A 57,671-nucleotide genomic window follows, 5' to 3' on the forward strand; every position below is an offset into this window, starting at 1 on the left:
CCAAGCCATTTTGTTGCAGGGCTTTTTGCAGTTCGATCTCCAGCCACAGGCGCATACGTGCTTCTTTGTTCATTTGATCATTGAACTTGATTAAGCGGTTGCGGCCGCGATCTTTGGCTTCGTACATCGCCGTGTCCGCGTTTTGCAGCAGCACGCGCGCGTCGCTACCATCCCCGGGGTAACACACGCTGCCGATTGAACAGGCCAGTCGTTTGCTGAAATGATGCAGATCGAACGGTTGGTTGATGAGCGAAATGATGCGCTCTGCCAGCATTTCGGCGGAGCGATTGTGCTCCGGCTCGGGCAAGATCAAACCAAATTCGTCGCCACCAAGATGACCCAATACCGCGTGAGGCGGCAACAGGCGTTTGAGGCGCGATGACACTTCTTTGATCACTTTGTCGCCAATGTGATGCCCCAACGAATCATTGATGTTTTTGAAGTTATCGATGTCGAGGTAGAGCATGACCAACGGCGTGTCGTTTTGAATCAGGTGTTCTAGGCGTTTGGTAAAGCCCAAACGGTTATACAAACCGGTTAAGGTGTCGATATGCACATCCGTTTGGGTCGTCGCCGAGAGCTGTTTGGTTGCTTGCGACGCATCCTGAATCAGGATCAGTTGTGAATTGCTGCTGAGCACGCGAGTGGTGCCCGCATTGAGCTGTACTTTCCGCTCAAAGCCGCAGCGAGGGCCGGTCAGGCACACCAAGGGGGCTTCTGAGAGCAATAACCCGATGGGGGAGCTAAATGCCGCTTTGGTTTTTTCGTCAATAAACAGGCTAGAAAGATCTTCACCGAGTAAATCGGAGGTGTCATCCAAGCCAAGCAAACGTGCCGATGATGGGTTCGCGGAAATGATGCAATCGTCTTCCACCAACAGTAAGCCGTCGGGCAGCAGTGTGGTGAGGGTGGAAAACTTGTGTTCGGACTCTTCCAGTGAACGAATGAGAATCTGTTTTTCAGACGTGTCGATGGCGTGAAAAACGACGTATTCGACCTGTTTGTCATTGAGAATGGGCGAGAGCGAAAAGTGCAGGCTGGTTTCGAGGTCGAGTTCGTGTAGCGTGATTTCGGCTTCAAGGGTTTCGCCGCGAAACGCACGGTCGTAGTAGGGTTTGAGATGTTGATAAAAGTGTTCGCCCAACACGCTTTTATCGTTCATGCCAACGAGTTCATCTGCTGACAAGCCAGCGATGTCGCAATAGCGCTCATTGACCAGAACATACTGATGTTGGTCATTAAGCAATGCAAAAAAGAACGGACTATGCGACGTAATTTTTGCAAACCAGTGCTGTATATTTTGCGAGGGCATGTGCGAAAGCATCAAGATACTACCAACCGTCCAGAATGCGTACTATTCATTGAAATTGTTACTCAGGCAACAACCATTAACTATAACTTTGATTCCTGCTACTGAAAAGCGACATCAGGGAACTGGTTTTTTGATGCATAACAGGAATTGGCGCAAATACATCCATTATGATGAGACACACTTAATTTAAAAGGTAACGGATAACGCGCGTGATTAACAAGATTCGTACTCAACTAGTTCAAAATGCCGCATCAATTTTGAGATCTCCAATCCACTTATTACCTAAATCTGTGCAAAAAAAAGCCTTGCTGGATGGGCTCAAACTCGCCTTCCACGAAGCCTTGGATGACGGCGACTTCGAATTCCTTGAAGACAAATGGCTCAAGGTCGAAATCCGAGACCTGAATTTACGTTGGTTTATCAGTTATGAGAACGAAAATCTCATCGTTGCAGACAATGTACGCCATGAAGATGTCAGTTTTAGCGGCGATTTAAATGACCTTGTTCTGATCGCGGGCCGCAAAGAAGATCCCGATACCTTATTTTTCCAACGTCGCCTGTCGATTGAAGGGGATACGGAGTTGGGACTGGAAGTCAAAAACTTGATGGACAGTGTGGATTTGGAACAATTACCGAAAGCATTGCAAATTTTACTTCACCAACTGGCCGATTTTGTGCATAAAGGCATGCAAACGCCAAACACACACAATGAGGTACTCAATGCTTATTCGAACTGAAGCTCCAGCGGACATTCTGGCGGTCGACCGTCTGCTTAAAACGGTGTTTGACACCGACGCTGAAGCAAATCTGGTCATGGCATTACGAGAAAACAGTCACCGCACGTTGTCGCTGGTGGCGTGTGATGATGAGGGTGAAGTGGTGGGGCATGCCATGTTCAGTCCGGTACTGCTCAATGGCGAAGACCTCAACTGGCAAGGCTTGGCGCCTTTGGCTGTCAAAGCGGAATTTCGTCATCAAGGATTGGGAGGCGAGCTGGTGAATGAAGGCTTGGCGTCGCTGGGTGAGTTGGGCTATCCCGCTTGCGTCGTGCTTGGCAACCCGGATTACTACGCGCGCTTTGGTTTTACATCGGCCGAGAAACACGGATTCCATTGTCAATGGGACGTGCCGGCTGACGCATTTCAAATTGTCGCCCTGTGGGACGGTGAATTGACCGGCCGCAGCGGTGAGATTCAATACTGTCCGGAATTTGCTGACCTCGCGTAACATGCTTGAGCGCGCTGATCATGCGATGGCCACAACGTGAATGCCAAGGAGCCTGACGGCTCCTTTGTTTTTTTGTGCCTTTTCGTATGCGGCGTCTTGAGTGAATTCAACGAAGTTTGATAGCATGGCGCGCAATGAATCGACGAGCGAAGCGACATGTCTGACCGCCAACAACACTACTTACACGCCATGGGCATCCAGAGCTGGGATCTGGTGCATCCTGAGCGTCTGCAAGGCTATCAGCCCACCTTAGCGCCATTGGACGACGAATGCCGTTTGGTGCTGGTGAGTGACACCTACCCAACGGCTGCGGAAGCGCTGCTGTTTGAACGTGTGTTGAAAAGCTTTCATGTGCCACTTGCAGCGGCGCGTCATGTCTTTCCCCATCAATTGGCGCAGTTGGACCTGAGCGGCTTAGCGTGGATTTGGTTGGCGGGTGTTGAAGTGGATGTGGACACGTCGGCCAACCGGCTGACCTCACCTGCGTTGGCCGACATTGATGGTCATACGCAACATCGCCGTGACTTATGGCAACAAATTTGCTCGTACGGAGCGCAATCTAAATGAGTGTTGAATTTGTACCGATGGCCGCCGAGCATACCGACGCGGTCTATCACATTGAATTGCATGCACACACGCACCCCTGGTCAAAAACCATGGTGGGCGATCTCTCCAGCCGCGGTGCTTGTCACTGCGTGATGTTGGTCAACGGCAAGGTGGTCGGGTATTTCTTTGCTCAAAACATTGTTGGTGAAGTGACGCTGCTCAACATCGCCATTGAACCGGCGCAACAAGGCAAAGGTTATGGCCGTCAACTGGCGACACATTTTCTCGACATGTGCCATGAGCAAGGCGCAGAGAGCGCTTGGTTGGAAGTGCGAGAAAGCAACGCGCGAGCCTACGCCCTTTACACGGATCTGGGGTTTCACGAGATTGACCGCCGCGTGAATTACTACCCTACTGGGCATGGTCGCGAAGATGCGATCATCATGAGCTACATCTGCTAAGAAACTTATTGCAGGCCAATCTGACGCGTCTCGGCGGGCTCCAATAATTGATGATAGTGATGATGACTAAACCGCTGCGCCATCTCTTGGGCCGTCAGCGGTTTATCAAATAGGTAACCTTGAAACTGCTCACAGCCCAACTCCTTGAGCGCGTTGAGTTCAAACGTATCTTCCACCCCTTCAGCAATCACTTCCAGCCCCAAACGGCGCGCAATCATGATGATGGTATCGACGATCGCCTGGTCGCTGTCGTCTAGATGCAACTGGGTGACAAACGAACGGTCGATCTTGAGCACATCCACCGCCAGATGTTTCAGGTAACGCAGCGACGAGTAGCCTGTCCCAAAGTCATCAATCGAAATGTTGAGCTGAAACTCTTTCAAACGCGCCATTTTTTCAATCGCGCTTTCGACATTTTCCAGCAGCAGACTTTCGGTGATCTCCAGTTCAATGTGTTCGCCCGTGATCCCCGCTTGTTGTAAGGCGTCGCGAATGTGATCGACAAATGCGTCCTGCGCAAATTGCAGCGGGCTGATGTTGATCGCCAAACGTTGGAACTCCGGCGGTAGCACGCCCTCTTTCTTCCATTGAGCGTATTGATAGCAGGCTTGCTCGATGATCCAATTGCCGATCTGCAAAATTTGTCCGGTTTCTTCGGCGATCGACATGAACGCCCCCGGTGGCAACACTCCTTTGTGCGGATGATTCCAGCGAATCAACGCTTCAACGCCGATGATCTGGTGGTCGAGATTGACCTGCGGTTGGTAGTAAAGCTCGAATTGATTATGACTCAGTGCCTCGTGCAAACCTTTTTCGATTTCCAAAAATGATTCGACCTGCGCCTGCATTTCAGGCTCATAAAACACATATTTGTTGCGGCCGCTGACTTTGGCGCGATAGAGCGCGGTGTCGGCTTGGCGCAGCACATCGATGTTGGTGATACCAGCCGATGGAAACATCGAAATCCCAATGCTGACCGAGCAATACAGTTGGTGATCGTCAATCGAATACGGATTGGAGATCAATGCGAGTAACTGCTTGGCGACGTTCTCGACGCGCTCGCTGTCCAAAGCGGGGATCAGCACCACAAACTCATCGCCCCCAATGCGCGCGGCAATATAATCCTGTTTTGCCCACGCTTGCAGGCGCGTGGCGATGGCTTTGATCAACTTGTCGCCGATGGTGTGGCCCAAGGAGTCATTGATGGTTTTGAAGCGATCCAGATCGAGATAGAACAGCACGCCGCTGTGTTGATCGTGCTGGGCAAGATCGATGGATTTACTCAGCATTTGCAGCAACAGGCTGCGGTTTGCAAGCCCGGTTAACGTGTCGTAGTAGGCGAGCTGATTGAGTTTGGCTTCGGCCAGTTCGCGCTCATGCCACAAGGTGTGAAATGACGACGCCAGTTCACTCAGCTCGCTTTCTTGATGAATCAACGGCGGCGACAGGTTGTGCGGCCGATCGGGCAGCGACCGTACCCAGTTGATCAGCGTGGTGATCGGCAACGACAGTTTGCGATAGAAAAAGATCAGCAAAATGGTGGTGAGCAGCACGTTGCGTAGCAGGTCGAACATCAGCACGCGGGTTGTTTTCGCCAAAAAGGCTTCGGCAATGGAGGTGCCGTTGATGGAAAAACTTAAGGTCCCGATCACCACATTGGAGTTGGGTTGGTGCAAATCGGCCTGAAAGGTTGGGACATCGGGCGTTAAGTAGCGCGACAGCAGTTGAATAAACGCACCTTGCGCTGCCACATTACGTTCCATACGCGCCAAATCATCCCCAAAGTCATCGACAATCGAGACGCGGTAAATCGCCGGATCGGCCATCAAGCTGGTGGCGACCTGTTCTGCCAACAGATGATTCAAATGATACGCCGCTTGGCTGGCGTTGTTGTAGCTTTGAATCAGCTTGAAATGATAGTGCTCTTCAATGCGTCCTTGTTCCTGATGTAGGTCGACCAGCGTATGATAGAGGCTGAAACAAAAGCCCAATAGCACAGAGACCAGAAAGACGGTCTTGGCTTGGCGAAACGCTAATGAGTGAATCTGTTTGAGTTTGGTCATAGAGGTTGAGCATTCCCTGTTCTTCCTTATCAGTTATAGTCCATAATTCGAGAGAAATTAAAGGCCAAGTCAAAACTCAGCTTTTCTGTGTTGCGTGTCTTAAAGTTGCTCCCGAGGCCAAGATCAGAGAGAATACCGCGCAAATTTGAACCGAAAGGCTAAGGTCTGGCTGCATGCCGCCCTTTAGCATCAAGAGAAGATCCGTTTCATGTCTACTACTCCTTTTTTAGGCGAAGTTTCTAAGCGTCGAACTTTCGCCATTATCTCGCACCCGGATGCGGGTAAAACCACCATCACTGAAAAAGTGTTGTTGTTCGGACGCGCAATTCAAACGGCCGGTTCGGTCAAAGGCCGTGGTTCTGCTCAGCACGCGAAATCAGACTGGATGGAGATGGAAAAAGAACGGGGTATCTCGGTCACCACCTCTGTGATGCAGTTCCCTTACCGCGATGCGCTGGTGAACCTACTGGATACCCCGGGACACGAAGACTTCTCTGAAGATACGTACCGTACGTTGACGGCAGTGGACTCGTGCCTGATGGTGATTGATGCGGCAAAAGGTGTCGAAGATCGAACCCGTAAGCTGATGGAAGTTACCCGCCTGCGTGATACGCCAATCGTGACGTTCATGAACAAATTGGACCGTGATATTCGCGACCCAATGGAATTGCTGGATGAAGTGGAAAACGAACTCAGCATCGCGTGCGCGCCCGTGACATGGCCAATCGGCTGTGGGAAAGAGTTCAAAGGCGTGTACCACATTCATCGTGATGAAACGGTGCTGTACGCGACCGGCCAAGGCCACACCATTCAGGAAGAGCGCATTGTTAAAGGCTTGGATAATCCAGAGCTGGATACACACATCGGTGAGGATCTGGCGAGTCAACTGCGTGAAGAGCTGGAGCTGGTGCTCGGCGCATCACACGAGTTTGATCGCGACCTGTTCCTGAAAGGTGAACTGACGCCAGTCTTCTTTGGTACGGCACTGGGTAACTTCGGTGTTGACCACATGCTAGACGGCCTGACCGAGTGGGCGCCTGCGCCACTGCCGCGTGCGGCGAACGAGCGTCAAGTCGAAGCGACCGAAGAAAAATTTAGTGGTTTCGTGTTTAAGATTCAGGCCAACATGGATCCGAAACACCGCGACCGTATCGCGTTCATGCGTATCGTATCCGGCACCTACAAGCAGGGCATGAAGATGAACCATGTTCGTTTGGGTAAACAGGTGAGCATTTCCGATGCGGTGACCTTCATGGCTGGCGACCGCTCACGCGCTGAAGAAGCGTTTGCGGGTGACATCATTGGTCTGCACAACCACGGTACGATTCAAATTGGTGATACGTTCACGCAAGGTGAATCACTGAAATTCTCCGGCATTCCTAACTTTGCGCCAGAGCTATTCCGTCGTATTCGCCTCAAAGATCCATTGAAGCAGAAACAGCTGCTCAAAGGTCTGGTTCAGTTGTCAGAAGAAGGTGCGGTGCAGGTGTTCCGTCCACTACAAAACAACGATCTGATCGTGGGCGCAGTCGGTGTGCTGCAGTTTGATGTGGTGGTGGCGCGTCTCAAATCAGAATACAACGTGGAAGCGATTTACGAAGGTGTGAACGTTGCGACCGCGCGCTGGGTTGAATGCGGTGACGTGAAGAAATTCGAAGAGTTCAAGCGCAAGAACCAAAGCAACTTGGCGTTGGATGGTGGGGACAACCTGGCGTACATTGCGCCAACCATGGTGAACCTCAACCTCGCGCAAGAACGTTCGCCGGAAGTGACCTTCCGCGCCACACGTGAACACTAAGCGAGTGGATGCCTGACTGCGCGGCAATGCTGGCGCAGTCTTCATGGCGATGACGCAATAAAAAAGCCGATGCAATGCATCGGCTTTTTCTATCTTTTGCGGGCAGAATTATTTTTTCTTCTTACCGCTGCTTTTCTTACCGGCGGTTTTTTTTACGGCCGTTTTTTTCTTGCTGTCGTCTTTTTTCTTTTTCTTAAACACGGGCTTTTTGTGTTTAGGACGCATGCCATCGACATAGCGCTCTTTGATGTCTTCTTTCAGGTAGCGCGCTACGCGATCCATCATCGGTTGGTCGTGGGCTTCTACCAGCGAAATCGCGATGCCTTTTTTACCGGCGCGCGCCGTACGACCGATGCGGTGCAGGTACACATCTGCGCTGCGAGGCAGGTCAAAGTTGATCACGTGGCTGACATCCGGTACGTCGATACCGCGCGCGGCAACGTCGGTCGCCAGCAGAATGTTCACGCTGCCGTCACGGAAGCGGCTAATCGCGTTGTTGCGACGATCTTGCGGCATTTCACCCTGAATCCACGAACAAGCAATTTGTGCGCTTTCGAGCACTGCACGAACTTCCGCTAGGCGCTCACGCGTTTTGAAGAACACGATCGCACGCTCGGATTGTTGTGTCAGAATCGCTTTCAGCAGCTCCAGTTTGTGGTTCATGTCGTCGGCACGGTGATACCACTGAGAAATCTTTTTGCGTTCGCGACGTGGCGGCTCAGCGTTGACTTCGGCTGGCTCTTTGAGCAGGTCAGCGGTAAAGCCTTCTACGCCACGACCTTCCAACGTTGCTGAGAACAGCATGGTCTGTTTACGCCAGCGACATTCCGCCGATAGGCGATCGACCACCGGGCCAAAGCCCATGTCTAGCATGCGGTCCGCTTCATCCAAGATCAGCCATTCAATTGCGCGGCAGTCAAAGCGTTCTGCTTCGATGTACTCCAGCAAACGACCTGGCGTTGCCACCACGATGTCTTGCGTGGTCGCCAGAATGTCGGCGTGTTCTTGATACTGCACGCCGCCGGTGATGGTGAAAATATTCAGCTTGGTGTATTTCGCCAGTTCACGTGCTTGTTCGGTAATCTGCATCGCCAGTTCACGGGTTGGCGTCAGAATCAGAATACGAGCTGGGCCAGCTTTCTTCCGTGGAAAGTCTTGCAGGAACTGCAGTGCTGGAATAACGAACGCGGCAGTTTTACCGGTGCCGGTCGGAGCGGATGCCAATACATCTCTGCCGTCCAGGGCGTGGGGAATCGCTTCGGCTTGAACTTGAGTTGGGCGTTCGAAGCCCATTTCCTCGATCGCTTCAAGAAGATTTGGGTCCAGTTCTAGGTCAGCAAAGGTTTTGATCACTATTATTTACTCCGCGAGCGCTGGGCTGATCAGTCTAAATTAAAGGGCGCACATTATAGTTGGATCATCGGCCAGATCACATCTTTAATTTCTACATCTTGAGATAAAAAGCACGCGTTAAGGCGATAAAGTCTGCACTGTAGGTGGCGCCTTCTTGAATTATGAGTGTACTCAATTGGCTGGAGCACGGCTCTCTTTGTAGCTCAAACAATAGGCGGTGTACAGGTTTACGCGCCGAAGGTTGCACGTTGCAACGTCGCGCCAGAAACCAACCTTGCTGCTCGGCTTGAGCAATGAATTGTTCCCCCTCAACGGCAGGCAAGATCAGACTGGCGGTGCCGAGAGGCGTCAGCAAGCGCGCCATTGCTTGCAGTAAGTCTCCATGATTTAAGCGGTCGGTGTGTCGCGCGGTGGCGCGCTGCGCATGCTGCGACTGTTGGCCGTCATTGAAATAGGGCGGGTTACAGATGATCGCATCGACGGGCGTGTTGAGCTGGGTTTGAAGAATGTTTTGCTGCGCCACCTGGATGCGATTGGCCCACGGGGAGTGGGCCACGTTGTGGCTGGCGGCATGAAACGCGTGTTCATCGATATCGACTGCTGTGATGCTCGCTTGCGGAAATCGCTGCGCGCACATTAAGGCCAGCAAGCCGGTGCCCGTGCCGATATCGAGAATGTGCTGCGGCGAGGTGGCAAACGCCCACGCGCCCAACAAAACACCATCGGTGCTGACGGGCATGCCGCTTTGGCCCCCTTCAATGGTAAATTGCTTAAATTTGAAGCCTTTAGTCTTTAACGTGCTACTTTTCATGAAAATATCGATTTCTGTTTAACTTGAAGTAATTCTGTCTGTTGTTATTTTATTGTTTGGATTTTTGTTCTGGTTGTTGTCAATTTGTGGACTGAGTTGATCGAAATATCGTTCTATCTATTTTTTAACAAATAGTGATTTTCACTGCTTTTTTCTTATATTTGCAAATTAATGTGGTGTTTTTTGCTTTGCTATTGCGAAATATCGATGGTTTCGTCATTATTCGCCCCCTAATTTAAGGTTGGGGACGTCGAATCTCCACCGGATGCACACACAACATTCATGACATTTTAATAAGGGTTATCTGTGAAGCAGACGTTAAAACTAACAGATATTGCCGCTTTAGGCTTTATGCTTTTCGCGTTCTTCTTGGGCGCTGGGAACATCATTTTTCCACCATTGGCCGGCCAGATGGCGGGCGAAAACTTGATGCCGGCCATGGGCGGCTTCCTGCTCACGGCTGTGGGTCTTCCTTTGGTGGCTATCATTGCTGTGGCGATTGCGGGCGGTAGCTGGCAACACCTCACCAAAGACTTACCCGTCAAAGTGGCCACGTTGATTGCGGTGCTGATTTTTATCATTATCGGTCCAGCTTTTGCGGCGCCGCGTACTGGCCTCGTGGCGTATGAAATGGCGGTGAGCCCGCTGTTTGCTGAAACTTCGCAAATGCACTTAACTGCGTTCTCCGTGCTGTTCTTTGTTGTGGCGATGTTCTTCTCTTGGTCACAAGGCCGTTTGATTGACCTGATTGGTAAACTGCTAACCCCTGCGCTATTTATCGGCCTGATCATTTTGGCTGTCGGTGTATTCATGGACCCGCAAGGTGCGTGGATGCCTGCATCTGGCCCGTATGCCACCCAGCCATTCACCAAAGGTTTCTTGGAAGGTTACAACACCATGGATACTTTGGCGGCACTGATGTTCGGCATGCTGATTGTTGATGCGATGCGTAGTAAAGGTATCACTGAATCCCGTGCAACCACCAAATATCTGATTAGCTCGGCCTTCATTGCGGCCGCTGGTTTGGCATCGGTGTACATCTCGCTGTTCTACTTGGGCGCAACCAGCTCGGTGATTGCCGGCGGTGCGGACAACGGCGGCTTTATTCTGAGCCAATATGTCCAAGCGCTGTTTGGCCCTTACGGCCAAGTGGTTCTGTCGACCATCGTTTTGTTGGCGTGTCTGACCACGGCGATTGGCCTGATTTCTGCGTGTTCAGAGTACTTCAGCTCGGTGACCAAGATTCCTTACCACACGTGGGTGATCATCAACGGTGTAGCGTGCGCAGTCATCGCGAACGTGGGTCTGGCACAACTGATTTCGCTGTCGATTCCAGTGCTGGTGGCGCTGTACCCTGTGGCGATTGTGCTGGTTCTGCTGGCATTTGTGCGTCACAAATTACCGAATCCACAAGCGGCGTTTCGCGTGGTGACTTTGGTTGCGTTCCTGTTTGCGTTGATCGACGCCGCCAAAGTGGTTGGTGCCGACATGTCATTCTTTGACGTGCTGCCTCTGTTTGATGTGGGCATGGGGTGGGTACTGCCGACCTTTGCTGCACTGATTTGCATGTTCTTCGTGGCGACCTCTGTACAGGATGAGCTGCAGCACGAAACGGTGTAATCGCTCGATTCAAAGTGAAGGCGGATGAGGTATCATCCGCCTTTTTTATTTGGGCAGAATTTCTGCCTGAACCGCGAAAAACCCTGCGCAGTGAGGCGAATTTTTCCTGTATCTTCATCACATTTTTCAGTAGAATTCTGCGGTTAAATTCTATTCATAAAGTCAAAATCAAACATGTTTGAAATCAATCCAATTAAAAACCGTATTCAGGATGTGTCAGAGCGCACGAACGTCCTGAGGGGGTATCTTTGACTATGACGCCAAAAAAGAGCGTCTAGAAGAAGTCAACGCAGAACTTGAACAACCGGATGTGTGGAACGAACCTGAGCGCGCGCAAGCGCTGGGTAAAGAACGTTCTTCTCTAGAAGCGGTTGTGGAAACCATTGACCAACTCGATCAAGGTGTGGATGACGTTGAAGGTCTCTTGGAGCTGGCGGTGGAAGCCGAAGACCAAGAAACATTTGACGAAATTGGCCCTGAACTGGAAGAACTGGAAAGCAAGCTGGCGAAGCTGGAATTCCGCCGTATGTTCTCCGGTGACCACGATTCGTCAGATTGCTACCTTGACCTGCAAGCCGGTTCTGGTGGTACAGAAGCGCAAGACTGGACATCCATGATGTTGCGTATGTACCTGCGCTGGGCCGATGCGAAAGGCTTCAAAACGGAAGTGATTGAAGTGTCGGAAGGCGATGTAGCGGGCCTGAAATCGGCGACCGTTCGCATCGTGGGCGACTACGCTTACGGTTGGTTGCGTACCGAAACCGGTGTTCACCGTTTAGTTCGTAAGTCACCTTTTGACTCCGGTGGTCGTCGCCATACGTCATTTGCGTCTGCGTTTGTTTACCCAGAGATTGATGACAACATTGCCATCGACATTAACCCAGCGGATCTGCGCATCGACGTTTACCGCGCTTCGGGTGCCGGTGGTCAGCACGTGAACACCACGGAATCTGCGGTACGTATTACCCACCTTCCAACCAACACCGTTGTGCAGTGTCAGAACGACCGCTCTCAGCACAAAAACAAAGATCAAGCGATGAAACAGCTGCGTGCGAAACTGTTTGAACTTGAGCTGCAAAAGCAGAATGCTGAGAAACAAGCGAATGAAGACGCGAAATCGGACATCGGCTGGGGTAGCCAAATCCGTTCATACGTGTTAGATGATTCACGAATCAAAGATTTACGTACCGGCGTTGAAAACCGCAATACACAAGCGGTTCTTGACGGTGACTTAGACAAATTTATCGAAGCTAGCCTGAAATCAGGTCTTTAAGCTTTTTACCGACAAAACAGGGTACATGTAAAATGACTGATGCTGTTCAAAACGAAACGAATCAAGAGCAAATCGCGCAAGAAGAAAACAAACTGATTGCAGAGCGTCGCAGCAAGTTAGAGCACATTCGTAAGGGTTGTAAGGCGAACGGTCACCCAAATGACTTCCGTCGTGACAGCCTTGCGGGTGATCTGCAAGCTGAGTTCGGTGAAAAGACCAAAGAAGAACTGGAAGCGCTGAACCACATCGTGGCGATCGCGGGTCGTGTGATGGCGAAACGTGGTCCATTCCTGGTGATTCAGGAAACCTCGGGTCGCATTCAGGCTTACGCTGCAAAAGATGTTCAAAAAGAACTGAAAGAGAAATACCAAGGTCTGGACATCGGTGACATCATCGGTGTGAAAGGCGCACTGCACAAATCAGGCAAAGGCGACCTGTATGTGAACATGGAAGAGTACGAACTGCTGACCAAAGCACTGCGTCCTCTGCCAGAAAAATTCCACGGCCTGACTGACCAAGAAATGCGTTACCGTCAACGTTACGTTGACCTGATCGTCAACGAAGACTCACGCAAAGCATTCATCATCCGTTCTAAGCTGGTCGCGGCTATTCGTAACTTCATGAGCTCAAAAGGCTACTTGGAAGTTGAAACGCCAATGATGCACGTGATCCCGGGTGGTGCATCTGCACGTCCATTCATCACACACCACAACGCACTGGACATCGACATGTACCTGCGTATCGCACCAGAGCTGTACTTGAAACGTTTGGTTGTGGGTGGGTTTGACCGTGTGTTTGAAATCAACCGTAACTTCCGTAACGAAGGTCTGTCACCTCGTCACAACCCAGAATTCACCATGATGGAATTCTACCAAGCGTACGCGGACTACAAAGATCTGATGGATCTGACTGAAGAGATGCTGAGCACGGTTGCGATGAACGTTCTGGGTTCAACGTCAATGCCTTACGGCGATGAAATGGTTGAGTTTGGTGGTCAGTACGCGCGCATGAGCATGCTCGACGCGATCAAACACTACAACCCAGACCATGCAGAGATCCAAGCGCTGGATTACGACAAAGTTCAAGACCGTGAGCACATGGTGGCGATCGCGAAATCAGTGCATGTGGAAGTGGAACCGTTCTGGACATGTGGTCAGTTGCTGGAAGAGATCTTCGGTGAAACCGCAGAGCCTAAACTGATTCAGCCAACGTTCATCACCGGCTACCCAGCGGATATCTCGCCTCTGGCCCGTCGTAACGATGATTTCCCATTCATCACTGACCGTTTCGAGTTCTTCATCGGCGGCCGTGAAGTGGCGAACGGCTTCTCTGAGCTGAACGATGCGGAAGACCAAGACGCACGCTTTAAAGCGCAGGTTGAAGCGAAAGATGCAGGTGATGACGAAGCGATGTTCTACGATGCAGACTACATTACTGCACTGGAACACGGCCTACCACCAACGGCTGGTCAAGGCATCGGTATCGACCGTCTGGCGATGCTGTTTACCAACTCGCACACCATCCGTGACGTGATCCTGTTCCCAGCAATGCGCCCTCAGGCTTAATTGCTAAATTTGTTATTAAAAGCCGCCATTTATGGCGGCTTTTTTTATTTATTCAGTAATAGGTTCCAAAAATGAGGGGGTATCCCTGCTATTTATTTGCTTTTTGCTGTGGCTTAATTCTAAACCTTGGTAGAAAGTTTTCTATTTACTTTCTAGTCTTACACTTGAGACAGATTCTAATCACAAGTCTCGTTAATGTAACGTCAGTGGTGAAAGTGCCAATAAGTAGCACTGCATAAAAAATTTTTATAACAAAAAGGATTCAGTTGATGGGCACTCAATTCCGTATGGACTCCGTGCCGGGCTCGTTAATCGTGGTAGGCGGTACGTACGAGCCGTGGCTGTCGGTATTAGAACAAGTGGGGTGGCGCTGTACTCAGTGCGCGGATTTGCGCAAAGCGGATCTGTTGTTTAGTGAAACAGGGCCATGCATTGGGATCGTGGATCTAAGTCACGATGAATTCAGCCTCAATGGCATCGCCAATTTGGTGAGTAGTCACAAACAGGTGCGCTGGTTAGCGTTTATTCGCGAGTCTCAGCTGAGCTCCGACACCATTTGCCAGTTCATTGTGAACTTTTGTATCGATTTCTTTACCGCACCCATTCCCGATACACAACTGCTGAGCACCATTGGTCACCAGCTCGGCATGCTGAAACTTGAGAAAAAAGTGTGGCCGCATTACGGCTCCAATAGTGATTTGGGATTGATTGGCGACTCCATTCCCATGAAGCGTCTGCGCGACCAAATTAAACGCATCGGCCCAACCGATGTCAGTATCCTCATTTACGGTGAGAGCGGCTCAGGCAAAGAGTCAGTCGCCAAAGCCATTCACAAAACCTCGTCTCGTTCTCAAAAACCGTTTGTTTCCGTCAACTGCCGTGCGATGTCAGAAAAACGCATCGAATGTGAGCTGTTTGGCATCGGCTGTGATGAAGAGTCTGTGTCACCGTTGCTGCTGCAAGCCGATGGTGGCACCTTGCTGCTCAATGATATTCTGACCTTACCCAAAAGCCAGCAGTTGAACTTGCTGCGTTTCTTGCAAGAAGGCACCGTCGATACGCCACAAGGCAGCAAAACCGTTGATGTGCGCGTTTTGGCGGCCAATTCGTCCGACATTGAAAAAGCGCTGATTGACGGCGATTTCAATGAAGAGCTCTATCACTACATCAATGTTCTGCGCATCAACGTGCCGAGCCTGAAAGAGCGCGCGGCAGACGTGGCCGTGTTGGCGAAGCACTTTTTGCGCGAATACTCCAAAGAGTACAACGCGCAGGCGCGCAGCTTTACCGAAGATGCGATGCGAGCTTTGACTCGTTATCACTGGCCCGGCAACGTGCGTGAGTTGATGAACCAGATCAAGCGGGTGGTGTTGATGTCCGACACCATCATGTTGGAAGAGTCGCATCTTGATTTACCGAAACGGGGCGATGGTAAACGCAGCCTGAAAAGCATTCGAGAACGCTCTGAGCGGGATGCGTTGTTGCTGGTGCTGGAGTCGCATTCTGGTCAGGTGTCGAATGCTGCCAAAGAGTTGGGAGTGTCGCGTGCGACCATGTACCGATTGTTGAACAAGCACAACCTCATTTCTGACAACTCGTACTGATCGCTGTGATGCTGTCAGCTCAAGCCACCTGCGGGTGGCTTTTTTGATCGGGATATTAACTGGCGAATGACTATGCCCAAATATGTTGCATATTGGCTTATTCCGCTGGCGAATACGTTATATCTTTCTGTTATTGAGTGAAAGTCTGGAGATATTGGTTGTTTTTTCGCTGATTGTTAATTAAAGGTTGAAGATAACGCTCAGTTGCATAGAATTTAACCGTGAGTCTAGCTCACTGAAAACACACTTCTTTTCGGATTAATGATTTTTGCTTGGAGGCGCAATATGAAACATTTTGTATCGATTCATACCCTTTGCGCTTCTAATCACGGTTCATGTGCCGCGACCGCAGCTCCCATGTCTGCTGATCGTCGTGCCATCGATACCAAAGGCAAAGATTTCTAATTAATCCGTAACCTCTGATAGGCTGCGGAAATTGGCAGCTAACAGGGGTCATCCCATGCTTTCCAGCACCATAGCGCCATTTTCCCAGTCTCAATCTTCAACTGGAGAAAAATGATGCGTCATTCTGTTTATCTACAACTGGCTACACTCTTGGTTCGTGCTGATCTACGTCGTGAAGAACGTGAATGGAAACGAAAAGTTCGCCGCAGTGCGTTTGATATTCCCTGGCACAACGAACATTTACTGAAAGATATCGGCTTGCAAGTGGACGGTCGCCCAATGGGAAGCAGCGTACCGGATGCCATCAAAGCGGAACGCCGTGTGCGTCATATCCGTCGTGTCTTAAGTGCGCGAATACCGACGTAATCAAAAGGGGCTGGCTGCTGCGCCAGCCCCGCTCTGAATTCTAAGGACAAGGATTGGAGTAGCGTGTGCCAATCTCTTGAATCTTAAGCAGCAATTCTTCACTTAACTCAAGCTCTAGACTATCAATATTGGATTTTAACTGTTGCAAGTTGGTGGCCCCGATGATGTTGGCGGCCACGAACGGGCGCTGATTAACAAATGCGAGTGCCATCTGGGCCGGATCGAGACCAAACTCTCTGGCCAGATTGACGTACGCTTCAGTCGCCTTTAAGCCTTGCGGCGTAAAGTAGCGTTGAAACCGTTCAAACAAGCTGCAACGCGCACCCGTTGGGCGGGCGCCATTGAGGTATTTGCCGCTAAGGACGCCAAACGCCATCGGGGAGTACGCCAACAGTTTCACCCCTTCATGATGACTGATTTCCGACAAGCCGACTTCAAAGCTGCGATTAAGCAGGTTGTATGGGTTTTGAATTGAGACCATGCGTGGCAAGTCATGCTTTTCGGCCAAACGCAGGTAGGTCATTAAGCCCCACGGGGTTTCGTTGGAGACGCCGATGTAACGCACTTTCCCCATGCGCACTAAATCGCTGAGCGCTTCGAGCGTCTCAATCAGTGTGACTTCTTCTTGTTTGTCTGGGTACGGATAGTTGAGCTGACCAAAGGTATTGGTTTGACGCTGCGGCCAGTGCAACTGATACAAGTCGATGTAATCGGTTTTTAGCCGGCTGAGGCTGTCGTCGATCGCTTGGTGAATGTGGCGATGGTCGAGCGCCATATTGTCCCGAATGTAGGGCACATTGCGCGGACCGGCGACTTTGGTCGCTAACACCACTTTTTCTCGCTTGCCGGATTTTTCTAACCAGTTGCCGATGAATGCTTCAGTTTTCCCTTGCGTTTCTGCTTTGGGAGGCACTGGGTACATTTCTGCGGTGTCGATAAAATTGATGCCGCGTTCGAGCGCGTAATCAAGCTGGCTGAACGCATCTGCTTGTGTATTTTGTTCGCCAAACGTCATGGTGCCAAGGCACAGTTTGCTGATTTCAAGGCTCGAGTGAGGCAGTTTGGTGTATTGCATGGCACTTCCTTGTCTGCATTCGGAACACGCCGCTTATAGCTTATTGAAACTAAAGCGGCTTTTGATATGAATTTCACTATAAGCGAAGAATTGGTGCAAAAGGAAATGAAATTTGTACGTCGGCAGCAGCGGCTGGAGGAACTTGAGCTCTGTGGTGGCTCGTCTACACTGAGGGAAACGGAGGTGAGTGATGCACAAACAACAACTGACGAAGTGGCTGCACAGCCCGCATAAACCTGGCTTTGAGCCGCCGAAAGTGTATGTGATTGGGTGCGCTGATGCGACTCATTATACGTTGGGGGTCGAGGTGAAACATCGTGTGGAACCGCTGCTTGATCGCGGGGAGCCGTTGCATTTTTCATCCCTGCATGCCGCCAAAGATCAACTCTCCCAACTGGGGCTGACCCACGCCTATTTACGCATGAGCTGCGCGTATGAAGAGTGTGGGATCGCCGGCGGCCAGAAATACAGCGATATTCCGCTGCCTATCAGCAAGCATTAAGAGTCAAGCGTAGTAAGTTGCCAAAATTCGTGCGGTAAACTGAGTCCGTAAATAAAAGCCGCGCGGTAGCGTTTGGATTGGGCGGCCATTGGCGCCATAGGCTTCAGTTTTTACGCGGCCGTTGGCGGCTTTCGGGCGCAGTTGCAACACTTCGCCGTGGCGCGCGCTGATTTCCGAAATCTTGCCCAGCACAATGAATTCCATCAACTCTTCCCAATCGGCTTTGAGCTGCGCTTCCTCTTCGGGAGACGGGCTCCAGATCAGCGGCGAGCCAACCCGGCGCTGCGCCAGCGGGATTTCTCGTTCACCTTCGACCGGAATCCACAGCACGCGAGACAATTTATTGCGCACGTGGCTTTGCTCCCACGTGAGGCCATGCACGCCAGTGAGTGGCGCGACACAGACAAACGTGGTTTCCAAGGGCTTGCCGTTGTAACCGATGGGAATGCTTTTAAGTTCAATGCCCAGCGATTCGAAATCTTGTTGCGGTTTACTGCCTGCGGTGGCGCCTAAATGCCATTCCAGCAATTGGCCAACCCAGCCTTTATCCTTGCGCAGATCCGGTGGTACCGTCATCTGTGCCTCTTGAGCGAGCTCGGCAAACGAGACGCCGGCAATGTGCTGCGCCCGTGCTAGCAGTTCCTGTTCGGTTTGTGGTTCTGGTTTCATAAAAAGCGCTGTGGGCAAAAAGGCGATTGTAGCAAATTTTCGGCGTACGCGGATCGTGGAGAAATAATGATCAACGTGTGCAAAAGATCATCTTTTTGCTAGTTATCCACAGGTGGCTCAGGGCTACAAATGAGATTAATGTGACATGTATGCATAAACAGGGGTTTCCGGTTGAATCGCGACCGGGATGACGGCGAAAAAAAGCGCATTTTGACGCAGTGGTGTGGATAACAGCGGAATTGGTGGATCTTTGAGCGTTTTTTGAGTTTGAATGATCTTTTCTTATTTTACGTCTAGCTTGATTGAATTACATGTTTTTTAACTCATGAATTATAAGGGAAAATTATTGGTTTTGTGTTTGGTTTTTGAAGTGGGACATTGTGGGTTTGATGGCTTTTTTACACAGTCCACTGTCTTCTGCACATGGTTATTCACAGAAAACGTGAATAAATGTGGGCTATCTCTCACTCTGCTGTTGATAAGTTTTAATTTGAACAAAACTTATTCAATTTGCAGGTCGCAAGCAATAAATTTCGTGTGAATCACATTAGTAAGTTTGCTCCCGTTGGGGATATGTGGAAAAATCAAAGCAATTAAGATTTTACTAGAGGTTTGCCAGTGATAGATGGCGATGGTTACCGACTCAATGTGGGTATTGTGATTTGTAACAACCATGGTCAGGTATTCTGGGCGAAACGATACGGGCAACACTCATGGCAATTCCCGCAAGGTGGAATAGATGAGGGTGAAACTCCTGAGCAAGCGATGTTTCGGGAGCTTTACGAAGAGGTTGGCTTAACGAAAAAGGACGTCAAAATCATTGCGACCAGTCGACATTGGCTTCGATACAAGCTGCCAAAACGTTTGGTTCGATGGGATTCGCAGCCTGTCTGTATTGGACAAAAACAGAAATGGTTCCTACTGCGTTTGGAATGTGATGAATCAAGAATCAACATGCAGCGTGGTAGCACCCCTGAATTTGATGGTTGGCGCTGGGTGAGTTATTGGTATCCGGTGAGACAAGTGGTCTCTTTTAAGCGTGATGTGTATCGTCGGGCGATGAAAGAATTTGCGTCATTGGCGATGCCGTTTAAAGAACGTAAAGTGAAAGGTAAGCGCAAAAATCGAAGAGGATAGAGATGCTCTCTCAGCTAAGGGATATAGTTGAACAGGTTTCAAAAGTTGAAGACGTTTACCAAGCGTTGGATATTTTTGTAAAACAGACATGCAGTGCGATGAGCACTGAGTGTTGTACTGTCTATTTAGCAAATGAAGAGATGCATCGTCTGGAATTGATGGCGACCCAAGGCTTGAAATTCAAAGGCGATAAAATCCTCATTGATTTTGATGAAGGTCTGGTTGGGTTGGTGAAGCGTTCTGCCGAGCCAATCAACCTCGCTGAAGCGTCGAAGCATCCCAACTTTAAATACTTCAAACAGCTGGGCGAAGAGGTTTACAACTCGTTCCTCGGCACACCGATTATCTACCGCAAACAAGTGTTGGGCGTTTTGGTTGTCCAACAGAAATCTCCTCGTCTGTTTAGCGAGATGGAAGTCTCGTTTCTCGTCACGCTCGCGGCTCAGCTGGCGGTGATCGTCGCGCATGCGCGAACGCAAGGCCATTGGCTGCTGACCAAAAAACAACAAGCGATCAGTGGAATTCCTGCGTCTCCCGGTGTTGCTATTGGCGAATTATGGTGGGATGACTCCCAACCACAGCTTGCGGAAGTGTATCCGGCGTCAACGCTGGATGTCGATCGCGAACAGGAATGGCTGACGCGTGCCATTGAAAGCGCGCTGAGCGATTTTCGGAAGATGCGTAAAAAGCTCGACAGCGAAATCAACAAAGAAGCGCTGGCGATCTTTGACCTCTTTACGCACCTCTTGAACGACCCGATGCTGCGCAAAGATCTCAAGGTGCAGATTCAAAAAGGCGATCGCGCAGACTGGGCGCTGCGTCAGGTGGTCGAAACCTATTCCAACCGGTTTGCCCGCATGTCGGATGCCTATCTGCGAGAGCGGGCACAAGATGTTCGTGAACTGGGACAACGTCTGCTCTATTTCCTCTACAACACCGAACACGAACAGCAACAGCTTGATAAACCGATTATTTTGGTGGTGCGAGAGCTGACGGCGTCTATTCTGGCGGCGCTGCCCAAAGATAAGTTGTTGGCCGTTGTGTCGCTCGAAGGGGCGGCGAACTCGCATGCAGCGATTTTATCGCGCGCGCTGGGCATTCCCGCCATCATGGGCGTGTCGGTGAACCTCAAACAGATCAATGGCAAGAAAGGCATTGTTGATGGCTACAGTGGCAAGCTCTTTATTTCGCCGGCCAAACAGGTGCTGTCTGAGTATCGCGCGCTCGCCAATGAAGAGCGCGAGCTGTCGAAAATGGTCAACGAGGCGATCTCGGAGCCTGCGTTTACGCAAGATGGGCAACGAATCGAATTGCTGCTCAATGCCGGTTTGAGCGCTGACACCAACATTGCCATCAACCAAGGTGTGGATGGGGTGGGGTTGTACCGGACCGAAATCTCGTTTCTATTGCAGCACCGTTTCCCGTCAGAAGAAGAGCAGATTCAACTGTATCGCACGGTGCTCGCGGCGTATCCGAATCAACGCGTGGTGATGCGCACCCTCGATATTGGCGGTGATAAACCGCTGCCGTACCTGCCGATTGAAGAAGACAACCCGTTTTTGGGATGGCGTGGGATTCGCTTTACGCTCGATCATCCCGATATCTTCATGATTCAACTGCGGGCGATGATGCGTGCCAGCCGAGGCTACAACAACCTGAGCATTCTGCTGCCGATGATCTCCGGCACCAAAGAGCTCGATGATGCATTGGCCTTGATTCATCAAGCCTATGCCGAAACGCGCAAAGTCGACGATCAAATTGTGATGCCGGAGATCGGCATCATGGTTGAAGTGCCGTCAATGCTGTATTTGTTGCCGCTGGTGGCCAACAAAATTGATTTCGTCTCGGTGGGCACCAACGACTTAACGCAATATCTGTTGGCGGTCGATCGGAACAATTCCCGTGTGGCTGATGTCTATGAATCGATGCATCCGGCTGTGGTGATGGCGCTCAAGCAGATTCAACACACCTGTGAACAACATCAGATTCCGGTTTGTGTGTGTGGCGAGTTGGCGGGCGATCCGATTGGCTCTTTATTGCTGATTGGGTTAGGGTACACCGCGCTGAGTATGAACACCTCGAACGTCGCGCGGGTGAAATACTTGGTTCGTCACTCTGATATGAGCGAATTGCGCTCACTTGCTGACAAAGCGCTGATGCAACCCTACGGTCATGATATTTATAATATGATGCTCACTCATTTCGAAGAGAAAGGCTTCGCCGGCTTTGTCAGAGCGGGTAAAAAATAGGAACACAATGTGAGTATCGGATTAATGGCCCTGCTGTTGTTACTTGGGGCTATCGTGGGTGTGCTGGCAGGTTTGCTCGGCATTGGCGGTGGGTTGGTCGTCGTGCCTGCGTTACTGTTTCTGTTACCGCTATCGGGCATCTCGCCGGATATCGTCATGCAACTGGCGCTGGCGACGTCGTTGGCAACCATCATCGTGACCTCGGGCTCTTCTGCGCTCAATCATCTTAAACTCGGTAATGTCGACATGTTCGTCGTCAAATGGCTGCTGCCTGGCGTGTTGGTCGGCGGTTTCCTCGGTTCGGTGATTGCAGAGTGGATTCCCAACCACTATTTGCCGAAAGTGTTTGGCGCGATTGTGTTGGTGTTGGCGCTGCAAATGTATCGCTCCATTCGTGTGACGCACACGTGGCCCATGCCGGGCGCGATGATGACGGCGCTCTACGGCAGTGGGATTGGTGTGGTGTCGAGTTTGGCCGGGATAGGGGGCGGTTCGCTGTCCGTGCCGTTTCTCAACCATCACGGCGTTGAGATGCGCAAAGCGGTCGGTTCGTCGTCGGTGTGTGGCTTTATGATTGCGATTTCCGGCATGCTTGGCTTTATTTTGCACGGTTATCAAGCCGAAGGGCTGCCGCAATACAGTGTGGGCTATGTGTATCTGCCAGCGCTGGTAGCGATTGCGTCAACGTCGATGTTAACCACCCGGATTGGCGCCAAACTGGCAACGCAGTTGCCGACCACGGTATTAAAGCGCTTCTTTGCGGTTTTCCTTATGTTTGTTGCTGTCACAATGTTGATGCAATGATCTGATTTTAAAAGAAAAGAGAACACAATTTATGTCTCAGGGCTATCTTGAATTTCCAAACATTGACCCCGTTTTAGTCTCCATTGGGCCGATTTCTGTGCGCTGGTACGGCATGATGTATCTGATTGGCTTTATGTTTGCCATGTGGTTGGCGAACCGCCGTGCCGATAAACCCGGCAGTGGCTGGACGCGTGAGCAAGTGTCTGACCTGCTGTTTGCCGGCTTTCTCGGTGTGGTGATCGGTGGTCGAATCGGGTACGTACTGTTCTACAATTTTGACTTGTTTTTGGCCGATCCACTCTACCTCTTCAAAGTGTGGACGGGCGGTATGTCGTTCCATGGTGGCCTGCTGGGCGTGATCACCGCGATGTTCTGGTATGCGCATAAACATCAGCGCACCTTCTTTGGTGTGGCTGATTTTGTGGCGCCGCTGGTGCCATTTGGTTTGGGCATGGGCCGTTTGGGCAACTTCATGAACGGCGAACTGTGGGGACGCACCACCGATGTGCCTTGGGCGATTATTTTCCCGAATGCTGGGCCGCTGCCTCGTCACCCATCACAACTGTATGAATTTGTTTTAGAAGGGATTGTGCTCTTTCTCATTCTCAATTGGTTCATTAAGAAGCCGCGTCCGCTGGGTTCGGTTGCTGGGCTATTCTTGGCGGGATATGGTACATTCCGCTTCCTGGTTGAATTTGTTCGAGAGCCGGATGCCCAGCTGGGGCTGTTTGGCGGAGTCATCTCAATGGGACAAATCCTTTCAACACCAATGATTATTGCTGGCGTACTGCTGATGGTGTGGGCTTACAAACGTGGCCGTTACCAAGACAGCGTGGCCGCAAAGTAAGGGTTCGAAGTGAAACAGTATTTAGATCTTTGCCAGCGCATTGTCGATGAAGGTGTGTGGGTGGAAAACGAACGGACAGGCAAACGCTGCCTGACCGTGATCAATGCCGATTTAACTTATGACGTGGCCAATAACCAGTTTCCACTGGTGACCACGCGTAAGAGTTTTTGGAAAGCAGCGGTCGCCGAACTGCTGGGCTACATCCGAGGTTATGACAATGCCGCTGACTTTCGCGCGCTGGGCACCAAAACGTGGGATGCCAACGCCAACCTGAACGACGCATGGCTGAATAACCCCCACCGTCAAGGTGAAGACGACATGGGGCGTGTATATGGCGTGCAAGGTCGTGCTTGGGCGAAGCCCGATGGCGGTCATGTGGATCAGTTGAAGAAAATTGTCGATGACTTGACGCGTGGCGTTGACGATCGCGGTGAGATTCTGAACTTCTACAACCCGGGAGAATTCCACCTCGGTTGTTTGCGTCCGTGTATGTACAGCCACCATTTTTCCCTGTTGGGAGACACGCTGTACTTAAACAGCACGCAACGCTCGTGTGATGTGCCGCTGGGGCTAAACTTTAACATGGTCCAAGTGTATGTCTTTTTGGCGATCATGGCGCAAATTACCGGTAAGAAGCCGGGGCAGGCCTACCACAAGATTGTCAATGCGCACATCTATGAGGATCAACTGGCGCTCATGCGCGATGTGCAATTGAAACGTGAACCGCTCGCGGCGCCGCAATTTCACATCAACCCAAACATCAAATCGCTACACGATTTGGAAACTTGGGTGACGCTGGATGATTTTGATGTTACGGGCTACGAGTTCCATGAGCCGATTCAATATCCGTTTTCGGTGTAATGGCGAACGACAAAAAACGCTGGCAGTGCCAGCGTTTTTTTATGCGCGTCGATCTCGAGGATGAGCGTCGAAACAGCGCGTGTTTCTTGTTGATGTGAGGCAAACAAAAAAGCTTCCCGAGAGGGAAGCTTTGGGTTCGGTTCGTTTACGAGGTAAACGCCAGAATCATGCCTGGAATGACGATAAACACCGACAGCAAGTAGCCCGCGACCACCGCTTTGCTCTTAATCGCCCACTCAGAAATGGTCTCTGCGCCTTTGATTGGCAGCTCACGTAAGAAAGGGATGCCGTAAATCAATAGGGTTGCGAGTAAGTTGAACGTCAGGTGGACCAGCGCAATTTGCAGGGCAAACACAGCAAACTCACCCGATACCGCGGTCGCCGCCAGCAGCGCCGTAATGCACGTCCCGATGTTTGCGCCCAGCGTGAATGGATACACGTCACGCACTTTCAACACACCAGAGCCAACCAGTGGCACCATCAGGCTGGTGGTGGTCGATGACGATTGCACCAGCACTGTAACCAGCGTGCCTGAGGCAATACCATGCAGTGGGCCACGGCCAATGGCATTTTTCAGCAGTTCACGTGCGCGGCCGACCATCAAGCTCTTCATCAGTTTCCCCATGACGGTGATCGCCACGAAAATGGTCGCAATGCCCAGCAGGATCAGCGCCACACCGCCCAAGGTATCCCCCAAGGTGGCGAGCTGCTCTTTCAGCGCGCTGATGACGGGTTTAGTCATTGGCTTAATAAAATCAAAGCCTTTCAGGCTCATGTCGCCTGTCGCCAGAAGTGGCGAGACCAACCAATGCGAGATTTTTTCCAGAATGCCAAACATCATTTCCAAGGGAAGGAAAATGAAGACGGCGAGCAAATTAAAGAAGTCGTGAATCGTGGCGCTGGCAAAAGCACGCTTGAATTCTTCTTTGCAGCGCACGTGGCCGAGGCTGACCAGCGTATTGGTGACGGTTGTACCGATGTTGGCACCCATGACCATCGGAATGGCGGTTTCAACAGGCAATCCGCCCGCCACAAGGCCGACAATAATTGAGGTGACTGTGCTGGATGATTGAATCAGCGCCGTGGCCACCAAACCAATCATCAACCCAGCGACCGGGTGAGAAGCAAACTCAAACAGGACTTTTGCCTGATCGCCGGTTGCCCATTTAAATCCGCTGCCCACCATGGCAACTGCCAGTAGCAGTAGATACAGCATGAAAGCCAAGTTTGCCCAGCGTAGCCATCGCGTCGTCGATGAGATTGGCGCGGCAGTGGTAGTCGCTTGGTTTATCATTGTTTTCTCCATTGACCTTCTGAATGTCTTTGGTCGGTTGTTGAATCTGTGGGCGATAGTAGAGGGCGAATATTTCAGTAATATGACAATGCTGAAACAAAACGAGAGAATTGTTAATAGGGCGATTAGAACGGTCAGTTAAAGTGACTTTATTGAATTTAACCAATTGTTTATAAAGTGTTTTTTGTGATTTTCGAACGACACGTACGTCGAGAAATTAATTTGATTTTTTCAGCGGGGAAGGAGGTCAATTGTGTCAACATTGTCATGAGTGGGATTCAATGTTTCGGTAAATATATTTCTTAGGTGTGAATGGTTCGATTATCCCGAAAAATTGCGACAGGGTCGGACATTTGCTATAACCAACGCTCTGTTCATCACAAGTGACTGCTTATGTCTCACCTCAATTACAACCACCTGTACTATTTTTGGATGGTGTGCAAACAAGGCTCCGTGACCAAAGCGGCGGATGCGCTGTTTTTGACGCCTCAAACCGTCACCGGTCAAATCAAAGCGTTGGAAGAGCGCATGGCGGGCAAGCTGACCAAACGCAACGGCCGCAGTATTGAGCCCACCGAGCTGGGGCAGTTGGTGTTTAAATACGCCGACCGCATGTTTGGCCTGAGTTATGAAATGCTGGATATCGTCAACTACAGCCAGCGCAACAACGTTCAGTTTGACGTCGGGGTCGCGGATGCCATTTCCAAGCGCTTGGTGAGCAAGATTTTGATGACCACCATCCCCGATGACAACAGCATTCATCTGCGTTGTTTCGAATCCACTCACGAAATGCTGCTTGAGCAGCTCTCGCAGCATAAGCTGGACATGATTTTGTCAGACTGCCCAGTGGATTCCAGCCAGAGCCCGGGGCTATTTAGTAAAAAGCTGGGAGAAAGCCACATGGGGTTCTTCTCTAGCGGTGGTGTCGACACAACGCGCTATCCGGCGCTATTACAAGAATACAAACTATTGATCCCCGGTAGCCGCACCGCGATGGGACGCAAAGTGCGTCAGTGGTTTGATCATCAAGGCATTCAACCCAACATTTTAGGGGAGTTTGATGATGCCGCACTGATGAAAGCGTTCGCGCTCTATCACCCCGACGTCATCTTTATGGCCCCGCTGCTGTATATGAATGAAATGAACCAAGAGCGCGCTTTGCAGCTCATTAGCCGCGTTGACGAAATCAAAGAAGAGTACTACGTCATATTCGCCGAGCGAATGATTCAGCACCCAGCCGTAAAGAATGTATGTGATGCAGATTTTAGTAATTTGTTTGAATGAGAGTTTTATTACTGTTAATAAATAGATTACTATCACGCAACCGATGAATACTTGTCCTGTTTTACCGCAATGGTAGGAGGTGTTTTCGGCACATTTAGGCGTACTCTTTGTCCGTTTTTGCCAGAGCGTTGAACCTGAAATGAACCAACATAATAATGGCGCCGCGAGGATGATTGCCCGCAGCTAATGGTTTGATGCATTCAGGCAGAAACAATGATGTGCATTAGTATCGCTTAAGCGGTTATTTCAAGGGGGCTTGCTCATGAACCTACAGGAAATGGAAAAGAACTCCGCACAAGCAGTGGTGTTATTGAAAGCCATGGCAAATGAGAGACGCTTGCAGATTCTATGCTTGTTGCACAACCAGGAACTCTCCGTTGGGGAGCTGTGTGGCAAACTGGAATTGAGTCAATCAGCGCTATCGCAACACTTGGCTTGGCTAAGACGGGATGGCTTAGTGGAGACGCGCAAAGAAGCGCAAACAGTGTATTACACACTCAGCAGTGATGACGTGAAATCAATGATCGAATTGCTTCATCGTTTGTACTGCTCAGACTGACAGGATGTCATGGCCGAAGTTTTCAATCGATGCACTATATGAAAAATGATAGTCAGAAGGGATGCGAGATGGAAACTTTGGTTTATTTTTGCAAACACAACCAATAAAAAAACCGGCCAAGGCCGGTTTTTTTTATCACTGGGATATCAGGCTCAAATTACAGAGCTTTGATAGCAGCAGCGAAACGAGACTTATGACGAGCTGCTTTATTCTTGTGAATAAGGCCTTTAGTTGCCATACGGTCTAGGATTGGTGTAACGACTGCGAATGCAGCAGTTGCAGCTTCTTTGTCGCCTGCAGCGATTGCAGCAACAGTTTTCTTCATGTAAGTGCGCATCATTGAACGACGGCTAGCGTTGTGCTGACGACGTTTTTCAGATTGGATAGCGCGCTTCTTAGCAGATTTACAGTTTGCCAAGGGTCTAACTCCCAAAAACTTTAGTTCGGTGACAATTTAAGGGCCGGAAATATCCCTTATTTGCACTTAATTGTCAAATGATTTGTGCAAAAACCCGTCTAAGCCAAACAAGTTTGGAATCGGAAGGTCTTCGCGGTTAAGATGGCGGGGATTCTAACAGTATTTTTTTGCCAATGCTAATACTTATCTGATCTCTCACTGACATTATTTCCCGGTGAAGAAGGATAATGTTGTTTTAGCGTATTTTTCGAGGTTACCGTGAGTAAACGCTTACTCAAGTCAGGCATGGTTGTCAGTGCCATGACGTTGATTTCACGCGTCTTGGGATTGGTGCGCGACATTGTCGTCGCCAACCTGATGGGCGCAGGCGCCAGTGCCGATGTTTTCTTTTTTGCCAACCGTATTCCCAACTTCCTGCGTCGTCTGTTTGCGGAAGGGGCATTTTCTCAGGCGTTTGTTCCGGTATTGACTGAATATCATGCATCAGGGGACATCAATAAAACACGCGAGCTGATTGCTCGGGCAGCGGGGACGCTGGGTGTCTTGGTGACCATCGTCACCGTGCTGGGGGTGGTGTTCTCTGGGGTGGTCACGGCGCTGTTTGGTGCCGGTTGGTTTTTAGACTGGCTCAATGATGGGCCGGCGGCACCGAAGTTTGAACTTGCCAGCTTGCTGCTGAAAATTACCTTTCCTTATTTATGGTTCATTACCTTTGTGGCGCTTTCTGGCGCGGTATTGAATACGCTGGGTAAGTTCGCGGTCTCTTCTTTTACGCCGGTTTTTCTCAATGTCATGATGATCCTGTCGGCGTGGTATATCTCGCCATTGTTGGATCAACCGGAAATAGGTTTGGCAATCGGTGTCTTTTTAGGTGGTTTGGTGCAGTTTTTGTTCCAACTGCCGTTTTTGATCAAGGCCGGCGTGCTGGTTAAGCCCAAATGGGGTTGGAAAGATCCCGGCGTGGTGAAAATTCGTACACTGATGATTCCAGCACTATTTGGTGTCTCAGTCAGTCAAATCAACTTGTTATTTGATTCGTTCGTAGCGAGTTTTCTGCAAACCGGCTCCATCAGCTGGCTTTATTATTCCGACCGTTTATTGGAATTCCCGCTGGGCTTGTTTGGTATTGCGATTGCAACGGTGATTCTGCCAGCGCTGTCACGTAAACATGTTGATGCACACAGCGATGGGTTCGCGCAAACTATGGACTGGGGCGTGCGCATGGTCATTCTACTTGGCGTGCCTGCCATGCTGGGGTTGATGGTGCTGGCGAAACCGATGTTGATGGTGCTGTTTATGCGCGGCGAATTTACGCCAGATGATGTGCACATGGCGTCGATGTCGCTGCTGGCGTATTCCGCAGGCTTGCTCAATTTTATGTTGATCAAAGTGTTGGCGCCGGGGTACTACTCGCGTCAGGACACCAAAACGCCAGTGCGCTTTGGGATCGTTGCGATGCTGAGCAACATGGTGTTCAACGCCATCTTTGGTTGGTTTTATGGCTATGTCGGCTTGGCCGCCGCGACGGCGCTGTCGGCCTTCATTAATATGGCGTTGTTGTACCGAGGCCTGCACAAGCAAGGGGTGTATGTCATTTCTGCGCGTACGATTGGTTTTATTGTTCGTTTGCTGGTGGCTGGTGGCGCGATGGTCGCTGCGATTTTATGGCAGATGGAGTCGATGTCAGTTTGGTTGAGCTGGGGGCTGACGCAACGCGCTTTGATGCTGACTGGATTGATCGCACTTGGCGCGATTGTGTATTTAGTCACCGCTCTGGTGCTGGGCGTCCGTTTAAAAGACTTAAAAGCGGCGACAGATTAACGCCGATTAGGTTATAATCCGTCGGTTTCACACCAAGATAATTGAGAACTATAGGTTTTAAGCGTATTCCAATGGAATTGATTCGCGGTATTCATAACATCAAGTCACGCCATCATGGCTGTGTATTGACCATAGGTAACTTTGATGGTGTCCATTTGGGGCATCAACAGGTATTGGATCAGGTTGCTGAGCGCGCGAAAGCGTTGAACCTGCCTTCGGTCGTGATGACCTTTGAACCGCAACCTATGGAGCTGTTCTTAAAAGATAAGGCTCCAGCTCGGTTAACAAGATTGAGAGATAAGTTTGTCCAACTCGGCAAATTGAATCTCGATCGGTTATTGTGTGTGAACTTTAATCATCATTTTGCCAACTTAGACGCACAAGCGTTTATCCGTGACTTGTTGGTCACGCGCTTGGGTGTGAAGTTTTTGGTCGTTGGCGACGATTTTTGCTTTGGTCAGGGGCGCAAAGGCAATTTTGCTATGCTGGAACAAGCAGGACGTGAATACGGCTTTGAAGTGGTGAGCACCCAGAGCTTCTGCTTACAGAAACTGCGTGTCAGTAGTACCGCCATTCGCGAGGCATTAGCGGCCGATGCGTTGGCGGATGCCGCCGACATGTTGGGACGCGATTACAGCATCAGCGGACGCGTGTCTCACGGGCGTAAGCTCGGACGCACCATCGGATTTCCGACGGCGAACATTCCGCTTAAGCGGTGTGTGTCTCCGGTGTCTGGTGTGTATGTGGTCGAAGCGTATGGGTTAGGTGAACAACCGATTGGGGGCGTGGCGAATATTGGCCAACGTCCTACGGTCAATGGGGTTCGCCAACAATTAGAAGTGCATTTATTCGACTTCCATGGCAATTTGTATGGCAAACAGCTAGAAGTCGCACTTTTACATAAGTTGCGTAATGAACACAAATTTGAGTCCTTTGAGGCACTCAAACAGCAAATAGAATTGGATGCTGAGGCAGCAAGGGTGTGGCTGCGTCAGCTTAAGGGTTAACCGGATGATTCCACCGGCTAACATAATGTCTAACTTCGCCCAATATAACGGAATTAAGAATCGATGAGTGAGTATAAAGATACCCTGAACTTACCTGAAACAGGGTTTCCAATGCGCGGCGATCTGGCTAAACGTGAGCCAGAAATGCTTAAACGTTGGTACAAAGAAGATCTTTACGGTGCAATCCGTGAAGCAAAGAAAGGCAAGAAATCGTTCGTACTGCACGATGGTCCTCCATACGCCAACGGTGATATTCACATTGGTCACGCACTAAACAAGATTCTTAAAGACATTATTATTAAATCCAAAACACTGTCAGGTTTTGACTCACCTTACATCCCCGGTTGGGACTGCCATGGTCTGCCAATCGAACTGATGGTTGAGAAGAAAGTTGGCAAGCCCGGTCAGAAAGTGACTGCGGCTGAATTCCGTGAAAAATGTCGTGAATACGCTGCCGGTCAAGTTGAAGGCCAAAAAGAAGGCTTCAAACGTCTGGGTATCTTGGGTGAGTGGGATAAACCTTACCGCACCATGGATTTCGCGACCGAAGCGAACATCATTCGCGCGCTGGGCAAAATTGCTGACAACGGCCACCTGCTGAAAGGGTTCAAACCGGTTCACTGGTGTACGGATTGTGGGAGTGCGCTGGCAGAAGCGGAAGTCGAATACAAAGATAAAGTGTCGCCATCTATCGACGTGCGTTTCAAAACGGCCGACGAAGCGGCACTGCTGTCTAAATTTACCCTGACCGAAGGTCACGAAGGCCACGGCGATGTGTCTATTGTCATCTGGACCACCACCCCATGGACACTGCCAGCGAACCGCGCGGTGTGTCTACGTGATGATCTGGAATACGTCCTGATCCAAATCGAAGGCGAGCAGCCTGAACGTATCATCGTGGCCTCTGAACTGGCGAAATCCGTGATGGATCGCGCAGGCATTGAACACTTCCACTTCCTTGGCTTTGCGAAAGGTGCGGATCTGGAACTGTCTCAGTTCAACCACCCATTCTACAACTTCACCGTGCCAGCCATCTTGGGCGATCACGTGACTACGGATTCCGGTACCGGTGTGGTTCACACGGCACCTGGCCACGGTCAAGAAGACTTTGCTGTGGGTCAGAAATACGGCCTAGAAGTAGCTAACCCTGTGGGTTCAAACGGTGTTTACCTGCCAGACACTGAACTGTTTGCGGGTCAACATGTGTTTAAAGCCAATGACGCCGTGATTGAAGTGTTGAAAGAGCACGGTGCATTGCTGCACCACCACGCGTACGAGCACAGCTACCCACACTGCTGGCGTCACAAAACGCCAATCATCTTCCGTGCCACACCACAATGGTTCGTGTCGATGGATCAAGCGGGTCTGCGTGAGAAAGCGCTAGGCGCAATCAAAGGCGTGAAATGGATGCCGGATTGGGGTCAAAGCCGTATCGAAGGTATGGTGGAAGGTCGTCCTGAATGGTGTATCTCTCGTCAACGTACTTGGGGTGTGCCAATTGCACTGTTCGTCCACAAAGAAACCGCAGAACTGCACCCGAAAACGCCTGAGCTGATTGAGCAAGTTGCTCAACTGGTTGAACAGAAAGGCATTCAAGCATGGTGGGATGTCGACACGGCTGAGCTGCTAGGCGCTGACGCGGAACAGTACGAGAAAGTGCTGGATACGTTGGACGTTTGGTTTGACTCAGGTGTGACGCACTACGCGGTAGTGGATAGCCGTGAAGAGTTCCACGGCGCGGAAGCGGACATGTACCTAGAAGGGTCTGACCAACACCGCGGCTGGTTCCAGTCTTCGCTGATCTCCTCCATTGCGATGAAAGGCAAAGCGCCATACAAAGAAGTGCTGACGCACGGCTTCGTGGTTGACGGCCAAGGCCGCAAGATGTCGAAATCGATCGGCAACGTGGTTGCGCCAAAAGATGTGACCAACAAACTGGGTGCTGACATTTTGCGTCTGTGGGTTGCATCAACAGACTACACCGGTGAAGTGGCGGTTTCAGACGAAATCCTGAAACGCAGCGCTGACTCTTACCGTCGTATTCGTAACACCGCTCGTTTCTTCCTAGCGAACCTGAATGGCTTCAACCCGGCAACCGACATCATTGCGGCTGACGAGATGGTGGCACTGGATCGTTGGGCTGTGGCGCGCGCGATGGCTGCACAGCAAGAGATCGTCAAAGCCTACGCCGAGTACAACACACACGCGGTTGTACAACGTCTGATGCACTTCTGCTCGGTTGAAATGGGTTCATTCTACCTCGACGTGATCAAAGACCGTCAATACACCGCGAAACTGGGCGGCAACGCGCAACGTAGCTGTCAAACGGCGCTGTACTACATCGTGGAAGCGCTGGTGCGTTGGATGGCACCAATCATGTCGTTCACTGCTGATGAAATCTGGAATGCGATGCCAACCAACCAAGCCAACGGCGAAGCTCGTGGTAAATTCGTATTTGCTGATGAGTGGTACGAAGGTCTGTTTGATCTGGCAGAAGGCGAAGAGCTGAACAACGAATTCTGGACGGATATTCAGAAAGTTCGTGGTGCGGTGAACAAACTGCTGGAAAATGCGCGTAACGAGAAAACCATCGGTGGTTCTCTGCAAGCGGAAGTGACTTTGTTTGCTAGCGATGAGCTGGCGGCGAAAATCAACAAGCTGGAAGATGAACTGCGCTTTGTCTTGCTGACGTCAAAAGCGAACGTGAAACCGCTGGCCGAGAAGAGCGATGCGGCGCAAGCGACCGACATCGACGGTCTGTTTGTTCAAGTGAACAAAACCGAAGCGGAGAAGTGTGATCGCTGCTGGCACTACACCCCAGACGTGGGCACCATCAAAGGTCATGAAACTATTTGTGGTCGTTGTGTGTCAAACGTGGACGGTGAAGGCGAAGTTCGCAAGTTTGCTTAAAGGAACTGCATGACACAGCAAGCATTAACGCTTAAACAATCAGGAGTTCGCTGGCTATGGCTGGCGCTCCTCATTTTTGTCGCTGACATCGCGATCAAATTGGTGGTGATGAACGGCATGGGGTACGGCTGGGAGAATCGCATCGAGGTTCTGCCATTTTTCAATTTGCTGTACGTGCATAACTACGGTGCCGCATTCAGTTTCCTGAGCGATCAGGCGGGCTGGCAGCGTTGGTTGTTCACTGGGATTGCGTTTGCCGTGGTGGGCCTGTTGGCCTTCTGGATGCGCCGCCTACCGTCGAGTGACAAATGGAATAACATGGCTTACGCATTCATCATTGGTGGTGCGGTCGGCAATGTGTTCGACCGAGTCGTGCACGGTTTTGTGGTCGATTACCTCGACTTCTACTGGGGCACCTACCATTGGCCAGCGTTTAACCTCGCTGACAGCGCCATCTGCATTGGTGCGGCGATGATCATTTTGGATGGTTTTCGCGGTAAAAAGCAGACGGCGTAAGTGATTAAGCCGAAATAACCCTAAGCGCCGCCCGTTGATTCGGGAGGCGCTTTTTGTTATCAAGCAGATTCGATTCAAGAGTATTGGATTGAGCACACGCTGTACCCACCTCATCACACGAAGAAATGAGGGAAACATCCACGAAGGCATTACCCTTCGATTACCTTAAGGAAGCCAGAACGTGACGACACATTCAACAACCATCACTCAAGATTCTACCGTAACGTTGCATTTCACCATCAAACTCAAAGACGGTTCGGTGGCAGACAGCACGCACAACTTTGGCAAAGCGGCCCAGTTGGTGATTGGTGATGGGAGCCTAAGCGACAACTTTGAGCAGTGCTTATTGGGCATGCAAGCAGGCGAAAACAAATCGATTGAACTGGCGGCAGCTGACGCGTTTGGCGCACCGAACCCAGATAACATTCACCACATGGACCGCGCGCGCTTTGTAGGCGATGCTGAAGTAGAAGTGGGCACCATCATGGCCTTCAGCGGTCCCGATGGCATGGAAATTCCGGGCATCATCACGGACATCGCCGGCGATTCCGTCACCGTGGATTTTAACCACCCCTTGGCCGGACAAGATGTGATCTTCGACGTTGAAATTTTGTCTGTCGAATAACTTGCCGTAGAATAGCCAGCCAGAAAGAGAACCATGAGCAAATCCATGAAAATACTGTTAGCAAACCCGCGCGGCTTTTGTGCCGGCGTTGATCGCGCCATCAGCATCGTTGAGCGTGCACTTGAAATGTATCAGCCTCCGATTTATGTCCGTCATGAAGTGGTGCACAACCGCTTTGTGGTAGAAGGGTTGAAGCAGCGCGGTGCGATTTTCGTTGAAGAGCTGCACGAAGTGCCAGACGACAACATCGTGATTTTCTCCGCTCATGGGGTATCACAGGCGGTGCGTATGGAAGCCAAAGCGCGTTCGTTAACGGTGTTCGATGCAACCTGTCCGCTGGTGACCAAAGTGCACATGGAAGTCGCGCGTGCCAGCCGCCGCAACATGGAAGTGGTGCTGATTGGTCACGCCGGGCATCCGGAAGTGGAAGGCACCATGGGGCAATACGCCAGCGACACCGGTGGCATGTATCTGGTGGAAAGACCCGATGATGTGGTTGCGTTGCAACACAAAGTGAAAGATCCGTCTCATCTGCATTATGTCAGTCAGACCACGCTGTCGGTCGATGAAACGGCAGACGTGATTGATAAGCTACGCGAAGTGTTCCCTGAGATTCAAGGACCGCGCAAAGATGACATCTGTTACGCCACGCAAAACCGTCAGGATGCAGTGCGTCTTCTGGCGCAGGATGTGGATGTGATGGTGGTGGTCGGCTCGAAGAACTCCTCAAACTCAACCCGCTTGAAAGAGCTGGCGGAGAAGCTGGGCACGCCGGGTTACCTGACTGATTGCCCGGAAGACATTCATCCAGAATGGTTTGATGGCGTGAGTAAAATCGGTGTCACGGCGGGCGCGTCTGCACCAGAAGAACTGGTCAATCAGATTCTGAACCGCATCAAAGAGTTGGGGGCAACCTCAGTGGATGAAGTGCTGGGCCGTGAAGAGAATATGTTCTTTGAAGTGCCGAAAGAGTTGCAAATTAAGCAGGTCGACTAAGCGAGTTTGTTGGCCGGTGCCAAATGGCAGATTCAAGCCAATCAATTGAATCTAAAAGATACATCTAATCAAAAAGGGCTCCCATGGGAGCCCTTTTGCGAGGTGTGTTGCGGGATTAAGCCGTTTCGGTGACGCCTGAAGGTCTATCTTCATCCGCCAGATCCGTTTCCCCTTTACCTTTAGAAATCTTCATCACGTACAGCGTGATGGCTAGCGTTGCCACAATACCGACGATGGTCGAAATTTGCATTGGCAGACCAAAGCCCAGCGTGCTGTTGTTCAGAATAAAGGTAATACATACCGTGGTCATGAACACGGCTGGAATGGTGGTGATCCAGTGCAGTTTGTTATGACGCAGCAGGTAAGCTGAGGCAGTCCACAACATCATCACGGCCGTGGTTTGGTTTGCGAAACCGAAGTAGCGCCAGATGATACCGAAGTCAACTTGAGTCAGGATGCCACCAATCACGAACAGAGGCATCGCCATCAGCAGACGGTTACGCAGGGTTTTCTGTTCCATGTTGAAGTATTCAGCCAAGATCAGACGGCTGGAGCGGAACGCCGTATCCCCAGAAGTAATCGGCAGGATAACCACACCCAAGAAGGCGATGATGCCGCCGAACACGCCCAGCAGACCAAACGATGCGCTGTATACCACGTTACCAGGGCCACCGTTTTTCACGGCTTCAGACAGCGCGTCCAGCGAGCCGAAGAATGACAATGCAATCGCACACCAAATCAGGGCAATGATGCCTTCACCGATCATGGCGCCGTAGAACACAAAGCGGCCATTCTTTTCGTTTTCAAGACAACGCGCCATCAATGGCGATTGCGTTGCGTGGAAACCGGAGATCGCACCACAGGCGATGGTGATGAACAGGGCAGGCCACAATGGCATGTCGTTCGGGTTCATGTTGTGCAGCATGTCGCTGACTTCAAAGCCACCCAGAACTTGGTGTTCGCTCGAGAACGCGATCGCGGTGATTAGACCAACGGACATGAAAATCAGCAGCGCGCCAAATAGCGGGTAGAAACGACCGATGATTTTATCCACCGGCACGATGGTCGCGATGATGTAGTAAGCAAAGATGATGACAACCATGGTCGACATGCTTACGGTCAAGCTGGTTTGTTCGTTGATCAGGTTGGTGATCATGCCTGCAGGTGCAGAAACGAAAACCACACCAACGAGCAGCAGTAAGACAATGGCAAAAATGTTCATGAAGTGTTTAGCGCCATTGCCTAGGTAACGACCAGACAGTGAAGGAACGGATGCACCGCCGTTACGGATTGACAGCATACCCGAGAAGTAGTCGTGGGTTGCACCCGCAAAGATACAGCCAATCACGATCCACAGCATGGCGGCAGGACCATACAGCGCACCCATGATTGGGCCGAAAATCGGGCCGACACCCGCGATATTGAGCAGTTGAACCAAGTAAACTTTTGGCGTCGACATCGGGACGTAGTCCACACCGTCGGTTTTGGTGTGAGCTGGGGTTTGGCGTTTTTCATTGATGCCGAATACTTTTTCTACGAACGCGCCGTAAATGAAGTATCCACCAATCAAGGCAGCGACACAGGTTAGAAACCACAACATAGCGTTTGTCCTTTATTATGAAGTAGGTGTTATTGAATTAATCTCAGACTGGATACTAAATTATCAATAAGCGAGCTTCATTGGGTTTCCGGGTCAGTGGTCGTATAGTGAATTAAGTGGTATTTGACGCCAGTGAGTGGTTTTTGATGGCGAGTGAACGGCGAGTAACGCAAAATAAGCGCTCATTGCCTATTGTTAAGGATGAACACGTTATCCAAGGGCTAAGTAAAGGTAAAATAATGAAAAAAACAGTATTGATGTTGGTCGTGGCTGGGTTAATGGGCTGTGCCGCCAGTGACAGTGATTTGGCCCAGCAGGGCGATTGGTACCAGATTGGTTACAACGATGGGATCGCCGGACACACCCAACGCTCTCATAAAGCGTTGGCGCAATTAGGCCAAGCTAATCAAGCCGATTACAACCAAGGGTATGTGGAAGGGGTGAATGAGTACTGCAACCCGAATTTCGCTTATCAGATGGGCGTCAACGGCCAGTATTACGAAGGGGTGTGTGAAGGCACCGAACAAGCGCAAAAATTCCGTATGGAATGGCAGCGTGGCTGGAATGAATACAACAACTAATCGGCGCTAGGTAACAAGAGCCATGCATGAAGAATACATCGCCCTGGCATTGGCCGCTGTGGGTGTCGTTGGGCTGGGATGCCAATGGTTGGCGTGGAAACTGCGTCTGCCTGCCATTTTATTTTTGTTGCTGGCGGGAATTCTCGCCGGCCCTGTTTCCGGGGTGCTCAATCCCCAACAACTGCTCGGGGATCTGCTGTTTCCACTGATTTCACTCGCGGTTGCGGTGATTCTGTTTGAAGGCAGTTTAACCCTCAATTTCAAAGAGATTCGCGGCGTCAGCAATACGGTGTGGAGCATCGTGTCTCTGGGCGCATTCATCTCTTGGGGCGTCACTTCGTTTGCCACACATGCGCTGCTTGGCTTTGACTGGCCGCTGGCCTTGCTGTTTGGTAGCTTGACGGTGGTGACTGGCCCGACGGTGATCGTACCGTTGCTGCGTACCGTGCGGCCCAATGCCAAGCTGTCCAACATTTTGCGCTGGGAAGGGATTTTAATTGACCCGCTCGGGGCCCTGTTTGTGGTGATGGTGTATGAGTTCATCGTCTCCAGCAGTGAAGCGCACAGCTTGCACGTGTTTGGTCTGATTTTGCTGGTCGGCGTTGGCATCGGCGTGCTTTCGGGCGCGGCTGTTGCTTATGTTCTGCGCCACGGCGGCTTGCCAGAATACCTGCAGCCGTTTGCGGTTCTGAGTGTGGTGCTCGGCGTGTTTGCGGCGTCCAACGCACTGGAATCGGAGTCGGGTCTGCTGACGGTGACCATCATGGGCATGTGGCTGGCCAATGCCAAAGACGTCAATATTCAGCACATATTACACTTTAAAGAAAATCTCACCGTTCTTCTCATCACCGGACTGTTTATTTTGCTGGCGGCGCGAATTGAAGTGGACGATTTCGCCACACTGGGTTGGAGTGCGATCGCGCTGTTTGTGGTGATGCAATTGGTCTCGCGTCCGCTGTCGATTTTTCTCGCCACGCTGCGCAGCAGTTTGCAGTGGAAAGAGAAAGCGTTTTTGGCCTGGGTGGCACCGCGCGGGATTGTTGCCGCATCGATTTCATCGCTGTTTGCCATCAAGCTGGAATCGTTTGGCATGGCCGAAGCGACGTTGCTGGTGCCGCTGACATTTATGGTCATCATCGGCACTGTGGTGTTGCAAAGCGTTACGGCCAGACCCGTTGCGATTGGATTACAGGTGGCTGAGCCGGCGCCGAAAGGTTTCCTGATTCTGGGCGCGAACGATGTCGCACGTCAGATTGGCGGTGCGATTGCCAAGTACGATTGCCGCGTCGTGCTGACCGATTCCAACTGGGATTACATTCGCCAAGCACGCATGGCTGGGCTGGAGCATTATTACGGCAACCCCATTTCTAGTCACGCAGACGAATACCTGAACTTGATTGGCATTGGTCACGTGCTGGCGCTTAGCCCGGATAAACACTTCAACATCATGGCGTGCATGCAGTTTCTTTCCGACTTCGGAGAGAAGCGTGTGTTCTGTTTGAATGACAACGCAAACGGGAATGGCAATGGCAACGGCAGTGACAAACACACCGTGGCACAGGCATCACATGGGTTGCCCTTTTTAGGGGGCGAGGTGAGTTATAAGAAGCTCGCCAGTTTGCTCAACCAAGGCGGGGAGATCAAACACACCAAACTGAGTGACAACTTCACCTATGACGATTATCAACAGCAGCACAAAGAGAGTTATGTGCTGCCGCTGTTTGTGGTCGATCATCGTGGCCGAATTCAGATGTGTGCGGATGTCGCGAATTTCAGCGCCAAAGAGGGCGAAACTGTGGTTGCCCTGATCAAGAAACCGACCGAGAGCCGTTAGCGGCTCTCGTTGTCATCGTCTGCCATTGCGCGGCGCAGAAAACCGTCGGAGTCAGACAGTTTGGCTTTGGCTTGCGCCGCATCCACGCCAGTCAGGTGCATCAAAATCGCCACTTTGGCGTTGTTGTCACTTTCTGCCAACAGCGCTTCGGCGGTGTGGCGGTCGCAATCGGTCGCTTGCATGACAATGCGCACTGCACGTGCGACCAGCTTTTTGTTGGTCGCTTTCACATCCACCATCAGGTTTTGATAGCTTTTCCCAAGGCGAATCATGCTGGCGGTGGTGAGCATATTGAGCACCAGTTTCTGCGCGGTGCCCGATTTCAATCGCGTGGAGCCGGTTAACGCTTCCGGGCCGACCACCGGGCTGATGGCGATATGGGCCAATTCGGCAATCGGCGAGTTGGGATTGCACGACAGCGCGACGGTGACAGCGCCTAAATCGTTGGCGTATTCCAGCGCACCAATCACATACGGCGTGCGGCCACTGGCGGCAATGCCGACTAGAACATCCTGCGCACTAAAATGAATGGATTTGAGATCATCAATGCCGAGTAGCGGGGAGTCTTCGGCACCTTCTTGCGCGCTAAACATCGCATCGCGCCCGCCCGCAATCAAGCCCACCACCATGTGATGCGAGACTCCAAACGTTGGCGGGCACTCGGAGGCATCGAGTACGCCTAAACGGCCGCTGGTGCCAGCACCCATGTAGATCAGGCGTCCACCTTGCTTGAACGCTTCGGTAATTTTATCGACCGCGAGGGCGATTTCCGGCAAGACTTTTTCGACGGCTAACGGCACCAGTTTGTCTTGCTGATTGAGACGCTGCACGATCTCCTGCGACGAGAGCAGGTCGATATCCATGGTGTCGGGATTGCGACCTTCAGAAACCAGATGGGAGAGGGCAGCGAGCAGGGCATCATTCGTCATGGGGATTATCCATATCGGTTAAATCAAACACAGAAAAGTCAGTTAATCGGCGGGGTAAATCACGCCGAGAGAAGCCAAGCGCGTCGCACCCGTCACACGGGGCAGATTACTCGGCAGATTATGCATGCGGCGTTGCGCCAGCCAAGCAAAGGCCATGGCTTCCATGTAATCGCCATCGACACCTTTGGCGGTGGTCGGCGCTACTTGCCAACCCGGCAGCAAAGCGTGTAATCGCGCCATTAACAACGCATTTTGCGCGCCGCCGCCGCACACCAACAGTTCGGGGGCGGGGCCTTCGGCAAAGCGCTGCACGTCATTGGCAATACTGCGCGCGGTCAGTTCACATAAGGTGCGCTGCACGTTGTTAGCCGCGACATGATGATTGGCCAGTTTGTTGTCCAGCCATGGCAGATTGAACCATTCGCGTCCGGTGCTTTTCGGCGCCGGCTTTGCAAAGTAGTCGTCGCTTAGCAGCGTGGTGAGTAGCGCAGCATCGAGTTCGCCGCTGCGTGCCCAGTCGCCATTGCGATCATACGCTTGGCCGGTGTGGCGCTGGCACCAACCATCCATCAACACGTTGCCAGGGCCGGTGTCATAACCCACCACGTCACCGCCGGGTTTGAGTACCGACACGTTGGCGATGCCGCCGATGTTAAGCACCACCACGCTGGAATCGCGCACATCAAAAATCGTGCGGTGGAATGCTGGCACCAGAGGCGCGCCTTGACCGCCCAATGCGATGTCTTTGCGACGAAAGTCCGCCACAGTGGTAATGCCCGTGCGGGCGGCAAGAATATTGTGGTCGCCAATTTGTAGGGTGAACGGAGTTGCACCGTTTGGCTGGTGGAAGACCGTTTGGCCGTGATTGCCAATCGCGCGAATCTGACTGGCGTGATGGCCGCTGTGCTTCAGGAGGTTGAGCACCGCATCGGCATACAGATGACCGAGCAAGTGATCCAGTGTGCCAATCTCTTGCACGTTGGTTTCCTGGCCCAGACATATCGCCAAGAGGCGCTGCTTGAGATCGGCAGGCATGGGCAGAAAATCGTGTGCCAGCAATTCAATCTGATGGTCCGTCAGGGCGACCAGCGCCGTGTCGACGCCGTCCATGCTGGTGCCGGACATGATGCCGATGTACAGTTCGCGTTCAGTCATTCTGTTATCCGATTGTCATATTTCTCGTTTCCGAGGGCGAAGTCTTTAAAACTCATTGTAATTGAAAAACAAACTGAATAACCTCATTTGCTGTGACAAATTTTGACAATCCACCGTGATGAATGAAGGGGAAAACATGGGACCGTTATGGCTAGACGTTGAAGGTTGTGAACTGACGGCGGAAGACCGCGAAATACTGGCGCATCCTACCGTTGGCGGTGTCATTTTGTTTGCTCGTAACTACCACGACAACCAACAATTATTAGCGCTGAACACCGCCATTCGTCAGGCGGCGAAGCGCCCGATCCTGATTGGGGTGGATCAAGAAGGTGGCCGCGTGCAGCGCTTTCGTGACGGGTTCAGCAAGATCCCTGCCGCGCAGCTTTATGCGCGCAGCGACAATAGTACGCAGTTGGCCGAAGACGGCGGCTGGTTGATGGCGGCGGAACTCATCGCACACGACATTGATCTCAGCTTTGCGCCCGTATTGGATAAGGGGTTTGATTGCCGTGCAATTGGCAACCGTGCCTTTGGTGACGATGTGCAAACCGTGTTGACCTACAGCAGCGCCTATATGCGCGGCATGAAATCTGTGGGGATGGCGACCACCGGCAAACACTTTCCCGGTCACGGTGCGGTGATTGCCGATTCCCATCTGGAAACGCCTTACGATGAACGTGATTCGATTGCTGACGACATGACGATTTTCCGCGCGCAGATTGAAGCGGGCATTTTGGATGCCATGATGCCTGCGCACGTGATTTACCCGCACTATGATGCCCAGCCCGCCAGCGGCTCTCCGTATTGGCTGAAACAGGTTTTGCGTCAGGAACTGGGTTTTCAAGGCATCGTGTTCTCGGATGACTTGAGCATGGAAGGTGCGGCGATCATGGGCGGCCCGGCAGAGCGTGCGCAGCAGTCGCTGGATGCCGGTTGCGACATGGTGTTGATGTGCAACAAGCGCGAATCGGCAGTCGCGGTGTTGGATCAGCTACCAATCAGTGTGGTGCCGCAAGCGCAGTCGCTGCTGAAACAGCAACAGTTCAGCTACCGTGAACTGAAAGCGACTGAGCGTTGGAAGCAGGCGTCTCAAGCGCTGCAGCGTTTGATTGACGCGCACAGCTAACGGCACATTCTGAATCAAGAAAAGGCTCCCACGGGAGCCTTTTGTCATTGCAGCGATTTTGCGGTCAACGGTTAGTGGAAGCCCAGTTTCTCTTTTAGTTCTTTGAGGTAACGGCGACTGACGGGCACTTGATGGCCGGAGCGGGTGATGATCTCCGCCAACCCGTTTTCCAACAGTTTGATTTCTTTGATCGCTTTGGTGTTCACCAGATACTGGCGATGGCAGCGCACCAACGGCGTTTTCTCTTCCAAAATTTTGAGCGTCAACTGGCTGGTGGCGCGTTGCTGATGGGTTTGTACGTGCACGCCGCTGATGTCGCTAAACGCAAACTCCACATCGACTGTCGGCACAATCACAATGCGGTTCAGGCCAATGCACGGCACCTGATCCAGATTATTCGGCGCCAGGGCGGAGTAGTCTTGCGTCTTGTTCACGCTGCGCCCCAAGCGTTGGATGGTTTTTTCCAACCTTGCCGGATCAATCGGCTTGAGTAGGTAATCAAACGCATTGTCTTCAAACGCTTGCAGCGCGTATTGATCATAAGCGGTGACAAACACCACTTTGGGCATGGTGTCTGGATCAAGCATGCCCAGCAACTCAATGCCGGTGATTTGTGGCATCTGAATGTCCAGAAACACCACGTCTGGCTTGAGCTGATTGATTTTTTTGAGCCCTTCGATGGCGTTGTTGGCTTCGCCAATCACCTCGACCTCACCACTCTCTTCCAGCAATTCTGTCAGCTCTTCCCGAGCGAAGAGTTCGTCATCAATGACCAGTGCAGATAGCATTAATACGTTCCTTTATGCGGAATGATAAAACTCATCCGCGTGTATTGATTGGGTTCCACTTCAATGTTCAGCGCGGAGCTGGCGCCGAATTTATAGGTCAGGCGCTTGGCCACAATTTGCATGCCGAGGCCATCATGATCCTCACGTGGCGCTTGGTAGCTGCCAGCATTGTCTTCCACCACGATGCGGTGCCCATGTGTATCGGCCATGCTGTAGATGCGCACTTTGCCCCCTTCGAGCAAGTTGGAGGTGCCATGTTTGATGGCGTTTTCCACCAACGGCTGCAAGGTAAAACTCGGCACGTTGCGCTCCAGCAGCGCTTCGTCGATGGCAATTTCGACATCCAGCCGATCGCTAAAGCGTGCTTTTTCAATCGTCAGATAGGCATTGACGTGGGCCAGCTCTTCTTTGAGTGTCACGGTGCCGATGTTCTGCTTAAGGTTGCTGCGAAAGAACTGCGACAGGTGTTGGATCAGCTCGCGCGCTTTGTTGGGATCGCGGCGGATCACTGCGCTGATGGTGTTGAGCGCGTTAAACAGGAAATGCGGATTGACCTGCGCTTGCAGCAGTTTGATTTCCGCGCGCGACAACAAAATTTGTTTCTCTTGATACTCGCCATACAGAATCTGACTCGACAGCATCTGGGCGATGCCTTCCGCCATCGACATGTTGATGGTTGAAAACAGCTTCCGTTTCGGTTCGTACAGCTTAATGGTGCCGATGACCCGATCACCGGCGCGAAGCGGAATGATCAGCGCCGAACCGAGTTTACAGGTTTTCGACAGTGAACACTGATACGGGTGCTCTTTGCCGTCGAGGTAGATGATGGCGTTGCGCGCAATGGCATCCAGCGTGCTTTGCGATGAAATTGGCGTATTGGGTTTGTGGTGATCATCGCCGATGCCCACGAAGGCAAGAATCTTCTCACGGTCGGTAATCGACACCGCGCCCACGTTGGTTTGTTCGTAAACGATGCGTGCGATCTTCTCGGCATTCTGCGGGTTGAAGCCTGCGGCCAGAATGCCGACCGAGCGTTCGGCAATGTTCAGTGCCCGGCGTGAAAACGTGGCCGAGTACTCTTCAAAGATGGTTTTGCGATCTTGCAGAATGCTCATAAACAGCGCCGCACCGACTGAGTTGGCGATGATCATTGGCGCCGCGATGGTGGAGACCAGCGCATAGGCTTCATCGTACGGTTCGGCAATCATCAGAATCAGCAGCATTTGCACGATTTCGGCAAACAGCGTGACGGCAAACACCACGCTTGGGCTAAACAGCAAACGGCCTTTGCCTTTGCGCAGCAGATAGGTATGCAGTAAGCCGCCAATGATGCCTTCGGCGGTGGTCGAGACCGCGCAGGCCACGTCGGTAAATCCCCCTAACGTGTAGCGGTGAATCCCGCCGGTAAAACCGACCGCAAAGCCAATCACGGGGCCACCAAACAATCCGCCCATTACGGCGCCAATCGCTCGGGTATTGGCAATCGCATCGTTGATTTGCAGGCCAAAGTAGGTGCCCATGATGCAAAACAGGGAAAACAGCACATAAACACTGAGCTTGTGATTTAAGCGACGTGAGATATTAAGCAGCGGCAAAAAGATGGGGGTCTTGCTGAGCATGTAAGCCAGAACCAGATACACACACATCTGCTGCAACAGAGAGAGAACTAAATCCATATACCTTTCTTCATTGAATGCGAGACGTCATGCCTCGATGTCAATCTCATGTTTGTCACCGCTTTCTGAAGCCTGCCGTTGACGCACAGAGAAAGGGTGTGAATGTGGTTATTTTAGGGGAGTTAGAACGAATAAAACACGCTTGATTCGTAACTTTGGGTATCAAGCAGCGAAAATAATGAATGTAAATTTAAGTTTACATTAAATGTTTTTTAATATTTACACTTGCATTGTTTTTAAAGGCTGTTAATTTGTTGTTTATTCGGTTTAGGCACTCATGACGATGTTGAGTGTAAATAAATTTATACAGGTGGTGCGATGAAGAAAAGTGAACTAAGCGATATCAACATTGTTGATGAACAGATACTGATTACCCCGGATGCACTGAAGGCAAAATTGCCATTGAGTGACAACGCGCGTCGTTTTATCCGTGAATCGCGTCAAACCGTTGCGGACATTATTCACAAACGTGACCATCGCCTGTTGATTGTGTGTGGCCCGTGTTCGATTCACGATGTGGATGCAGCCAAAGCGTACGCCAAGCGCCTAAAAGCACTGTCAGAACAACTGAAAGATCAACTCTACATCGTGATGCGCGTGTACTTTGAAAAGCCGCGCACCACCGTGGGCTGGAAAGGCCTGATCAACGATCCGCATCTCGACGGCACATTTGACATTGAGCACGGTCTACATGTTGGCCGCCAACTGCTGGTGGAACTGGCGGAGATGGAAATTCCGCTGGCGACCGAAGCGCTGGATCCGATCAGCCCGCAATACTTGGCTGATACGTTTAGCTGGGCGGCGATTGGCGCGCGCACCACGGAATCACAAACGCACCGCGAGATGGCCAGCGGCCTCTCAATGCCGATTGGCTTTAAAAATGGGACTGATGGCAGTTTGTCCACGGCGATCAACGCCATGCAGGCCGCATCGTCGAATCACCGCTTTATGGGGATTAACCGTGAAGGGCAGGTGGCGCTGCTGACCACCCAAGGCAACGCCAATGGCCACGTGATTCTGCGCGGTGGCAAGCAGACCAACTACGATTCAGTCTCTGTGGCGGAATGTGAAGAAGCACTAGAAAAAGCGGGCTTAGACGCCGCGCTGATGGTTGACTGTAGTCACGCCAACTCACGCAAAGATTACCGTCGTCAGCCGCTGGTCGCTGAGGATGTGATTCACCAAATTCGTGAAGGTAATCAGTCGATTATCGGTCTAATGATCGAAAGTCATCTCAACGAAGGTAACCAATCAGCAGAGCAGCCGCTGGATCAAATGGCTTACGGTGTGTCGATTACGGATGCGTGTATTAATTGGGAATCAACTGAGGCATTATTACGCCACGCTCATCAGGAGCTGATTCCCTGTTTAGAAAATCGCCTCAAAGGTTAAGTAAAGGATTGCCCATGGCCGTAGAACTCAATGAATTGCGTGATCAGATTGACGCTGTCGACAAGCAGATGGTGGAACTGTTGGCTCGTCGTCTGGCGTTAGTGGAAAAGGTTGGCGAGGTCAAAAGTAAACATGGCCTGCCCATCTATGTTCCCGACCGAGAAGCCGCCATGCTGGCCTCTCGCCGTGAAGAAGCGGAGCGCAAAGGCGTGCCACCGCAACTCATTGAAGACATTCTGCGCCGCACCATGCGTGAGTCATACGCCAGTGAAAAAGATTCTGGCTTTAAATGCCTCAACCCTGAACTGCGTTCGGTGGTGATCATCGGGGGGAACGGTCAGTTAGGTGGTCTGTTTGGCCGCATGTTCCGACTCTCGGGCTACCAAGTGAAAGTCTTGGGCAGCAAAGATTGGGATCGCGCCGATGAACTGCTCAGTGATGCAGGTTTGGTGGTGGTCACGGTGCCCATTCATCTCACGTTGGGCGTGATTGAAAAACTGAACAACTTGCCGAAAGACTGCATTTTGTGCGACCTGACCTCGATCAAGGCCAAGCCGCTGCAAGCGATGCTCAAAGCGCACCAAGGTCCGGTAGTTGGTTTACACCCGATGTTTGGCCCCGACGTGCCGAGTTTGGCAAAGCAGGTGGTGGTGTACTGCGACGGTCGCGGTGAAGAACATTACCAATGGTTGCTAAAACAGATTGGGATTTGGGGAGCGAGTTTGTGCCAAATTGATGCGGCAGAACACGACCACGGCATGACCCTGATTCAGGCGCTGCGTCACTTTACGTCGTTCGCCTACGGTCTACACCTGTCGAAAGTGAATCCGAATCTGGCTCAATTGCTGACGCTCAGTTCGCCGATTTACCGCTTAGAGCTGGCGATGGTTGGGCGTCTGTTTGGTCAGGATCCGAATTTGTACGGCGACATTATTCTCTCGTCGGAAGAGAACGTGGAGATGATTCAACACTTCTACCGCAACTTTGGTGAAGCGGTCAAACTGATTGCTGACCATGACAAAGACGGGTTTGTACAGAATTTTGAAAAAGTCAGCCAATGGTTTGGCAACTACTCTCAGCAATTCATGCTTGAGAGCCAGAATTTATTAAAACAAGCAAATGACTCGATTCATCGAGGCTAATCTCCCCCGAATATTCGCGCTGCTTTGGCAGCGCTTTTTTTGCCTGTGCGTCACGCGTCCTCGCTGTCGCCCAAATCCGCTAGGTATTCCATTTCACGATGCAACAAACTGTCGCTGCCGACGTTCAGCTCCACCAACCGTTTGAGATGGCCAATGCTGTCAATGTCAATGTGGTCGATTTTGAGGCGTAAAATACGTTCATCCTGACTGATGAGGCGTGCGGTCAATGTGATGTTGATGTCGCTGTCGGGCAGCATAAAGGCCACATCGACCAATCTGGTGGGGTCTAAATCGGGCTCATCGACGGCCCATAACAGCAGCCCATGTAGCGACAAGTCCTGAATACAGGTCGCCAATTGATACTCTCCCTGAAAGAGAGTGGCCGGAGCCTGATAAATGATGCGGGAAAATCGGCGGCGTTCAATCATAGCGTTCTCACTTTACTGGCAGGTCAAGCCTTTCAAGCATAGCAAACCTGAGCCGATTCCACCGAATGAGTGATCGCCAATCGTCGCCATAAAAAAAAGGCCGCATGATGCGGCCTTTCAATTGCGTCTGCGAATGACTTGCGAGTCTGCGAATTACTTGGCAATACGTTTGTATTTGATGCGGTGTGGTTCTGCCGCTTCAGGGCCAAGGGTTTTCTTCAGCCAATCCATGTATTCGGTGTAGTTGCCTTCGTAGAAGTTCACTTGACCTTCATCGCGGTAGTCGATGATGTGGGTCGCGATACGGTCGAGGAACCAACGGTCGTGCGAGATCACCATGGCACAGCCCGGGAATTCCAGCAGCGCTTCTTCCAGTGCACGCAATGTTTCAACGTCCAGATCGTTGGTTGGTTCGTCGAGCAACAGCACGTTACCGCCGGCTTTCAGCAGTTTCGCCAAGTGCACGCGGTTACGCTCACCACCAGACAGTTCGCCGATCACTTTTTGTTGATCTGAGCCTTTGAAGTTAAAGCGAGAGCAGTACGCACGCGCTGGAATTTCAAAGTTGTTGATCTTGATGATGTCTGCGCCTTCCGAGATTTCTTGGAACACGGTGTTCTTGTCGTTCATTGAATCACGGAACTGATCCACAGACGCCAGTTTCACCGTGTCGCCCATTTCGATGGTACCGGAATCGGGTTGTTCTACGCCGCTCAGCATCTTGAACAGTGTGGATTTACCTGCACCGTTGGCACCGATGATGCCGACAATCGCACCTTTTGGCATGTTGAATGACAGATCGTCGATCAGCAGACGGCCGTCAAATGACTTGCTCAGGTTCTTCACTTCGATCACTTTGTCGCCCAGACGTTCGCCTGGCGGAATGAACAGTTCGTTCGTCTCGTTACGTTTCTGGTGATCAGTGCTTTGCAGTTCTTCAAAGCGAGCCATACGTGCTTTTGATTTTGCTTGACGACCTTTCGGGTTTTTACGAACCCACTCCAGCTCTTTCTCGATGGTTTTTTGACGAGCGCTTTCTTGCGATGCTTCTTGTTGCAGACGCGCATCTTTTTGCTCTAGCCACGAGGTGTAGTTGCCTTGCCATGGAATCCCTTCGCCACGGTCAAGTTCTAGAATCCAGCCCGCTGCGTTGTCTAGGAAGTAACGGTCGTGCGTGATGGCCACGACGGTACCTGAGTAATCCACCAGGAAGCGTTCCAGCCAAGCCACAGATTCCGCATCCAAGTGGTTGGTTGGTTCGTCGAGCAGCAGCATGTCTGGTTTTTCTAGCAGCAGACGACAGATCGCAACACGGCGACGCTCACCACCAGACAGATGGGCAATTTTCTGATCCCATTCCGGCAGACGCAGCGCATTGGCGGCACGCTCAAGCGCGTTTTCAAGGTTGTGGCCATCTTTCGCTTGGATCAGGGCTTCGAGGTCGCCTTGCTCTTTAGCCAGTGCGTCGAAGTCTGCGCCGTCTTCAGCGTAGGCCGCGTAAACTTCATCCAGACGCTTGAGAGCGCCTGCAACGTCAGAAACGGCTTCTTCAACCACTTCGCGAACGGTTTTTGATTCATCCAGGACGGGTTCCTGAGGCAGGTAACCGACTTTTAGACCTGGTTGTGGACGTGCTTCGCCATCGATATCGGTGTCGATGCCCGCCATGATACGTAGCAGAGTCGATTTACCCGCACCGTTCAGACCCAAAACACCGATTTTTGCCCCTGGGAAGAAACTCAGAGAGATGTCTTTTAGAATTTGACGCTTAGGTGGCACAATTTTGCTCACCCGTGACATGGTATATACGTATTCAGCCATTGCCGATCGTTCCTAATCTTTCCAACAGAATAAAGCCGACATTCTATACTAAAGCATTCTCATTTGTTACTAGCGACCAAGCTTTTCCCGCGTAATTGATGAGTCGCTCTAATAGTGTTTGCTGAGTTTGTAACGCTGACACTTTTTTTATTCTCTGTCGCATTATTTACATCAAGTTTACATCTGGCTGCTTTACATTTCGCGCTAGAATTAGCGTAATAAATGTCGGTTAAATCAGCTTTAAAGGAATAAGAGCCATGACGCTTTGGTGTGTTTTTAAGCCGCATCGTCTTGTATCGTCAATGTTGATGTTCAGTTCATTGATTAGCGGCACAGCGTTTTCAAGCTCTCTTGATCTGGACGCTCAGCGGGATCTGTATGATCAAGCCCAGCAGTGGCTTGATGACAAAAATGTAGATGAATTTAAGAAACACCGCCGTCAGTTGGCCGATTATCCACTGACGCCCTACCTCGATTACCGCAGTTTTCTCATTGATTTGGGTTCCAAGCCCCCGATTGCGGTGCGGGCGTTTATCGATACGCACCATGATTTTCCCTTTGCCAATCGCATCAGTGCGCCGTATCTGGATGCACTCGCCAGTCAGGAGAAGTGGGGCGCGTTGCTACAGTTTTCGCCCAACGAACCCAATGGGGAAACGTATCGCTGCCACTATTACAACGCCAAGTTGCAAACGGGCAAACGGGCAGAAGCCTACGCGGGTGCGAAATCGCTGTGGCTCAGTGGCGGCAGCGTTGCGGATGCCTGTGACCCGCTGTTTGAGGCGTGGGACAAGCAAGGTGGCCTCACGGATACCTTGGTCTTGGATCGCATGGTGCTGGCCTTTGAAGGCCGTAACCGCGCGCTGATGAAGTACCTACTCAAGAAAATCGATCGCCCAGCCAACGCCAGCATCGCGCAAGAGATGATCGACTTATACGACAAACCGGAAACGGTGGTGGCGTTTGCACAGCGGCATGCCAAAGCGGCGCTGGCACGTCGCCAAGCTGAGTTGGCGTTGGAAAAACTGGCGCGCATCGATGAACTGAAGGCGCAACGTGCATTGGCCGAGGTGGTCAAAGCGCAGCATTGGAGCGCCGCTCAACAGGCACGCATTGGTCAATACATTGCGCTGCGAATGATGGATGCCGAATCACTGGAACTGCGTCAATGGCGCGATGGCGTGATTGCGGGCAGCAGTAACATCAACCTGATTGAAACCCGCATTCGTTTGGCGCTACGCCATGTGGATTGGCAGGGCGTGACCGATTGGATTCAGCAACTCCCTCCAGCAGAGCAAGCGACCACGCGTTGGCAATATTGGCTCGGTCGCAGTGACATGGCGCTTGGGCACAAAGATGCGGGAATAAAACGGCTACAAGCGATTTTAGGGGAGCGCAATTTTTACAGCGTTGCGGCCGCCAAAGCGGTGCAACAATCGGTGAATTATCCGGTGTCGACGCTTGATCTCGATTCGAACAAGGTCAAACCGTATCAAACGGCGCTGGTGAGAATTCAAGAGCTGATTGATCGCGATAAAATTGCCGCGGCGAAAAGTGAATGGAGCTGGTTGCTCAGCCGCGTCACGCTGGAAGAAAAAGAGATGTTGGCCGCCTATGCGGCAAGTAAACGTTGGCATCACCTGACGGTCACGGCTTCGATTTCGGCACGCATGTGGGACAACATGACGCTGCGCTTTCCGATGGCGCATCAATGGTGGTTTAACTTCTACGGTGAAAAACACGGCATTGATCCGATCATGCTGATGTCGCTTGCGCGTCAGGAGAGTGCAATGGATTCGGAAGCCCGCTCGCCTGTGGGCGCTCGTGGCATCATGCAGATCATGCCTGCGACCGCGCGCTATACGGCGAAGAAATACCAGCTCACGTATGATGATGCGGATGAGTTGTACCAAGTCGGCAAGAACATCGAAATCGGCAGCCATTATCTCAATGGTTTGCTGGAACGATATGACAACAATCGAATCTTTGCTTTTGCGGCGTACAATGCCGGCCCGCAACGGGTCGACCGTTGGCGCAAAGAAACCGATGGCCAGTTGGATGCATACGCTTTCATCGAAGCGATTCCATTTCGAGAAACACGCGGCTACGTGCAGAACATTTTGATGTTTGAAACCTACTACCGTGACTTGATGGGCGTGGACGGTGCATTTTTAAATCAGCATGAGGTGGAGACAAAATATTGATTCTGTTTGAGTGTTCTCTACAATAGAGGCGTGTATCACTCAACGAGTACAATCATGTCCCAACAACCTGAGTACAGTGACTGGTCGCAGTTGATGACGTTAGTCAAACAGGCCGCAGACCAAGAGCAGCACGCGATGCTGCTAACGATGTTAATGACCCCAGATGAGCGCGAAGCGTTGGTGGCGAGGGTCAATATTCTCTGTGAACTGTTGAAAGGTGAGATGTCACAACGACAGGTGAGTCAAATGTTACGGGTCGGTGTTGCGACAATTACTCGTGGCTCCAACGAACTGAAATCTCGTTCTGACGCCGATCGGGCCATCTTGAGTCAATTGATTCTGAAATAAAAAAACCAGCCTTGGGGCTGGTTTTTTTATCCCTGCACTTACAGGTTGGCGGGAAAGTGGTCGGGGTTTGTAAACGGGATCAACGCTAAAATCAGCGCCTGATGGTACACCGAGCTGCGAGTCAGGTGATGCTGAGTCAGTAAGCCAATGGCGCCGCCTTTCTGTTTGATGTTCTCTGTGCCAAACACCGCATCCATCACATCGCCCAATTCATGGGCATCGGCCAGTTGATGCAGCACTTCAGGTGGCAGCATCAAGCTGGCAGAGCGCGATTCACCGCGCTGAGTGTCCGATTCGATGATCATCCACGCAAATGTCACTCCCGCATCAATGCCCGCTTCAAGCCCCACGTAGAAATCTGCGCCGGGACGATGTTGCTTGGCATTGCGCACGCGATTGAGCGCGCCCAGTTTGGTCTCGTGGTCGCTCATCGGCTGATCGGCCACTTCGCTCGGGACGCTGATGCCTTCAAAGGCAAATGTGTGTTCAGGAAATACGGTTGAAAAAGCACTCTCCACCGCACGAATTTTCGCAGGGTTAAGAGAAGCAATGATCACTTTTTTCATAGGACGGGGTCATCTCATTCGGTTGTTGCCAGGCACAAACTTCGCTCAGTGACATGGGTTTCCCAAAGAAGTATCCCTGCATGTAATCGCAGCGATAATTCGCCAGCCACTGGTGCATTGTTTCACTTTCGATGCCCTCCGCGGTCACTTTCATGTGCTGGGAGTGGCACAAGTCAATCAGGGGTTTGATGACTTTCTGTTTGTTGGTGGCGATCAGTGTATCCAAAAATGCGCGGTCGAACTTAATTTTCTGCACTGGGTACTGCACCAGTTGGGCAATGGAGGTGTAGCCCGAACCGAAGTCGTCAATGGTCAAGCCATAGCCCAAGCGGGACAGCTCATGCAGCAGCGGGAAACTCTTGGAGTCGGCGGCAAAGGTTTCAGTAATTTCAAAGTCGACCCAGCGCGGCACCACTTGGTGTTGCTGCGCATGCTGGTGGATAAACTGCGCCAGATGTTGGGAATCTAGCTCCGCCGACGAGAGGTTGATGGAGATTTGAATCGGCTGGGTAAATTGTTCGCGCAGCGTGTTGAGTTCAGCAAACGCGGACTGAATCACCCAGCGGTCAATCTGGCCAAACAACCCGGTTTGTTCAGCAATTGGAATGAATTCATCCGGCGAGACGTCGCCCAACTGTTCGGACTCCCAACGCAGCAGCACTTCAAACCCGGCGACTTGATGGCCTGAGCAGGTGAAATACGGTTGATAGACCAAACTGAATTCTTGATCAAAATGCCCCAAGCGCAACGCGCGTTCAATCGTGTTGCGGCGCTGAACGATCTCATCGAGCTGCTGAGAGTAGTAAGCCACTTGGTTTTTGCCTGCGTTCTTGGCTTGATACATCGCGGTGTCGGCGTTGAGTAACAGTTTTTCAATCTGCTGGCCATCTTCTGGATAAGTGGCGATGCCGATACTGGCGGTGATTGGAAAGTGGCCCAGTGGCGAGTTGTCCTGTTTTTGCATCGGGTCAAGTAGGCGCTGGGCAAACTGAGTCGCGCAATCGGCCTTGCGGTTTGGCGCGCAGAGCACAATCGCAAATTCGTCGCCGGACAAACGCGCGGCCAAACTGTATGTGTAATGTTGCTGGTTGAACGCTTCACACAAGCGGCGTACGTGATCGGCAAAGCTGACCAGCAGCGAGTCGCCGATCTGGTGGCCGTATTTGTCGTTGACGTATTTGAAGTTATCCAAATCGATATACAGCACCCAGATATGGCTGTTTCGCGGCGTCTCCAGCAAGGTTTTTTCCGCTTGCACCTGAAATTGGCGGCGGTTGGCCAGCTTGGTCAGGTGATCGTATTCCGCCAAGGTTTTGGTGCGTTGATAGGTGCTGTCGAGCTCGGTATACATGGCGTAGAAGCGTGAAGAGAGACGGCCGATTTCATCTTGGCTGTTCAGAATTTCAATGTTCTTACGCTGTTTGTTCTCAACTTCTTGTAGCTGCTTATCGAGGCGAAGAATCGGATTGATGACATGTTTGTAGAGTAGGATCAGCAGCAGCAACACGGTGACCAGTGCCGAGAAACCAAACGCCAGCATCAGCTCCTTTTGAATGCGTGCCAAGCGGTCACGAAACAGCAATGGCGCGGGGTCCAAAATGGCGTACATGCCCGGTTGCAGCTCGACGCTCTGCGTCAGACGCTGCGTGTTTTGCGGTGGATGTTCTTGAAAGAAAATGGGGCTTTGGTTATCAAATTCAATGTGTTGGCGCAGCGCGTTGAATTTATCCAGCACCACATACACCACGATAAAAAAGACTTCGTCGCGGTTGTAGCTCAGCGGCGTTTGCAATGTTTTGGTATCCAGCACGTCGTAACGCACCAATATGCCTTCACCGGCTGAGTTTTCGGTGTAGCTGACATCGGAGGTACGCGCGGTTTGATTGAACCGCTGATCGACGAACTGTTTGACCAGCGGATCCATTTGAGCAAACGGGTCGTAGCTGTTCTCGGCGTAATAGAGAATGTTTTTGTCACCGTCGAGGATCGACAGCGCAACATGCTGACTATCGCTGGGTTGAAGAATACTGATGGTTTGATGCAAATTGTCCACGAGTTCTAATTCGCGGTAGGGATTGTGTTCGTAGTAGAAGTAGTGGCGAATGATGTCGCTTTTGGCGAGCGTGAAGGAGTAACTGTTGACCAAGGCGCGCGTTTGCCTGAAATGGCTGGCCAGCTTTTCCATACTCAATTGCAAATAGCTGTCGGTCCGTTTCAGCAACGCATCTTTCTGGCTGGTGTAAATGATATAGCTGGAGGCTGCAGCACTGAGCAGAATCACCGGCGCAATCAGCAGAAGGATTCTATGGTTGAGCTTCATGTTGGTTGATCACACTGTTAATTATTTTGGCTCTGACGTTGAGATTGCCCGGCGAGAGTTCGCTATCGATGATCCCTTGTTCGACGAGATCCGGTGCGGGAAACAGCGTCGCATCGTTGCGATACTCGGGCGGCAAGAGATGCATGGCCCGCAGGTTCGGCGTTGCGCCTCGAATATCTGCGGCGTTCATGGCAGCAATCTCCGGTTGCATCAGGAATTCGAGAAACGCTTTGGCCTCTGGCTTGTAGAGGGAATGGCTGTTGATCGCCATGCAATCTACCCATAAATAAGGTTGGCCTTGCGGCAGGCTAAAGCTCCAGTCATCGTTCGCAAAGAAACGATTGAGCGAATATTGATCGCCACTGTAGGCTAATGCCATGTAAAGATTGTCGTTTTCGGCATGGCTACGAACGTAACTGAGGGCATATTCGTAGGTCAAGATATTGGGATTGGATTGCTCCAATGCCAGATACGCCTGTTTGAGGACATCGATGGAATCGGTAATCGGTGACACCCCCAAGCTGTACAGCGTGGGCAGCAGTGTTTCGACGCTATCGGAAATGAGCCCGACGTGGCCGCGCATGTTCGGCGCAATGTGTACCAGTTGCGACCAATCGGTGGGGGGCTCGGCCAGCTTGCTTTTACGGTAGGCAATGCCCACGTATCCCCAGAAATAGGGCACGGCATGACTGCCACACGCTTGATTCCATTTGGCCGCATTGTTGTCGCGGTTGGGCAAGTGTGACAAATCTTCAAACAGATCTTGGCGAGAGAAAATGTGGGCGGAGACGTTATCGAGCACCACCACGTCAAAAGGCAACTGCACGCTTTTGAGCATCAGCAAGCTGCGCTCGTCATCGTTATCGAAATGATAGAGGTTAAGCGGCGTGTCGGGATGGCGCTGATGCCAAGCATCGACGACTCGCGGAGAGAGCGTGTCTTCCCATAAATATAAGTTGAGTTCGCTACTTTGGACAGATGCTGTGAGGGCGCATCCCCCGAGCAAGGCCGTGAAAATCGATTTCGTCATCCGTTTTGAGTTCGCCCGGCTCCGCCGGTTCGATATCCTATTGCTGTCTTCGCCCAGTGCGCGACGAATCAAAAACTCGCCGGCAGTGCATGTATCACCACACGTGGAAATTTGTTGTGGCTATTATAGGGTTTCAATATGCAACTGCCAGCGTTTGCAGCCAAATGTATGATTCAGTTATCGTTCAGCAAGTTTGACTTGGGTTGGCTTGACGTTCTCGCTGGGGTAGCAGCCCAGCACTTTGAGGTGGCGTGTGAGGCGCGTCAACTCGATCAGTGCTTGCTGCATGTTTTCTGAATCCAGATGAGCGGAGAGATCGACGTAAAACATCTCTTCCCACGGATTGCCCATGATTGGGCGGGATTCCAGCTTGGTCATGTTGATGCCAAGGCGTTGCAGCACAAGGAGCGTGGAGACTAAGGAGCCTGCTTCTTGCGACGTGGACATGATCAGCGTGGTTTTGGCCGGGATTTGCGCCGAGACTTCAACCGGTTTGCGCGCGACAACAATAAAGCGGGTGTGGTTTTCGGTTTGATTGGCGATGTTGCCTTGAATCGCTTGCAAGCCATAGAGTTTGCCGCTGGATGCGTTGCCAATCGCAGCGACGTCAGTGCGGTTGAGCTCTTGCACTTTCTTCATGGCATCTGCGGTGCTGGCGCACGTTTCCAGTTTCACCCCTTTGAGACGGCCCAAAAATTCACTGCACTGCTGATGTGGCTGCGGGTGCGAATACAGCACTTTGAGATCTTCTAG

50 protein-coding genes (2 of these 50 only partly in view) are annotated in these 57,671 nt (G+C 51.4%); 31 read left to right on the forward strand and 19 right to left on the reverse strand.

Features of this window, described 5'->3' with window-relative positions; genetic code table 11:
- Positions 1-1,312: the 5' portion of an EAL domain-containing protein gene (locus ACF8PK_RS22415; protein WP_392443655.1), read on the reverse strand. The gene continues 734 nt to the left of window position 1, outside the view; only the first 1,312 of its 2,046 coding nucleotides appear in the window; its start codon is at positions 1,310-1,312; its stop codon lies off the left edge, out of view.
- A 209-nt stretch (positions 1,313-1,521) separates the two neighbouring features.
- Here ACF8PK_RS22415 and ACF8PK_RS22420 point away from each other — a divergent pair, with 209 nt between their 5' ends.
- The 4 genes from ACF8PK_RS22420 to rimI all read left to right on the forward strand — a co-directional run bounded on the left by ACF8PK_RS22420 (position 1,522) and on the right by rimI (position 3,546).
- Positions 1,522-2,049: an SCP2 domain-containing protein gene (locus ACF8PK_RS22420; RefSeq protein WP_038152678.1), complete on the forward strand. Its 528-nt coding sequence runs from the start codon at positions 1,522-1,524 to the stop codon at positions 2,047-2,049.
- Positions 2,033-2,539, forward strand: a complete 507-nt coding sequence (locus tag ACF8PK_RS22425) for a GNAT family N-acetyltransferase (protein WP_392443657.1) — start codon at positions 2,033-2,035, stop codon at positions 2,537-2,539. The genes ACF8PK_RS22420 and ACF8PK_RS22425 overlap by 17 nt, the downstream gene beginning before the upstream one ends.
- Positions 2,540-2,695: 156 nt before the next feature.
- A complete protein-coding gene (locus ACF8PK_RS22430; protein WP_004728929.1) occupies positions 2,696-3,106 on the forward strand; it encodes a DNA polymerase III subunit psi in 411 nt (136 codons plus the stop codon).
- Entirely contained in the window at positions 3,103-3,546 is a 444-nt protein-coding gene (gene rimI, locus ACF8PK_RS22435) for a ribosomal protein S18-alanine N-acetyltransferase (protein ID WP_392443660.1), read from the forward strand. Before ACF8PK_RS22430 ends, rimI begins: the two co-directional genes overlap by 4 nt.
- 5 nt (positions 3,547-3,551) lie before the next feature.
- Here rimI and ACF8PK_RS22440 read toward each other — a convergent pair whose 3' ends face one another.
- Positions 3,552-5,609 (reverse strand): bifunctional diguanylate cyclase/phosphodiesterase, encoded by a 2,058-nt coding sequence (locus tag ACF8PK_RS22440; protein WP_004728925.1) that lies wholly within the window; start codon positions 5,607-5,609, stop codon positions 3,552-3,554.
- 208 nt (positions 5,610-5,817) lie between these two features.
- Between ACF8PK_RS22440 and prfC the strand changes: the two genes are divergently transcribed.
- Positions 5,818-7,407, forward strand: a complete 1,590-nt coding sequence (gene prfC / locus ACF8PK_RS22445; protein ID WP_392443663.1) for a peptide chain release factor 3 — start codon at positions 5,818-5,820, stop codon at positions 7,405-7,407.
- 108 nt (positions 7,408-7,515) lie between these two features.
- On the opposite strand, the gene srmB is transcribed toward prfC, so the two are convergent.
- Positions 7,516-8,760: an ATP-dependent RNA helicase SrmB gene (gene srmB, locus ACF8PK_RS22450; protein ID WP_004728921.1), complete on the reverse strand. Its 1,245-nt coding sequence runs from the start codon at positions 8,758-8,760 to the stop codon at positions 7,516-7,518.
- A 91-nt stretch (positions 8,761-8,851) separates the two neighbouring features.
- Positions 8,852-9,571, reverse strand: coding sequence for a tRNA1(Val) (adenine(37)-N6)-methyltransferase (locus tag ACF8PK_RS22455; protein ID WP_004728920.1), 720 nt, complete (start codon positions 9,569-9,571; stop codon positions 8,852-8,854).
- Between the two features lie 306 nt (positions 9,572-9,877).
- On the opposite strand from ACF8PK_RS22455, the gene brnQ reads away from it, so the two are divergent.
- The 5 genes from brnQ to ACF8PK_RS22480 all read left to right on the forward strand — a co-directional run bounded on the left by brnQ (position 9,878) and on the right by ACF8PK_RS22480 (position 16,404).
- Positions 9,878-11,191, forward strand: coding sequence for a branched-chain amino acid transport system II carrier protein (gene brnQ / locus ACF8PK_RS22460; RefSeq protein ID WP_004728918.1), 1,314 nt, complete (start codon positions 9,878-9,880; stop codon positions 11,189-11,191).
- A gap of 174 nt (positions 11,192-11,365) precedes the next feature.
- Positions 11,366-12,464, forward strand: a protein-coding gene (gene prfB, locus ACF8PK_RS22465) for a peptide chain release factor 2 (protein WP_115333250.1) whose coding sequence is annotated in 2 segments (ribosomal slippage) — positions 11,366-11,440 and positions 11,442-12,464 — 1,098 coding nt in all. Because the reading frame shifts where the segments join, the coding sequence is not laid out codon by codon here.
- Positions 12,465-12,496: 32 nt separating this feature from the next.
- Positions 12,497-14,029, forward strand: a complete 1,533-nt coding sequence (lysS, locus tag ACF8PK_RS22470; RefSeq protein ID WP_004728914.1) for a lysine--tRNA ligase — start codon at positions 12,497-12,499, stop codon at positions 14,027-14,029.
- Between the two features lie 269 nt (positions 14,030-14,298).
- Positions 14,299-15,633: a cyclic-di-GMP-binding transcriptional regulator VpsR gene (gene vpsR / locus ACF8PK_RS22475; protein ID WP_004728911.1), complete on the forward strand. Its 1,335-nt coding sequence runs from the start codon at positions 14,299-14,301 to the stop codon at positions 15,631-15,633.
- 519 nt (positions 15,634-16,152) lie between these two features.
- Positions 16,153-16,404: a hypothetical protein gene (locus ACF8PK_RS22480; RefSeq protein WP_004728907.1), complete on the forward strand. Its 252-nt coding sequence runs from the start codon at positions 16,153-16,155 to the stop codon at positions 16,402-16,404.
- Positions 16,405-16,444: 40 nt separating this feature from the next.
- Here the strand turns inward: ACF8PK_RS22480 and ACF8PK_RS22485 are convergent, their stop codons facing one another.
- Positions 16,445-17,479 (reverse strand): NADP(H)-dependent aldo-keto reductase, encoded by a 1,035-nt coding sequence (locus ACF8PK_RS22485; protein ID WP_004728906.1) that lies wholly within the window; start codon positions 17,477-17,479, stop codon positions 16,445-16,447.
- Between the two features lie 190 nt (positions 17,480-17,669).
- Here ACF8PK_RS22485 and ACF8PK_RS22490 point away from each other — a divergent pair, with 190 nt between their 5' ends.
- On the forward strand, positions 17,670-17,981 hold the full coding sequence (locus ACF8PK_RS22490; RefSeq protein ID WP_038152676.1) for a DUF6482 family protein: 312 nt from the start codon (positions 17,670-17,672) through the stop codon (positions 17,979-17,981).
- A 3-nt stretch (positions 17,982-17,984) separates the two neighbouring features.
- Here the strand turns inward: ACF8PK_RS22490 and mutH are convergent, their stop codons facing one another.
- Complete coding sequence (mutH, locus tag ACF8PK_RS22495; protein ID WP_014204509.1) at positions 17,985-18,650, reverse strand: DNA mismatch repair endonuclease MutH; 666 nt, start codon at positions 18,648-18,650, stop codon at positions 17,985-17,987.
- A 618-nt stretch (positions 18,651-19,268) separates the two neighbouring features.
- Between mutH and rppH the strand changes: the two genes are divergently transcribed.
- The 5 genes from rppH to ACF8PK_RS22520 are packed head-to-tail and all read left to right on the forward strand — an operon-like array spanning position 19,269 to position 24,548.
- Positions 19,269-19,787, forward strand: coding sequence for an RNA pyrophosphohydrolase (gene rppH, locus ACF8PK_RS22500; RefSeq protein ID WP_004728900.1), 519 nt, complete (start codon positions 19,269-19,271; stop codon positions 19,785-19,787).
- Between the two features lie 2 nt (positions 19,788-19,789).
- Positions 19,790-22,036 (forward strand): phosphoenolpyruvate--protein phosphotransferase, encoded by a 2,247-nt coding sequence (gene ptsP, locus ACF8PK_RS22505; RefSeq protein WP_004728897.1) that lies wholly within the window; start codon positions 19,790-19,792, stop codon positions 22,034-22,036.
- 9 nt (positions 22,037-22,045) lie between these two features.
- Positions 22,046-22,840 (forward strand): sulfite exporter TauE/SafE family protein, encoded by a 795-nt coding sequence (locus ACF8PK_RS22510; protein WP_014204510.1) that lies wholly within the window; start codon positions 22,046-22,048, stop codon positions 22,838-22,840.
- Positions 22,841-22,871: 31 nt separating this feature from the next.
- On the forward strand, positions 22,872-23,687 hold the full coding sequence (gene lgt, locus ACF8PK_RS22515) for a prolipoprotein diacylglyceryl transferase (RefSeq protein WP_004728892.1): 816 nt from the start codon (positions 22,872-22,874) through the stop codon (positions 23,685-23,687).
- A 9-nt stretch (positions 23,688-23,696) separates the two neighbouring features.
- The gene (locus tag ACF8PK_RS22520; protein WP_004728890.1) at positions 23,697-24,548 is read left to right on the forward strand and encodes a thymidylate synthase; all 852 of its coding nucleotides are present in this window, start codon (positions 23,697-23,699) and stop codon (positions 24,546-24,548) included.
- A 145-nt stretch (positions 24,549-24,693) separates the two neighbouring features.
- On the opposite strand, the gene ACF8PK_RS22525 is transcribed toward ACF8PK_RS22520, so the two are convergent.
- On the reverse strand, positions 24,694-25,842 hold the full coding sequence (locus ACF8PK_RS22525) for a Na/Pi symporter (protein WP_004728888.1): 1,149 nt from the start codon (positions 25,840-25,842) through the stop codon (positions 24,694-24,696).
- A 393-nt stretch (positions 25,843-26,235) separates the two neighbouring features.
- On the opposite strand from ACF8PK_RS22525, the gene nhaR reads away from it, so the two are divergent.
- Positions 26,236-27,126, forward strand: coding sequence for a transcriptional activator NhaR (gene nhaR, locus ACF8PK_RS22530; RefSeq protein ID WP_392443674.1), 891 nt, complete (start codon positions 26,236-26,238; stop codon positions 27,124-27,126).
- Positions 27,127-27,388: 262 nt separating this feature from the next.
- The gene (locus tag ACF8PK_RS22535) at positions 27,389-27,685 is read left to right on the forward strand and encodes a helix-turn-helix transcriptional regulator (RefSeq protein ID WP_004728885.1); all 297 of its coding nucleotides are present in this window, start codon (positions 27,389-27,391) and stop codon (positions 27,683-27,685) included.
- Between the two features lie 157 nt (positions 27,686-27,842).
- On the opposite strand, the gene rpsT is transcribed toward ACF8PK_RS22535, so the two are convergent.
- Complete coding sequence (gene rpsT / locus ACF8PK_RS22540; RefSeq protein ID WP_004728884.1) at positions 27,843-28,103, reverse strand: 30S ribosomal protein S20; 261 nt, start codon at positions 28,101-28,103, stop codon at positions 27,843-27,845.
- 258 nt (positions 28,104-28,361) lie between these two features.
- Between rpsT and murJ the strand changes: the two genes are divergently transcribed.
- The 6 genes from murJ (at position 28,362) to ispH (ending at position 35,978) form a co-directional block, all read left to right on the forward strand.
- A complete protein-coding gene (murJ, locus tag ACF8PK_RS22545; RefSeq protein WP_004728882.1) occupies positions 28,362-29,924 on the forward strand; it encodes a murein biosynthesis integral membrane protein MurJ in 1,563 nt (520 codons plus the stop codon).
- Positions 29,925-29,995: 71 nt separating this feature from the next.
- The gene (gene ribF / locus ACF8PK_RS22550) at positions 29,996-30,931 is read left to right on the forward strand and encodes a bifunctional riboflavin kinase/FAD synthetase (RefSeq protein ID WP_004728880.1); all 936 of its coding nucleotides are present in this window, start codon (positions 29,996-29,998) and stop codon (positions 30,929-30,931) included.
- 63 nt (positions 30,932-30,994) lie between these two features.
- Positions 30,995-33,841: an isoleucine--tRNA ligase gene (ileS, locus tag ACF8PK_RS22555; RefSeq protein ID WP_004728878.1), complete on the forward strand. Its 2,847-nt coding sequence runs from the start codon at positions 30,995-30,997 to the stop codon at positions 33,839-33,841.
- A 9-nt stretch (positions 33,842-33,850) separates the two neighbouring features.
- A complete protein-coding gene (gene lspA, locus ACF8PK_RS22560; RefSeq protein ID WP_004728875.1) occupies positions 33,851-34,357 on the forward strand; it encodes a signal peptidase II in 507 nt (168 codons plus the stop codon).
- A gap of 181 nt (positions 34,358-34,538) precedes the next feature.
- Positions 34,539-34,982 carry an FKBP-type peptidyl-prolyl cis-trans isomerase gene (gene fkpB, locus ACF8PK_RS22565; RefSeq protein WP_004728873.1) on the forward strand — a complete coding sequence of 148 codons (444 nt, stop codon included), beginning with the start codon at positions 34,539-34,541 and terminating at the stop codon, positions 34,980-34,982.
- Positions 34,983-35,015: 33 nt separating this feature from the next.
- Positions 35,016-35,978, forward strand: a complete 963-nt coding sequence (ispH, locus tag ACF8PK_RS22570) for a 4-hydroxy-3-methylbut-2-enyl diphosphate reductase (protein WP_004728872.1) — start codon at positions 35,016-35,018, stop codon at positions 35,976-35,978.
- 115 nt (positions 35,979-36,093) lie between these two features.
- Here the strand turns inward: ispH and ACF8PK_RS22575 are convergent, their stop codons facing one another.
- Positions 36,094-37,578, reverse strand: a complete 1,485-nt coding sequence (locus ACF8PK_RS22575; protein ID WP_392443681.1) for a carbon starvation protein A — start codon at positions 37,576-37,578, stop codon at positions 36,094-36,096.
- A gap of 239 nt (positions 37,579-37,817) precedes the next feature.
- On the opposite strand from ACF8PK_RS22575, the gene ACF8PK_RS22580 reads away from it, so the two are divergent.
- Both ACF8PK_RS22580 and ACF8PK_RS22585 read left to right on the forward strand, forming a co-directional pair.
- On the forward strand, positions 37,818-38,159 hold the full coding sequence (locus tag ACF8PK_RS22580) for a DUF2799 domain-containing protein (RefSeq protein WP_004728867.1): 342 nt from the start codon (positions 37,818-37,820) through the stop codon (positions 38,157-38,159).
- 22 nt (positions 38,160-38,181) lie between these two features.
- On the forward strand, positions 38,182-39,993 hold the full coding sequence (locus ACF8PK_RS22585; RefSeq protein ID WP_392443683.1) for a cation:proton antiporter: 1,812 nt from the start codon (positions 38,182-38,184) through the stop codon (positions 39,991-39,993).
- On the opposite strand, the gene murQ is transcribed toward ACF8PK_RS22585, so the two are convergent.
- Positions 39,990-40,922, reverse strand: coding sequence for an N-acetylmuramic acid 6-phosphate etherase (gene murQ / locus ACF8PK_RS22590; RefSeq protein ID WP_004728863.1), 933 nt, complete (start codon positions 40,920-40,922; stop codon positions 39,990-39,992). The two genes, ACF8PK_RS22585 and murQ, sit on opposite strands and share 4 nt — an antisense overlap.
- Positions 40,923-40,964: 42 nt before the next feature.
- Positions 40,965-42,077 (reverse strand): anhydro-N-acetylmuramic acid kinase, encoded by a 1,113-nt coding sequence (locus tag ACF8PK_RS22595; RefSeq protein WP_392443686.1) that lies wholly within the window; start codon positions 42,075-42,077, stop codon positions 40,965-40,967.
- Positions 42,078-42,213: 136 nt separating this feature from the next.
- On the opposite strand from ACF8PK_RS22595, the gene nagZ reads away from it, so the two are divergent.
- Entirely contained in the window at positions 42,214-43,203 is a 990-nt protein-coding gene (gene nagZ / locus ACF8PK_RS22600; protein ID WP_392443689.1) for a beta-N-acetylhexosaminidase, read from the forward strand.
- 71 nt (positions 43,204-43,274) lie between these two features.
- Here the strand turns inward: nagZ and btsR are convergent, their stop codons facing one another.
- Positions 43,275-43,991, reverse strand: a complete 717-nt coding sequence (gene btsR / locus ACF8PK_RS22605) for a two-component system response regulator BtsR (protein WP_392443692.1) — start codon at positions 43,989-43,991, stop codon at positions 43,275-43,277.
- Positions 43,991-45,667, reverse strand: a complete 1,677-nt coding sequence (locus ACF8PK_RS22610) for a LytS/YhcK type 5TM receptor domain-containing protein (RefSeq protein ID WP_392443695.1) — start codon at positions 45,665-45,667, stop codon at positions 43,991-43,993. Before ACF8PK_RS22610 ends, btsR begins: the two co-directional genes overlap by 1 nt.
- Positions 45,668-45,985: 318 nt before the next feature.
- On the opposite strand from ACF8PK_RS22610, the gene ACF8PK_RS22615 reads away from it, so the two are divergent.
- Both ACF8PK_RS22615 and tyrA read left to right on the forward strand, forming a co-directional pair.
- Positions 45,986-47,059, forward strand: a complete 1,074-nt coding sequence (locus ACF8PK_RS22615) for a 3-deoxy-7-phosphoheptulonate synthase (protein WP_004728853.1) — start codon at positions 45,986-45,988, stop codon at positions 47,057-47,059.
- 14 nt (positions 47,060-47,073) lie between these two features.
- Positions 47,074-48,201, forward strand: coding sequence for a bifunctional chorismate mutase/prephenate dehydrogenase (gene tyrA / locus ACF8PK_RS22620; protein ID WP_014204518.1), 1,128 nt, complete (start codon positions 47,074-47,076; stop codon positions 48,199-48,201).
- Between the two features lie 50 nt (positions 48,202-48,251).
- Here tyrA and ACF8PK_RS22625 read toward each other — a convergent pair whose 3' ends face one another.
- Together ACF8PK_RS22625 and ettA are read right to left on the reverse strand one after the other, a co-directional pair.
- Positions 48,252-48,629, reverse strand: coding sequence for a PilZ domain-containing protein (locus tag ACF8PK_RS22625; protein ID WP_004728849.1), 378 nt, complete (start codon positions 48,627-48,629; stop codon positions 48,252-48,254).
- Positions 48,630-48,782: 153 nt separating this feature from the next.
- Entirely contained in the window at positions 48,783-50,450 is a 1,668-nt protein-coding gene (ettA, locus tag ACF8PK_RS22630; RefSeq protein ID WP_004728847.1) for an energy-dependent translational throttle protein EttA, read from the reverse strand.
- Positions 50,451-50,707: 257 nt separating this feature from the next.
- Here ettA and sltY point away from each other — a divergent pair, with 257 nt between their 5' ends.
- Complete coding sequence (sltY, locus tag ACF8PK_RS22635) at positions 50,708-52,654, forward strand: murein transglycosylase (protein WP_286279588.1); 1,947 nt, start codon at positions 50,708-50,710, stop codon at positions 52,652-52,654.
- Between the two features lie 54 nt (positions 52,655-52,708).
- Positions 52,709-53,002, forward strand: coding sequence for a trp operon repressor (gene trpR, locus ACF8PK_RS22640; RefSeq protein WP_004728843.1), 294 nt, complete (start codon positions 52,709-52,711; stop codon positions 53,000-53,002).
- 38 nt (positions 53,003-53,040) lie between these two features.
- Here trpR and yjjX read toward each other — a convergent pair whose 3' ends face one another.
- From yjjX to pheA, 4 genes are all read right to left on the reverse strand, one after another.
- A complete protein-coding gene (gene yjjX, locus ACF8PK_RS22645) occupies positions 53,041-53,568 on the reverse strand; it encodes an inosine/xanthosine triphosphatase (RefSeq protein WP_041942487.1) in 528 nt (175 codons plus the stop codon).
- Positions 53,540-55,888 (reverse strand): putative bifunctional diguanylate cyclase/phosphodiesterase, encoded by a 2,349-nt coding sequence (locus ACF8PK_RS22650; protein ID WP_392443700.1) that lies wholly within the window; start codon positions 55,886-55,888, stop codon positions 53,540-53,542. Before ACF8PK_RS22650 ends, yjjX begins: the two co-directional genes overlap by 29 nt.
- The gene (locus tag ACF8PK_RS22655) at positions 55,872-56,918 is read right to left on the reverse strand and encodes a spermidine/putrescine ABC transporter substrate-binding protein (RefSeq protein ID WP_014204524.1); all 1,047 of its coding nucleotides are present in this window, start codon (positions 56,916-56,918) and stop codon (positions 55,872-55,874) included. Before ACF8PK_RS22655 ends, ACF8PK_RS22650 begins: the two co-directional genes overlap by 17 nt.
- Positions 56,919-57,095: 177 nt before the next feature.
- Positions 57,096-57,671 carry the 3' end of a prephenate dehydratase gene (pheA, locus tag ACF8PK_RS22660; RefSeq protein ID WP_004728835.1) on the reverse strand. The gene runs 606 nt beyond the window's last position, so the window shows 576 of its 1,182 coding nt (coding positions 607-1,182); its start codon lies off the right edge, out of view; it ends in the stop codon at positions 57,096-57,098.

It is taken from the genome of Vibrio sp. CJQ_6 (genome assembly GCF_043106745.1).
In the GTDB taxonomy this organism is placed as follows: domain Bacteria; phylum Pseudomonadota; class Gammaproteobacteria; order Enterobacterales; family Vibrionaceae; genus Vibrio; species Vibrio furnissii.

Coding starts and splice junctions, on each gene's coding strand:
- ACF8PK_RS22425 (WP_392443657.1), top strand. CDS start 2,033: ATGCTTATTCGAACTGAAGCTCCAGCGGACATTCTGGCGGTCGACCGT.
- ACF8PK_RS22430 (WP_004728929.1), top strand. CDS start 2,696: ATGTCTGACCGCCAACAACACTACTTACACGCCATGGGCATCCAGAGC.
- rimI (WP_392443660.1), top strand. CDS start 3,103: ATGAGTGTTGAATTTGTACCGATGGCCGCCGAGCATACCGACGCGGTC.
- ACF8PK_RS22440 (WP_004728925.1), bottom strand. CDS start 5,609: ATGACCAAACTCAAACAGATTCACTCATTAGCGTTTCGCCAAGCCAAG.
- prfC (WP_392443663.1), top strand. CDS start 5,818: ATGTCTACTACTCCTTTTTTAGGCGAAGTTTCTAAGCGTCGAACTTTC.
- ACF8PK_RS22455 (WP_004728920.1), bottom strand. CDS start 9,571: ATGAAAAGTAGCACGTTAAAGACTAAAGGCTTCAAATTTAAGCAATTT.
- lysS (WP_004728914.1), top strand. CDS start 12,497: ATGACTGATGCTGTTCAAAACGAAACGAATCAAGAGCAAATCGCGCAA.
- vpsR (WP_004728911.1), top strand. CDS start 14,299: ATGGGCACTCAATTCCGTATGGACTCCGTGCCGGGCTCGTTAATCGTG.
- ACF8PK_RS22480 (WP_004728907.1), top strand. CDS start 16,153: ATGCGTCATTCTGTTTATCTACAACTGGCTACACTCTTGGTTCGTGCT.
- ACF8PK_RS22485 (WP_004728906.1), bottom strand. CDS start 17,479: ATGCAATACACCAAACTGCCTCACTCGAGCCTTGAAATCAGCAAACTG.
- ACF8PK_RS22490 (WP_038152676.1), top strand. CDS start 17,670: ATGCACAAACAACAACTGACGAAGTGGCTGCACAGCCCGCATAAACCT.
- mutH (WP_014204509.1), bottom strand. CDS start 18,650: ATGAAACCAGAACCACAAACCGAACAGGAACTGCTAGCACGGGCGCAG.
- ptsP (WP_004728897.1), top strand. CDS start 19,790: ATGCTCTCTCAGCTAAGGGATATAGTTGAACAGGTTTCAAAAGTTGAA.
- lgt (WP_004728892.1), top strand. CDS start 22,872: ATGTCTCAGGGCTATCTTGAATTTCCAAACATTGACCCCGTTTTAGTC.
- ACF8PK_RS22525 (WP_004728888.1), bottom strand. CDS start 25,842: ATGATAAACCAAGCGACTACCACTGCCGCGCCAATCTCATCGACGACG.
- nhaR (WP_392443674.1), top strand. CDS start 26,236: ATGTCTCACCTCAATTACAACCACCTGTACTATTTTTGGATGGTGTGC.
- ACF8PK_RS22535 (WP_004728885.1), top strand. CDS start 27,389: ATGAACCTACAGGAAATGGAAAAGAACTCCGCACAAGCAGTGGTGTTA.
- ribF (WP_004728880.1), top strand. CDS start 29,996: ATGGAATTGATTCGCGGTATTCATAACATCAAGTCACGCCATCATGGC.
- ileS (WP_004728878.1), top strand. CDS start 30,995: ATGAGTGAGTATAAAGATACCCTGAACTTACCTGAAACAGGGTTTCCA.
- lspA (WP_004728875.1), top strand. CDS start 33,851: ATGACACAGCAAGCATTAACGCTTAAACAATCAGGAGTTCGCTGGCTA.
- ispH (WP_004728872.1), top strand. CDS start 35,016: ATGAGCAAATCCATGAAAATACTGTTAGCAAACCCGCGCGGCTTTTGT.
- ACF8PK_RS22575 (WP_392443681.1), bottom strand. CDS start 37,578: ATGTTGTGGTTTCTAACCTGTGTCGCTGCCTTGATTGGTGGATACTTC.
- ACF8PK_RS22580 (WP_004728867.1), top strand. CDS start 37,818: ATGAAAAAAACAGTATTGATGTTGGTCGTGGCTGGGTTAATGGGCTGT.
- ACF8PK_RS22585 (WP_392443683.1), top strand. CDS start 38,182: ATGCATGAAGAATACATCGCCCTGGCATTGGCCGCTGTGGGTGTCGTT.
- murQ (WP_004728863.1), bottom strand. CDS start 40,922: ATGACGAATGATGCCCTGCTCGCTGCCCTCTCCCATCTGGTTTCTGAA.
- ACF8PK_RS22595 (WP_392443686.1), bottom strand. CDS start 42,077: ATGACTGAACGCGAACTGTACATCGGCATCATGTCCGGCACCAGCATG.
- nagZ (WP_392443689.1), top strand. CDS start 42,214: ATGGGACCGTTATGGCTAGACGTTGAAGGTTGTGAACTGACGGCGGAA.
- btsR (WP_392443692.1), bottom strand. CDS start 43,991: ATGCTATCTGCACTGGTCATTGATGACGAACTCTTCGCTCGGGAAGAG.
- ACF8PK_RS22610 (WP_392443695.1), bottom strand. CDS start 45,667: ATGGATTTAGTTCTCTCTCTGTTGCAGCAGATGTGTGTGTATCTGGTT.
- ACF8PK_RS22615 (WP_004728853.1), top strand. CDS start 45,986: ATGAAGAAAAGTGAACTAAGCGATATCAACATTGTTGATGAACAGATA.
- tyrA (WP_014204518.1), top strand. CDS start 47,074: ATGGCCGTAGAACTCAATGAATTGCGTGATCAGATTGACGCTGTCGAC.
- ACF8PK_RS22625 (WP_004728849.1), bottom strand. CDS start 48,629: ATGATTGAACGCCGCCGATTTTCCCGCATCATTTATCAGGCTCCGGCC.
- ettA (WP_004728847.1), bottom strand. CDS start 50,450: ATGGCTGAATACGTATATACCATGTCACGGGTGAGCAAAATTGTGCCA.
- sltY (WP_286279588.1), top strand. CDS start 50,708: ATGACGCTTTGGTGTGTTTTTAAGCCGCATCGTCTTGTATCGTCAATG.
- trpR (WP_004728843.1), top strand. CDS start 52,709: ATGTCCCAACAACCTGAGTACAGTGACTGGTCGCAGTTGATGACGTTA.
- yjjX (WP_041942487.1), bottom strand. CDS start 53,568: ATGAAAAAAGTGATCATTGCTTCTCTTAACCCTGCGAAAATTCGTGCG.
- ACF8PK_RS22650 (WP_392443700.1), bottom strand. CDS start 55,888: ATGAAGCTCAACCATAGAATCCTTCTGCTGATTGCGCCGGTGATTCTG.
- ACF8PK_RS22655 (WP_014204524.1), bottom strand. CDS start 56,918: ATGACGAAATCGATTTTCACGGCCTTGCTCGGGGGATGCGCCCTCACA.